The sequence below is a fragment of the uncultured Sutterella sp. genome (assembly GCF_937923675.1).
Lineage (GTDB): Bacteria > Pseudomonadota > Gammaproteobacteria > Burkholderiales > Burkholderiaceae_F > Sutterella.
This window is the reverse complement of sequence record NZ_CALDXB010000086.1, coordinates 1-45,256: the sequence shown is the minus strand read 5'-3', so window position 1 is coordinate 45,256 and position 45,256 is coordinate 1. Positions and strand designations below refer to the sequence as shown.

The following is a 45,256-nucleotide window of genomic DNA, read 5'->3' as shown; positions in this document are numbered from 1 at the left end:
ACTCGCGACCTCAACCTTGGCAAGGTTGCGCTCTACCAACTGAGCTACTCCCGCATTGAGAAGAGAGATTTTACTGATTTCAAAAAATATGTCAAGTCCTTTGCGTTGAAACATCAGAGGTCAGAAAGAGCGCCTGCCCGGGGCGCAAAAAAAGGGACTATCCGAAGACAGTCCCTTGCATTTTTTACTTCATCAGGGAAGCACCGCTGAGGATGCCTCCCCTCGCGAGTCAGGTATTAGAAGACCATGCAGGCGACGAAGCCGAGGCACACCGAGAAGACGATGGCGAGAAGGCCCGGGATGAAGAAGGCGTGGTTGAACACGTACTTGCCGATGCGGGTCGTGCCGGTGTCGTCCATCTGGACCGCGCCGAGGAGGGTCGGGTAGGTCGGGAGCACGAAGAGGGCGGACACAGCAGCGAACGAGGCCACGAGCATGTAGGAGTCGCCAGGATTGGCGGCGCTGATGCCGAGGGCAGCGACGATGGCCGGGGTGATGGCCTTCGCGGTAGCAGCCTGCGAGTAAAGGAGCATGGCGGCGAAGAAGAACACGACGGCGAGGAGAGCCGGGTAGGCAACCACAGCGTCAGCAGCGAACGACTTGATCTCGTTCACATGGCCGGACACGAACGTGTCGCCGAGCCAGGCAACGCCGAGCACGCAGACGCAGGCAACCATACCGGACTTGAAGACGGAGGTCGAAGCGACATTGCCGAGCTCAACCTTGCAGAGGATCGTCGTCAGGGTGGCGACCGTCAGCATGAGGCTCATGATGGCGGCGTCACGCGGAACGATAACGTTCTTGATGAGGCCGACAGCAGGCGAAATCGCGGAAGCGTAAAGAACAACGCAGATAACGCCGAGGAGGAAGATCAGCACGGAGCGCTTGGCATAGGGCTTGAGCTCCATCTGGGCAACGCCGGACGAGGCCTTCACGAGACCCTTGGCGAGACGTTCCTTGTAGACCGGATCGGACTCGAGATCCATGTTCTGGATCTTCGTCATCACGAAGGCGGTGAGCATGCAGCCGACGAAGGTCGTCAGGAGCCAAATGCCGAGCAGAGCCGGATAGGACCAGCCGAACGGTTCAAGAACGCCGGACATGTAGATCACGGCGGCGGAAACCGGGGAAGCCGTAATGGCGATCTGGGAGGCAACGACGGCGATCGAAAGCGGGCAGCAGGGACGAATCTTCTGTTCCTTGGCGACTTCAACGATAACCGGGATCATCGAGAAGGCGGTGTGGCCCGTACCGGCGAAAATCGTCAGGACGTAGGTCACGACAGGAGCGAGATAGTTAATCTGCTTCGGGTTCGAACGAAGGATGCGTTCAGCAATCTGAACGAGGTAGTCAAGGCCGCCGGCGAGCTGCATGCAGGAAATGGCAGCGATCACCGAGGCGATGATGAGGATCACGTCCCAGGGAATATTGCCCGGCTTCATGCCGAGAAGAAGACCGAGGACGAGCACGCCGAGACCGCCGGCGTAGCCAATACCGATGCCGCCGAGACGGACACCGAGGAAGATCGCGCCGAGCAGGACAACGATCTGAAGAATAAGCATGAAATCCATAATGCCTCCAGGCATGTTGAGATCTCCTCCTCCCGATTTGCTTTTGCCCAGTATGGGAATGCTCTAAAGCCAATCAGGCGAGGGCGGTGCTCGCTCTGGTAACTGATCCTGCATGCGGCTTCTCCGGACGCCTGCGGCATGAAAATTTCTTTTCATGCCCCAGGTGTTTGATCAGCAGCTGCAGTTCGGGAAATCAGACGACCCCGCTTTGGTGGTTGATCGCAGAGCCTCTCTTTTTTGAGAGGCTCTGTCGGTCTGCTCTTCCCGGATCTATTTATTTAATTTGTCCGGGTCAGAGCGTGGCGAGTTCGAATTACTGTTCGAACTTCGGGTTGATGAGGTTGTCGTACGTGAAGACCTTGTCCCACTCTTCCTGGGTCAGCATCTTCTTTTCTTCGACGACGAGCTGGTGCAGCGACTTGCCGGTGAGGAAGCCTTCGCGGGCAACGGCGGCGCAGGGCTTGTAGCCGAAGTGCGGCTTCAGAACCGTAACGATGCCGAGGGAGCCCATGACGAGGTCTTCGCAGTGCTTGGCGTTGACGACGATGCCGTCGACGCACTTCTCACGCAGCGCGATGCAGGCGTTCGTGAGGACCTTCATCTGCATGTAGAGCGCGAAGGAGATGACCGGTTCCATCACGTTCAGTTCGAGCTGGCCGGCGGAAGCGGCGAGCATGACGGACGTGTCGAGACCGATGGCGAGGAACGAAGCCTGGTTCGTCACTTCCGGGATAACCGGATTGACCTTGCCCGGCATGATCGAGCTGCCCGGCTGGAGCTGCGGCAGGACGAGTTCGGAAAGGCCGGTGCGCGGGCCGGAAGCAAGGAGACGGAGGTCGTTGCAGACCTTCGTGAGCTTGACGGCGAGGCTCTTGCAGGCGGAGGAGAGACCAACGTAGGCGCCGCAGTCGGACGTGGCGGCGATCAGGTCGTCGCTGTTGACGAAGTCGATGCCGGTGATCTCAGCGAGGTGCTTGACGGCGAGGGCCGGATAGTCCGGGTGAGCCGTAACGGTCGTGCCGATGGCGGTGGCGCCGAGGTTGACGACCTTCAGGTGAGCCTGGGCTTCCTTGATAACCTTGATTTCGTCAGCAATCGTCGTGCCCCAGCCATGGAATTCCTGGCCGAAGGACATCGGGACGGCGTCCTGCAGGTGGGTGCGGCCCATCTTCAGAACGTTCTTGTTCTTTTCAGCCTGAGCGTAGAAGCTGCCGACGAGCTCTTCAACGGCCTTGAGGAGGACGTTCGAGCGAAGGAGCAGCGAGAGGTGCAGAGCGGTCGGATAGGTGTCGTTCGTCGACTGGCCGAAGTTGGCGTGGTCGTTCGGGGAAACCTTCTTGTCGCCCTTGGCGAGGCCGAGGTGTTCGCAGGCGAGGTTGGAGATAACCTCGTTGCAGTTCATGTTCGTGGACGTGCCGGCACCACCCTGGAGCCAGTCGGTAACGAACTGATCGTTGTACTTGCCGGCGATGAGCTGGTCGCAGGCCCAGATCAGGGCGTCAGCAACGTCGGCCGGGATCGTGCCGAGTTCCTTGTTCGCCATGGCGGCAGCCTTCTTGACATAACCGAAGGCCTGAGCGAAGAACGGTTCCTGGCTCATCGGCATTTCGGTGATGTGGAAGTTCTGCTTGCCGCGCATCGTCTGCACGCCATAGTAATCCTCATCAGGGATCTCGAGAGAACCAAGGAAATCGCTTTCAATACGGGACATTTATTGCTCCTCAAATATGTCCGATGCGGTTTATTTAATAAGGGCGGAATTTGCTCTTTAAAAACCGCATTTGCAGTTGAATCACTCCCAGCAGCCAGTTATCCGAGGATCAGCTGTGGTCCGCTGCTGTCTGAGTGAAGCAGTTCGCTTGAACTACTCTTTAATACGTGTAGATACGTATATTTAAAGAGTCTTTCTTGCGTTGAGTAAATATTACTGCTTATCTCGCTCAATGTGAATACCTCATTTTCCTTTTGAATATCGGAAGAACCCTTACTTGTAAGAACGGATGGCTTGTTTAAGAGAAAACGCCGCACCGGTTTGGTGCGCCCTTATCTCCGAAGCATAAAAAAGACTGATCTTAATTAAGGTATAACTTTGAAATTTACTTTTCTCTCAAAATATCGAAGCAATAAAAAAAGGCTGATACCCAAAATGGATACCAGCCTCTTTCAGACAGAGTCAGGCTCTGCGGTCAAGCTTACTTAATGGGCTTGATCGGAATAGCCTTCTTGCCGTTCTGCGTCGGCAGGACCTTGTCGTAGTTGCCCATGCCCTGTTCGGCCATCTTGCGGCGGATGAAGGCGATCTGGGTCTTGAGCGGAAGATCCTTCGGGCAGAAGTCGTGGCAGGCGAGCAGCGACATGCAGCCGAAAACGCCGGATTCGTCGCCGACGACTTCGTAGTAGTCGGCGTCGTTGCGCTCGTCGCGCGGATCAAGGCGGAAGCGGGCGATCTTGTTGATGCCCACGGCGCCCACGAAATCCGGGCGGATGCGGACGGTGCCGCAGCCGGCGATGCAGCAGCCGCATTCGACGCAGCGGTCGAGAACGTAAATGTCCTCGGCGAGCTGCGGGTCCATCGGCTCTTCCTGCTTGCGGAGGTCGACTTCGTCGATCTTCGCGTGAACCCACGTTTCCATGCGTTCGGACATGTTGCGCATCCACTTGCCGGTGTTGACCGAAAGGTCGCCGATAAGTTCGAAGGCAGGCAGCGGGGCGAGCGTGAACTCGTCGGGCAGATCCTTCGTCAGGGTGCGGCAGGCGAGGCCCGGCTTGCCGTTGATGAGCATCGCGCACGAACCGCAGATGCCGGCGCGGCAGACGAAGTCGAACTGCAGCGTGGGATCCTGTTCGTCGCGGAGATCATTCAGGGCAATGAAGAGCGTCATCGAGTCCGATTCCTGGAGCTCGTACGTCTGCATGTGCGGAACGCTGTCCGGATCCTGCGGGTTGTAGCGCAGGATGCTGATCTTCAGAAGACGATGCTTCTTAGCGGGAGCATCCGCGGCCTTGGCGGCCGGAGCCGCCGTCTGGGTCTTTTCCTGGGTCATTTTCTATCAAAGCTCCCAAATTAGTCTTTCAGCGGTTCATCGATGCGCTCGTTGCGGCCCTGGAGGCGCTTCGGCAGCAGATGCTGGTACGGCATGATCGCATCCTGGATGGCCCAGCGATCCTTGCCTTCGGCTTCCATCTTCTGACGGATGGCGTCGACTTCGGCCTGGCGCTTGGCGGATTCGGGATTTTCGATGTAGTTCTTGACGCCGTAGCCGCGGAATCCCGGGGGAAGCTCCATCTTGCTGATGTCAAGATCCTTGTAGGAGAGGGTCGGCAGCGTATCGCCTTCCTTCCACGTGGCGATCGTACGCTTGAGCCACTTGACGTCGTCGCGGACCGAGTAGTCTTCGCGGTAGTGAGCGCCGCGCGATTCCTGACGGCTGTAAGCGCCGAGAGCAACCGTAAGCGCAACGCGAAGCATCGAGCGGGTGCGGTACGCGTAGACGAGTTCGGGGTTGTTGCCGGTAACGTCCTTCACGGGGATGTTGAAGGAGCGCTTGTAAAGCTCCTCGAGTTCCGTGACGGCTTCCTGCATGTCCTTGCCCTTGCGGAAAATGCCGATCTTGGTCGTCATGATTTCCTGCATGCGGGTGCGCAGCGCCACAGCGTCTTCATTGCCGGTGTTCTTCAGGTAGCCGTTCAGTTCGGCCTGTTCCTTGGCGAGAGCATCGTAAATGAGGGACGTCGGGATGTCGATGCCGTTTTCGGCCTTGTCGCAGAAGTCGGCGATGTATTCGCCGACGATCATGCCGGCAACGACGGTTTCAGCAACGGAGTTGCCGCCGAGGCGGTTGAAGCCGTGCATATCCCAGCAGGCGGCTTCGCCGGCCGCGAAGAGGCCCTTCAGGGTCTCGGATTCGCCGCTCGGCTTCGTGCGCACGCCGCCCATCGTGTAGTGCTGCGCCGGACGGACCGGAACCCATTCCTTCGTCGGGTCAACACCGAGGAAGTAGTGGCAGATTTCGTAGACTTCACGGAGCTTGTGCTTGATGTGGTGTTCGCCGAGGAGCGTGATGTCGAGCCAGAGGTGTTCACCGTACTTGGTCTTGACGCCCTTGCCCATGGCAATGCGTTCTTCCATGCGGCGCGAAACCACGTCGCGGGAGGCGAGTTCCTTCTTTTCCGGTTCAACGTCCGGCATGAAGCGGTAGCCGTCGACGTCGCGCAGCAGACCGCCGTCACCGCGGCAGCCTTCCGTCACCAGAATGCCGGCCGGGAAGATGCCGGTCGGGTGGAACTGAATGGCTTCCATGTTGGAGAGGGTGGCGACGCCCGTCTTGAGGGCGAGGTCGTAGCCCGTGCCGTCGCAGATCACGGCGTTCGTCGTGACGCGGTAGATGCGGCCGGCACCGCCAGTGGCGATGGCGGTCGCCTTGGCGACGTAAGCCATGAGTTCGCCCGTGATGAGGTCGCGGACGATCGCGCCGTAGCAGCGCTTGCCGTCGGAAATGAGCGAGAGCGCTTCAACGCGTTCGATCACCGGAACCTTTTCGGCGATGATGCGGTCGGAAACGGTATTGAGCATGGCGTGGCCCGTGCAGTCGGACACGTAGCAGGTACGCCACTTCTTGGTGCCGCCGAAGTCGCGCTGGTTCATCATGCCCTGCGCTTCCTTGCGTTCCGTAATCGTCACCTTCTCGCCGTTGATGATCACCTGACGGTCACCGGCGGTGATTCGCGACCAGGGGCAGCCCCAGGCGGCGAGCTCACGCACGGCCTTGGGCGAGGTGTTCACGAACATGCGGACGACTTCCTGGTCCGCACCCCAGTCGGAGCCGCGGACGGTGTCGCCGAAGTGAACGTCCTCGTTGTCGCCCACGCCCTTGATCACGTTGCCGAGAGAGGCCTGCATGCCGCCCTGAGCAGCCTTCGAGTGGCTGCGCTTCGGCGGAACGAGAGAAAGGACGATCGAGTCGTGGCCGCGGCGCTTGGCAGCAACGGCCATGCGGAGTCCGGCAAGGCCACCGCCGATAACCAGCACGTCGGTGTAAATGATTTTCATGAGTTTTTTCCTCGGAAATCCCGCCCTTGGGCGGGAGGATCGGCGCACAGCTCCTGACTATGCGTCCGTCCAGTCTTTGCAAATAGTCCGCATTGCCTGATTCAGGCTCCGCGGGCTGTTGCGACCTTTCGGCCGATTCCCATTAGTCGCAGACTTCATCCGCACATGCTCCCTCCTGAGGAGCTTCCGCCTCCGGAACGGGGAATGTTCCGGCGCGGGTCTTTTGCGCTTCTTCCTGCGGGTCCTCTTTCTGGGACTCTCACCCAAGGCGGACCGCACGAAGGACAAGACTCCCTGCCCTGGGAATCTTTTCCTCAACCCGGAAAGCCCGATGGGGACCTCTGCCTGAGCAGCCGTCCCCGAACGCGCTTGCCGTCCGAATTCACCTGCGTTGCTGTTCTCCTTGTAGCGACGCAGTCAAACTAAGACGTAGAGCAACTTCACTCTTCTGCGGTTTCTGCTTATATCGATGAGCTGATTGTTTCTGCATTCAAGGCTTCCGAAGCGCTGTTCCGACCTCCCGGCTGGCGGCCGGCTGAGCAGGAATACGTAGTTCCGCTTTCCTTCGCCGAGGCCAAAGCCCGAGCGAAAAATCGCGTTCCACGTGCTCCGGAACCCTACAGTGGCGGGCTCAAAAGAACTAAGTAGAAAACGCAGGGAGTTTAACTGTCACCCTCCCTACTACTATATCAGCAGTAACCCTTGATTACATCTTGAAATTTGACTTGAGTTAGGGCTTTCGGAGTATCTGTACATTTCCATTTTCACAATAAAATTTATCTGAATTTCAAAAGACTACAAATTCTCAGTTCAAAAATCAGTTTACGTATTAAGCATTTTTCTTGATACCTATTAGAAAGTACGATCAAACCCTGATTTCATAAATTGTGAGTTTGCTTAACAGGTTGTTCGAATTTAAATGTCATTTCATAAGTATTAATGCTTATGAAATGACATCACCTCAGCCCGAATCGTTTTGTCTCAATTTCAGGTATCACTTTGATAGATCGCAACACTATTGCCCGATAGAAATCGATAGAATCTTTTGAAGCCATCTTTCTATGATTCCGGAGGTGTCAATCATGGCCAAACGCATTATTTCCACTCAGGAAGCTCCCGCTGCACTCGGCTTTTACAGCCAGGCGACCGCTACCGACGCAACGCTCTACTGTTCCGGTCAGATCGGCATTCGCCCGGATACGGGAGAACTCGAGCACGGCGTTGAGGCGCAGGCCCGTCAGGCCTTCCGCAATCTGGAAGCCGTCATTGCCGAAGCCGGACGTTCGACCGCACAGGTCATGAAGCTCACCATCTTCCTCGCCTCGATCGACGACTTCGCCGTCGTCAACCGCGTCATGGGCGAATTCTTCGAAGCGCCCTATCCGGCCCGTTCGTGCCTTGCTGTCGCGGCGCTCCCGAAGGGCGCCCTCGTTGAGGTCGAGGCAATCGTTGATCTTGCCCCCTGACCCCCGGGTTTTCGGACGATGAATCAGGCTCAGCGCACTCCCCAGAAAGCTTCCGGCGTCATCCGTTCGGGAAAGCTCGCGCCTTTGAACGAACGGCTCAAAAAGCTCGGACTCGTTACCGACTGGGACTTCATTCTTCATCTGCCTCTGCGCTATGAGGACGAAACGAAGATTGATCCCGTCGGAATGCTTATCCCCGGCGAACCCGCACAGGTGCAGGGCGAGATCATTCGCTCCCAGATGACCGCAACGCCCTGGGGACAGCAGCTGATTGCACTCCTCAGGGATGAAACGGGCGTACTTGCGCTCCGCTTCATTCACTACTTCCCCGGGACGCAGGCCGCCCTGCGCCCCGGTGCAGTCGTGCGCGTCTACGGCGAACCGCGCCCTGCCTTCGGGGGCGGCCTTGAGATGATTCATCCCAAGATCCGCCAGCCCGTTGCGAGCGGCGTCACGCTTCCGAAAGCGCTCACCCCCGTCTACCCCCTGGGCGAAGGCATTCAGCAGAAGTGGCTGAGAAAGCGCATCGCCAGAGCGCTTCTCGACATGCAGGGGATGGAGGATCCCATCCCCGCCGCTCTCACGGATGAGCTTCACCTCCCCGGCCTCAGAGCCTCGCTCGAATACCTCCATAATCCGCCGCCCGACGCCGACTCTGAAGCGCTCATCAACCGCACGGATCCGCACTGGCAGCGTCTCAAGTTCGACGAACTCATTGCGCAGCAGATCACGCTTCGCGAAATGCGCGCGCTCGCAAGGAAGGACAAGGCCGAGAGTCTTCAGGCGCCGCAGTCGGGCGGACTCATTGAGCCTTTCATAAAAGGACTTCCCTTCAGACTCACCCAGGCGCAAAGGAAGGTCTGGGGCGAAATCGAAAGGGATCTTGCCGAACCTCATCCGATGCACCGCCTTGTTCAGGGCGACGTGGGTAGCGGCAAAACAGTGGTCGCGGCGCTCGCCGCCCTTCGGGCCATTGAAGCCGGCAAGCAGGCGGCGCTCATGGCGCCGACAGAGATTCTTGCCGAACAGCATTTTCAGAAAATCGTCTCCTGGCTTGAACCCCTCGGCATTCGCACCGCCTGGCTCACCGGGAGGCAAAAGGCTGCCGAACGCGAGGCGTCTCTTGCGAGCATTCGTTCGGGAGAGGCAAAGCTTGCCGTCGGCACGCATGCGCTTATTCAGGAAGGCGTCTCCTTTCACGATCTCGGACTCGCGATTGTGGACGAACAGCACCGCTTCGGCGTCGCGCAGCGGCTTGAACTCGCCCGCGCCATGGATAACGGCCTGAAGCCCCATCTCCTCATGCTCTCCGCCACGCCCATCCCGCGCACGCTTGCCATGAGCTACCTCGCCGACATTGACGTGTCGATCATCGACGAACTGCCGCCCGGTCGCACTCCGGTCGAAACGAAGCTTGTCCGCATGGACAGGAAGGACGCCGTCGTCGGCGTCCTCCGCCACACGGTCGGCGAAGGCCATCAGGTCTATTGGGTGTGCCCCCTCATTGATGAGTCGGAAGCACTCGACCTCACGCCCGCGGTGAGATGCGCCGAGGAGCTGCGCGCGATGCTCCCGGACCTCACTATCGGCCTCCTTCACGGCGGCATGCCAGCCGCTGAAAAGGAAGCCGTCATGAACGACTTTTCCGCAGGCCGGATTCAGGTGCTTGTTTCAACCACGGTGATCGAAGTGGGGGTCGACGTCCCCAACGCCACCCTGATGGTGATCGAGCATGCCGAACGCTTCGGCCTCGCTCAGCTTCATCAGCTCCGGGGCCGCGTCGGACGCGGCGGCGGCAGAAGCGCCTGCGTGCTTCTCTTTGACGTGCGTCTTTCCGACATCGGACGGGAGCGCCTCAAAATCATCCGCGAAACGACCGACGGCTTTGAAATTGCCCGCCGCGACCTGCAGCTGCGCGGGCCCGGCGAATTTTTGGGCGAGCAGCAGTCAGGCATGCCGATGCTTCGGTTCTGCGATCTCGAAAAGGATGCCGCCCTGGTTGAAAAAGCGCGCGATGCGGCCGACCGGATGCTCCTTGAGCACCACGATCTTGCAATCAAGCACGCTTCGCGCTGGTTCCAGGGAAAGGCGGAACTCCTCACGGCCTGATCACACCCAATGCTTCTTATCCCCAACCGATTTTTCATCATCACTTGTTCATTACCCCGTCATGACTCTTACTGAACTTAAGTACGTCATTGCAGTTGCCCGGGAACGGCACTTCGGCCGGGCAGCAGAAAGCTGCTTTGTGAGCCAGCCCTCGCTTTCCGTTGCCGTGAAGAAGCTCGAGGAGGAGCTCGGCGTTTCGATTTTCGAGCGCCGCTCCAACGACATCGCCGTCACGCCCGTGGGCAGCCTCATCATCGATCAGGCCCGCAAAGTCATTGAAGAAGCTCACCGGATCACGGAAATCGCCCACCAGGGCCAGGATCCGCTCTCGGGCCCCGTGCGCTTGGGCGTCATCTATACGATCGGGCCCTATCTGCTTCCCGATCTCATCAGCCGCATGACGGAAACGACGCCGCAGATGCCCCTGATTCTTGAGGAAGGCTTCACGACCGAGCTCCTCCAGAAGCTCAGAAACGGCCAGATCGACGTTGCGATCACCGCCGACACGCTCGTCGACACGGGCTTCATGACCGAAGAGCTCTACGAGGAAAACTTCGTGGTTGCCGTGCCTTCCCACCACCCCTGGGTCAACCGCAGCTACATCGGCACGGATGAACTGAAGGACCAGACGATGCTTCTTCTCGGCGCCGGCCACTGCTTCCGCGATCAGATTCTCGGCGTCTGTCCGGACCTCGCCCGCTTCAACCTCAACGCGACTGACGTTCAGAAGACGGTCGAGGGCTCGAGCCTTCAGACGATCTTCCACATGGTGGCTCAGGGTCTCGGCATCACGGTGCTTCCCGCCTCGGCCATTCCCTACCTCACGGGACTCTCGAACGCCATCAAGATTCTCCCCTTCAAGAATCCGCCGCCCACCCGCAAGGCGCTTCTCGTCTGGAGAAAGAGCTTCACGCGGATGGCCGCAATCGAAGCCATCCGCGAGGCGACGCTTTCACTTAAGCTCAACGGCTGCGCGCCGCTGCCCGACAGCCACCCCGAAATGCGCTAACCCGCAGTCTGATACCTGAGACAACATGAAAGAGCAGACGACAGAAACGCACAAGCCCGCAGCAAGTCCCCTGACGGGCGCCCGCAAGCGCCTCTCGAGGATTGCCTCCGGACGAGGCATCGGCTTCGGCGAACGCATCGACCTGATCGTTCGCATTGCGCTGATGGCCGTGGTGGCTATCGGCTGCTTCATGGTGCTCCAGCCCTTTCTCACGGCCATTCTGATTGCGGCCGTCATCGCCGTCGTCACGTGGCCGCTCTTCAGGCGGCTGCGCGCCTCCCTCAGACAGTCCTCGGGCGCCGCCGCAACCCTGATGGTGATCCTCATCGTGGTCGGCTTTCTGATCCCGATGTCGTTTCTCCTCGTCGCGCTCGCCCAGCAGATTCCTTCCTGGGTGACGAAGACTGCCGCCTGGCTCAAGGACCCGACCCCGGTCCTTCAGGCCGTCGCCGACATTCCCTATGCGGGTGCGTGGCTCCATGAGCAGCTCGCCCTTGCGATCGACCCGGCGACCTTCGGCCATACCGTTCAGCGCATCCTCGATCCGCTTTCAAGCTGGATCGTCAATGCCGCCGTCAACGTCGGCAACGGCCTGGTTCAGCTCGCGCTCGTCACCTTCATCGTCTTTTTCTTCTACCGCGACGGCGCATGGTTTGCCGACCGGATTTCCGAACTTGTCGAACGCGTATCGGGCGGCATTGCGAGAGAAATTACCGGGATTCTCGTCAACACCACGCGCTCGGTCGTCTTCGGCATCGTCGGCACTGCCATCGGGCAGGGCCTTGTGGCCGGCATCGGCTTCTGGATTGCCGACGTGCCCGGCCTTCTCGTCCTATCCTTTGCCGTCTGCGTCCTCTCCGTCATCCCGATCGGACCTCCGCTCATCTGGGGCCCGGCCGCCGTCTGGCTCTACACTCAGGGCGAACTCGGCATGGCCGTCTTTCTTGTCCTCTGGGGAACGCTCGCAGTTTCGAGCGTCGACAATTTCATCAAGCCGATCCTGATTTCCCGGGGAACATCGATGCCCATTGCGCTCATCTTCCTTGGCGTTTTCGGGGGCGTCCTCGCCTTCGGCTTCCTCGGCCTCATCCTCGGGCCGCTCCTTCTTGCCATCGGCCTTGCACTATTCACCGCCTGGCTCAAGCGCCCGGTCATTCGGCTCGCTGAAGCTGCCGTCTCCCGCACGGACAAAGAAGTCCCAAACGTCGCCGGAGCAGCGGACGCATCCGAATCGAAGATTCAATAGGCAGGCTAATGTCGTCATGGTCACCCCGCGATGTCCGGCGCGGATAAACGTCCGGTGAGAGTTTTGCGGCCTCAGCAAGAAGCACTTCTCCTGCGCCGTCTGCAATCGAGCGGCTGCAGGCACCGGCCGGGAAGTTTTTCGAACTACTGGCCGGCATTTGCCCACAGAGCGGCAAAAGGTACGGCGTAGCAGTTTTTTCCGAACGACAGTACTTTTTCCCCGGCATAGAGCACGATGCCACGAAAGGACGTACCTTCCGTCTGACAATGCTCTCCGAACCAATACAAATGCTGGAAATCCTTCACATTGATGCTTTCGCTTGCCTTGATTTCAATCCCCAGGACGGCACCGTGTTCATTGGTGAGAAGGAAATCAATTTCGTGACCTTTCGTGCGCAGATGTTCGAGCGTCCAGAGAGGATGCAGGTCCGCCTCCGCCGCAAATTGGTTGTAGGCCCAGGTTTCAATGAGTTTGCCGACGAGATCTGATGCCTGATACGACGTATCGAGCAGGAGCGGAGCACTGTCCCGAACATGAAGAATGTGTGCCATGAGTCCCGAATCCGTCATGAAGAGCTTGGGCGCCTTGCCAGGACGGTCATAGTCCTTTTTCGCCCATGCCCGCACCTGATCCACCAGAAACATGGCTTTCAATGCATCGGTGTATTTTTCGAGCGTTCTGTAATTTTGACCAAGCTTCTCGGACATGGTCGCGGAGACATGCAGCTTGCTTGAGAATGCGGCAAGGTATGGGAAAAGCTCCCGGACGACATTTTCCTTTCGCACAGCCCATTGTTCGCGCATGTCAAGAATGACCTGCTGCTCGATGTAGCTTTCAAACCAGCGGGCCCTCGCCTCGTTCGGCAAACCTGTCTCAAGCGCTACGCGGGGATAACCGCCGCGGATAGCCAGATCGAGAATATGGGGCTTCCCGCAGGAGGATGGGTCCACATCAAATCTCAAATCTCCGGCAAGAGCCTTTTCAAGGAAGCAAGGGCGGGCCCCCAGAATCTCAGCCGCCGTAAATGTCCGAAGGCGCAGGAAATCAACCCGTCCCGCAAGGGATTCCCGCGCGTGAGGAAGCTTTCGATAATCCGCCGATCCGGTCAGAACAAATTGCCCTGGTCGTGGATCGTGATCGACGAGATACTTGATTTCACCAATGAGCTCCGGAGCTTTCTGAATCTCATCAATAACAACGCAGCTGCCGGGTTTTCTTGTCAAAAGATATCGAGGATCCAGGCGGGCGGCCATAAGGTCCTCCGTTTTGTCAAGTGAGATAAAGTCGGCATTGCGAATATCGGCACTCTCCACCAGGGTCGTTTTGCCGCATTGACGCGGTCCAACAACCGATGCAATGCGTTGAACTTTCAGAATTTCATAGAGTTCGTTCGCCGCCCAGCGAGGAATCATAGTCAATCTCCGGATTGAGACAAAAACTGCATTAAAGCATAGACAATCTTAGCATTAGAACTTGGACAAATTTAGCATTATCTTATAGACAATTATTGCATTAGACAGTGGACAAAACTAGCATTATATTTTTATTTTACATAGATATCAATTATTAAATATTTCATAAGACGGTTTTCATGCTGTCCTGATTCATCCTTTCAACGGCAGACTTTCCGACGATCAGCGGTCTTCCCTCGCCAGCCTCAGGTGAGTTCAGAACCCGCCGCCGTTTCCTCTGGTTTCCTGAACTGTTCCGTCGGAGCAAGATTCAGAGTCTCCGGCAAAGTGTTAAAAATTTTTATCCGCAGCCGGGGTCCTCTTGCTAAATCTTGCATTTCAAATATAAGATTTCGGAAACATCCTGAGAGCGCGTGGATTACCGCATGCACTCCCCGAACCTAAAGATTTTTTATTGCAGGAGATCCCTGACCATGCTGACTCCCCGCCAGATTGAGCTCATCAAAGCTACCGTTCCCGTGCTTCGCGAGCACGGCGTTGCGCTGACCTCTCACTTCTATAAGCGCATGCTCAACGGCAACCCCGAACTGAAGAATGTCTTCAACCAGTCCCATCAGGCGCTCGGCCGCCAGCAGAAGGCGCTCGCCGGCGCAGTACTCGCCTACGCGGAAAACATTGAAAACCCGGGCGTTCTCATCGGCGCCGTGAAGCACATCGCCGCCAAGCACTGCACGGTCGGCATCCGCGCTGAACACTACCCGATCGTCGGCAAGCACCTTCTTGCCTCGATCCGCGAAGTCCTCGGTGAAGCCGCTACCGATGAACTCGTCGACGCCTGGGCCGCGGCCTACGGCATGCTTGCCGACCTTCTGATTCAGGTCGAGAGCGGCATCTATACGGAGCAGAGCACTGCTCAAGGCGGCTGGTCCGGCTGGCGTCCCTTCGTTGTCGAAAAGCGCGTTGAGGAAACGCCCGAGGTTGCGAGCTTCTACCTTCGTCCCGCCGACGGCGGCACCGTGCCGGCCTTCAAGCCCGGTCAGTTCGTTTCCGTCCGTGCGTATCTCCCGGAACTCGGCGTTGATCAGCCGCGTCAGTATTCGCTTTCGCACGCTCCCGTCTGCGACAAGGGCCTGCGCATCACCGTGAAGCGCATCGACGCTCATGACGGCGCTCCTCAGGGCCGCATGTCCACGCACCTCCATCAGACGCTGAAGGAAGGAAGCATCATTGAGCTCTCCGCTCCGGCCGGTGAATTCTTCCTGAAGGAAGGCGAAAATCCTGTCGTTCTCGTGAGCGCCGGCATCGGCATCACGCCGCTCTTTGCCATGCTGCAGTCGATCGCCTCGAAGACGCCGAAGCGCCCCGTTGTTTTCATGCACACGACGCGCACTAAGGAAGGCTTTGCGCTGCGCGAAGCCGTGAAGAAGGAGCTCGCGAAGCTCGAGAACAAGAAGGCTCATGTCTTCTTCACGGCGGCTGATGCTGCCGACGTTCCCTGCTGCTGCGGCTGCGCCTTTGAAAAGCATCACGGCCGCCCGGGCGCCAAGGACGTTCTCGCCCTCAATCCGCCCAAGGACGCCGATGTCTACATCTGCGGCCCGACCGCCTTCATGGCCAGCATGAAGGAAGCCTTCCTCAATGCGGGCGTTCCGGCCGGCAGCATTCATTCGGAAGTCTTCGGCACGGGTTCTGAAAGCTAAGACGCGGGCTCGCAAGGCTCCCTGCTAACATCAAAGGCCTGCCGGATCTTTTCCGACAGGCCTTTCGTCTTCCTGGTCCCTCATGCATCTCAAGCTCTATACCGATCTCGGACTGCGCGTCCTCATGGTTGTCGCCCGGCTCAGGCCCGATGAGCGCATGACGCTCCCGGAGCTCGCTTCGCGCCTCAACTGTTCGCAGAACCACGTGACCAAGGTCGCCAACTACATGGTGCGCCTCGGCTGGCTGACGACGGTCCGCGGCAGAAACGGCGGCATGCAGCTCGCACTTCCCGCCGATCAGTACCGCATCGGGGATGTCGTGCGCACGCTCGAGGGAAGCGACCCGCTCATCGACTGCAATGATCCTCCCTGCCCGTTCTGCGGCAGATGCGCGCTTTCCGGGCTCCTCGATGAAGCGAGGGAAGCCTTCTACAGGACGCTCAACCAGGAGACCCTCGCCTCCATCCTCAATGCTCCCCGGACGATTTCAATGCCTTCACTCATCCGGTCTCCCAGGGAAGCCGTCCGGGAAACCAAAGGAATCTTGTCCTGACCGCAGATCCTGCTGCGGCGCTTCAGAAAAGTGAAAACGGGCGGAGAAAGAAGTTCCTCCAGCCCGTCCGCTTCCAATCAATCGCAGTGGAGCACGCGTATGGCGAGTCCGCCCTGGCTTGTTTCACGATACTTGGCGTTCATGTCCTTGCCGGTTTCGTACATGGTGACAATCACCTTGTCGAGACTCACGGTCGGCGCAGACGTGCGCCTCAGCGCCATGCGGGCCGCATTGACGGCCTTCACCGCGAAAATCGCATTTCTTTCAATGCAGGGCACCTGAACCTGACCGTTCACCGGATCGCATGTGAGCCCGAGCGAATGCTCCATGCCGATCTCTGCGGCCGTGCAGACCTGCTCGGGGCTTCCGCCCATTACTTCGGCAAGACCCGCCGCCGCCATCGAGCAGGCTACGCCCACTTCGCCCTGGCAGCCCACTTCCGCGCCGGAAATCGAGGCATTCATCTTGAAGAGCTCGCCCACGACGGAGGCCGCAAGGAAAAAGCGCAGGCGGTCGTCGGGAGACGGGTCGCCGATGAATTTTTCCCAGTAGGCGAGCACCGCGGGAATCACGCCGCAGGCGCCGTTCGTGGGGGCCGTGACGACGCGTCCGCCCGCTGCATTCTCTTCGGAAACGGCAAGCGCGAACATGTTGATCCAGTCGATGACGGCAAGAGGATCCACGCTCGTGCGGCCCATCGAGAGAAGCTGACGGCGTAGCGCCGGCGCCCGGCGCGGCACGCGAAGCGGCCCCGGCAGGACGCCTTCCGTGCGGGTGCCGCGTTCAATGCCTTCCTGCATCACCTCATGCACATGGGCAAAATGCGCGAGGATTTCCTTCATCGGGCGGCGCGCCTTTTCGTTTTCGAGCGTCAGCCCTGAAATCGAAAGTCCGGACTCCCGGCAGTGAGCAATGAGCTCGGACGCCGTGCTGTAGGGGTACGGCACGCGAACCTCTTCCTTCGGCTGGTCGTGAAAGTGCTCTTCATCCACGATGAAGCCGCCGCCGATCGAATAGTAGGTGCGCTCAAAAAGAAGCTTCTCACCCTCCCAGGCGTGAAGCGTCATTCCGTTCTCATGGAGCGGAAGAAACTCCGAATGAAAGACCATGCCGGAATCCTTCGGAAATTCCACTTCCCTTTGACCATTGAGGAGAAGCTTTCCGGTCCTGCCGATCCCTTCAATGATGGAGGGAATCCTTTCGAGGGGCACCGTGTCGGGAAGAAATCCCTCGAGCCCGAGAAGAATGGCCTGATCAGTATGGTGGCCGTGTCCCGTGAGGGAAAGAGAGCCGTAAACATCCGCGCTTACGCGGGTTGCGCGCCCGAGCAGACCCTTTTGAACAAGATCTTCGCAGAAAGTTTTTCCCGCCCGCATCGGACCGACGGTGTGAGAACTCGACGGGCCGATGCCGATTTTGAAGATGTCGAAGGCGCTGATCATGGAAATTGCCTGGATGGATGTCAGAGAGAAAGAATCATGCCTCAAAAGAAGCGCGAGCGGGACAAAGGACTTTCCTTGACCGTCTCTTTAGAGCCCGCGCCGCGAGGAAAAAATAAAGCCCCCGCGGCAAAAATCCGTGAGGGCTTGAATTTTTTCCCCGGACTGCGCCTCCTGGGACCAGGAAGCGCATGGCTTCGGGGGAATGCTCGGGGCAGGTCCTTAGACCATCACGAGCGCGCAGGTGATGACCGCGAGGAACATCGGAAGCGCCGTGCGCTTGATGACTTCGATCGGCGAGACCATCGCGATGCCGGAGACGAGAATCGTCACGCCGGCGAGCGGGGACATCGTGCGGCCGGCAGCACCGGCGATGAAGGCGAGGCCGCCCAGACCTTCGATCGTCATGCCGAAGTCCTTGGCATGCGGCGTAACGGTTTCATTGAAGGCAAGCGTAGCCGCGTCGCCCGAACCCGTGATCACGCCCATGAGGAAGGGGCCGATGGAGCCGCCCCAGCGGGCGATTTCATTGGATTCCTTCAGGGCCGCAACGAACGTGTCGATGAGGCCGGCGGACTTCAGGCCGGCAGCGAAGACGCCGGCGGCGATGATGATGCCCATCACGTCAGCGTAGCCCTTGCCGGTACCGTTGAAGAATTCCTTCGCGAAGGTCTGCGGATTGCAGCGGGCGACGGCGAGCGCAACGACGGCACCGAGGACCATGGCCTGAGCAACGCCCATCTTGATGAACGGGCACCAGAGGTTGCCGACAACGAGGATCGTGATCGGAACGAGCGGAACGAGGGCCTTCAAGGGGCTCGGCACGAAGCCGTCGTCGTTCTTCTGGAGCTTCGACTCGTCAACCTTGGCGTTCTTGTCGCCCTTGTGGTCGCCGAGGATGAGGCACATGATGAGCGTGCCGATCACGCCGAAGGCGCCGACCAGGATCGAGTAGGGAGCGTGGAAGCCGATGAAGTCCATCACTTCCATGTGGGCCATGTTGGCGACGTACGGGTTGTGGGACGTGCCCGGCGAGAGGTAGGAGCCGATCGTGCCGGCGAGAACCGCAGCAGCGGCGCCCGCGGGACGAATGCCGGCGCGCAGCATCACGGGAATAAGCGTGGAGCCCACGGCGGCGGCGCAGCCCGCAGCCGACGGAATGGCGATGTTCACGAAGAACGTGATCACCGTGCAGACGGGAACGAGGAAGATGCCGAGGCCGCGGATCGGGCTCGCGAGATAGTGAACGAGCGAGCGGTCGGCGCCGGTGTACTTGGCGACGAAGGCAAAACCCATCGAGCCGCAGATTGCCATCACGAGGGAGGCATTCGTCATCGACTTCGCAAAGGCGTTGAGGCCGCCCACCAGGTTCCAGGAAATGAGGCAGAGGAAGAGACCCGAAGCGATCAGCACGAGTCGTGTTTCATATCGCTTGATGAGTCCGTATATCACGGCAAAGATTGTCAGTACGGCAACCCATTCAGTTATGCCCATGGAATTTCTCCTTCAGGATGATTTTCAGATTTTTATTGTTATGGTTTACATGTAGTCACATTATGCCTGCGGAATGAGGCATAACGGGCTAGGGAATTGCGAGATACCTATTTGGATCCCGTCGCTTCCCCGGTTTCGGATTGATTTTGAATATCAAAATCAGATTTTGAAGACTTCGCGGCGATACCAGCGGAGTTCCTCAATGCTGTCGCGGATGTCGACGAGCGCCTGATGCTTGCCGACCGAGGTTCCGACCCAGACTTTTTCAGGAGCCCAGCGTCGGGCGAGCTCCTTGATGGTGGAGACGTCGATCGAGCGGTAGTGGAAGTAGCGCTCCATCCCGGGGAGCCAGCGCGCCATGAAGCGGCGGTCCTGGCCGATCGTATTGCCGCACATCGGGCTTTTGCCTTCCGGAACGTAACGCCGGAAGACTTCCCGGAAGATGCGCGAGCACTCCTCCTCGTCGACCGTGCTTTCGAGCACGCGCTTCACGAGCCCCGACTTGGTGTGCGTTTCGGTATTCCAGGCATCCATGCCGTCGAGGATTTCCGCCTTCTGGTGCACGGCAACGACGGGACCCTCGTGGAGGATGTTGAGATTGCGGTCCGTAATGATGGCGGCCACCTCAATCACGCGGTTGACTTCGGGCTGCAGTCCCGTCATCTCCATATCGATCCAGATAAGGTTGTCGTCGGCATAGGAAGGATCACGCGCCGAATTGGAATCTGCTGATGCGGTCATGAAATGTAAGCCCGGTTGAAAAATGTGACCGAAGTCTACCGCTTCATGCGTGCTGTCGGGTTGATTCCGATGCGCTCTGCGGCCTCGGAGCGCCGCCTCTGCGGGTAAACGCCCGGTCGCCGGTCCTGAGAGCGTTTTCCCGCATGAGGCCCTGAGAACCCGCACCGCGCCGACGGGCTTCACCGAAGGCGATCTCAGGATCCAAGTACAATTTCCGGATTACCCGAAGGCGCGGCATTCCTTTCGAATTCCGCTTCATTTCCTTTTCACCGGCCTCCCCTACCGTCGCTCCCGTCCCTGATGCATCTCTCCGCCGCCCTCATAGAGCACGTCTTTCTCATCTCCGTGGTGCTCTTTCTGCTTTGCGAGTGCTTTCTCACGGCGCGTCAGATCATTGCGGCGGAACGTTCGGTCGGAAGCGTCCCCGAGGGATTTGAAAACCGGCTCTCGCTTGCCGCCCACAAAAAGGCCGCGGCCTACACGACGGAATCGGCGCTCGCAAACCTGGTTCTCTCCTTCATCGGAGCAGGGTTTGCCGTTCTCATGACGGTCGGGCACGGCTTCACCTTCATCGCCGCCTTTCTTGAGACGCTCTCCGACACCACGCTCATTGTCGAATGGGCGCTCATCGTCATCACGGCGTTCCTCATGCTCCTCGTGGAGCTTCCTTTCGGGTGGTTCGCGCGCTTTCGCGTGAAGGAGCGCTTCGGCTACATGAAGCAGACGCGCCTCGACTGGCTCTCGCGCACGCTTACCATCAGCGCGGCGGGCTGGGGAACGATGCTCCCGCTTTCCGCGGTTCTCCTTGCCCTCTGCGAGCTTGCCGGCACGTGGTGGTGGCTCGTCGTCTGGTCGGTCTGGCTCATCTATCTTCTCTGGCGCTGGCGGCTTTCCCTCGTGCGGGGCGTCCTCTGGAGCCGCGCAACCCGGCCCATTGAGAATTCAGACCTCCGGGCGCTCGTCGCCGACTTCCTCTCGGCGCACGGCTACCAGATGGAAGACCTTGTCGTCATGACGAAGCCCGGCGTCTGGAAGCACGCGCACGTGCTCCTCGTCGGCACGGGCCTGAAGCGCCGGGTCGTCGTCTTTGCGCATGCCGCGGCGAAGCTCACCCGCGAGGAGCTCCTTGCCGTCATTGCCGCGAACCTCGCGAGGCTCAAGGAGCACCACACGCCGTGGCGGATCTTTTTTGCCGCCGCGGGGGGCTTCGTCGTCTGTTCAGCGCTCGGCTGGGGATCGACCCATGCGGCCTTCTTTGCCGGTCTCGGATTTTCGCCCTTGCTCACCATCGAGCAGCCCGGCGCCCATGCGGGCTTCACCACCGCGCTCGCGCTCGTCACATTCCCGATTCTCTTTTATCCGCTTCGGCCGCTCTTCAACTTCATTTCGCGGCAGATGCAGTACAGCGCCGACCGCTATGCGCTCCGCACGGTCGGCGGGGCCGAGCTCACGCGCGCGCTCGTGAAGCTTCACCGCGACTACGCTTCAACGCTCACGCCTTCCAGAATCTATTCGCTCTTTCATTACGACCGTCCGCACGCCGGCATGCGCGTCATGCACATCCGCTCCGTCATCCGGCGGGAGAACCTTCCTGAATCGGGGCCTTCGGATCTTGTGAAATTCCGGACAGCGCCCTACCTCGACCGCGAGCACCCGACGCGATCGGTGCTTTCCGCCGAGCTCGCGATCCGCAGAAGAATGCACGAGGAAGCCGGACGCTTCAGCCGCGCCCGCATGGCGGCTGAACTCGATCAGGCGCTGCAGAAGGAGCGGAACTACATCGTCGACGACGGGTTTGATGATGAGAAAGAGCCGGATGCAGCCGACAAATCCCCATCGCCGGAACCAACAGAACCAACACGTCATGAAGAAAGCTCCGCGCAGAAAAACTGAATCCCCCGAGCCCTCAGAGACCTTCCCCGGGCGCGTGACCGCAGGTCACGGGCGGCACTTCATCGTGACGCTCGACTCGGGCGAGAAGCTCGTTGCCCACCGCCGAGGCAAAAAGGGAGACGTCGTTGTCGGCGACATCGTTCGCTGCACGCCCCCGGTTTCGGGCGTCGCCGCCATCGAGTCGATCGAACCGCGCTCGACCCTTCTCTACCGCTCGGACGAATGGCGCGTGAAGACCCTCGCCGCCAACGCCGATCTTGCGGCGATTGTCTATGCGCCGCGCCCCACCTTCAATCCCTGGTTCATCTGGAAGGCGCTCCTTGCCGCCCACCAGGGCGGCATTCCCGCCGTCGTCATCCGCAACAAGACCGACATGACGGAAGGCGCCGACGCGGCCGAAGCGCAGGCAAAGCTTCTCCGGTCCATCGGCGAGGAGGTGATTGAGATTTCCGCCTCAGGCGCCCCCGAAGACGCCAGGGAAAAGCTCATTCAGAAATTCGCCGGGAAAACGGTCCTCATGGTCGGCCAGTCCGGCATGGGCAAGTCCACGATCCTCAATCTCCTCGTTCCGGAAGCACAGGCCGAAACGCGAGAATATTCCGAAGCCCTCGACCTCGGGAAGCAAACCACGACCGCCGCCGAATGGCATCCGGCTCCCGAATGGCACGGCGCCGTCATCGATACGCCCGGGTTCCAGGAATTCGGCCTTGCGCATTTGTCGCTTTCCGACATTCTGCGGGCGATGCCCGACATCGCGCGGCACGTCGACGGCTGCCGGTTCTTCAACTGCCGGCACCTCCATGAACCGGGCTGCAGCGTCAAGGCAGCGCTTGAGCGCGGGGAAATCGATCCCGCGCGCTACGCCTTCTATGAAGCCGTGGCGAAGGAGGCGGATCCCCTGCCGCGATGAGCGTTCTCAATGCCGGAAGTACGCCGATCGACGGATTGCCTCGCCGCCGGCAGTCCCTAAAATGCTCCTCCTTCAAGCGTCCGCATTTTTCCCCCGACCCCTGATCCCACATGCAAGAAGAACAGAATGTCATCCCCGTTCGGCCGGCTCGTCCGGTTCGCGCGATTTCCCGTCCTGCTCTCCCCATTCCGCAGACAGGCGAAATCCGGCGCGAGGGCGGCGCCTGGCGCGACCGTTTCGGGCGTCCGCTCACCGACCTCCGGATTTCGGTGACGGATCACTGCAACTTCCGCTGCCGCTACTGCATGCCGAAGGAGAAATTCGCGCACAACCACCAGTTCCTTGCCATGACGGAGCTCCTCACCTTCGAGGAAATCATGCGCATTGCGCGCATTGCCGTCAGAAACGGCATTGAAAAAATCCGCCTGACCGGGGGCGAGCCGCTTCTCAGAAAGGGGATTGAAAAGCTCATCGCCGAACTTTCCTGCCTGAAGAAGCCTGACGGCACGCCGATTGATCTTGCGCTCACGACGAACGGGTCGCTTCTCGTCAAAAAGGGCGAAGCGCTTCGCGATGCGGGGCTGAAGCGCGTTACGGTGAGTCTCGACGCCATCGACGAAGGCATTTTTCAGGGCTTCAACGACGTGGGCTACCCGGCGGCGAAGGTCCTCGAAGCAATCGACTTTGCTCAAAAGCTCGGCTTTCGCGTAAAGGTCAATACCGTCGTCAAGAAAGGCGTCAACGAAGGAGAAATTCTGCGCATTGCCGAAACCTTCCGCGGCACCGGCGTCATTCCGCGCTTCATCGAATACATGGACGTGGGCAACGCCAACGGCTGGCGGATGGACGAGGTCGTCCCCTCGCGCGACGTCGTCGCAAAAATTGCATCGAAGTGGGCCGTTGAACCCCTGAAGCCCGCCACGCCCGGCGAAACCGCCGCACGCTGGCGGTACGTCGACGGCGAGGGCGAATTCGGCGTCATCAGTTCCGTCACCCGGGCTTTCTGCCGCAACTGCTCGCGCGTGAGGCTCTCGATGGAGGGGCGCCTCTACCTCTGCCTCTTTGCGTCGATCGGCTACGACATCCGCACGATGCTGCGCGGCGGCTGCACGGACCTTGAGCTCGAGGAAGCCTTCGGCAGAATCTGGAGCGCCCGAGAGGACCGGTATTCGGAACTTCGCGCCATCGGCGCAGCGCCGGACCGTTCGAAAGTTGAGATGAACTACATCGGCGGTTGATTTTTCCGCTCGTAAACATCATCCGACCTCCATCCTCTCAGCTTTTCTCAGGAACTTACCCGAAGCCGTGCGGGCGTCCGAGCACATATACTCTCTCCCCATGCGGGTGCTCCGGGGTTTTCCCGGGAGAATCGGATGGAGCCCGCTGACGCCTGTTGTCCGCACTCGTCGACGAAGCGGATGCCAATAAAAACCGACAAACGGAGCGCGCCCCTTAAATGTTTTCCAATCCTACTGCCGTAACTTTTATCGGCTACCTGATCCTGATGGTGCTCGTCGGGGTCTTTGCCTATTACTACACCCGCAACTACGCCGACTTCATTCTGGGCGGCCGCAGTCTCGGGGGCTTCGTGACCGCTCTCTCGGTGGGCGCCTCCGACATGAGCGGGTGGCTCCTCATGGGTCTTCCGGGCGCCGTCTTCCTTTACGGCATTTCGCAGAGCTGGATCGCGATCGGATTAATCATCGGCTCCTGGTTCAACTGGAAGCTCGTTGCGGCGCGCCTTCGCGTCTATACCGAAAAGGCGCACAACTCGCTCACGCTCCCCGACTACCTCTCGCACCGCTTTGAAGACAAAAAGAACGTGCTGCGCATCATTGCGGCGGCCGTGATTCTCATCTTCTTCACGATCTACTGCGCTTCGGGCGTGGTTGCGGGCGCGCGGCTCTTTGAGAATACGTTCAGCATGGACTACCAGACGGCTCTCATCGTCGGCGCCGCGGCAACGATTCTCTACGTCTTCATCGGGGGCTTTCTCGCCGTCAGCTGGACCGACACCATTCAGGCTTCGATCATGTGCATCGCGCTCATCGTGACCCCGATCGCCGTCATGATGGATGCGGGCGGCTTCACGGCAACGACCGAGCGCGTGGCGGCGATCAGCCCCTCGATGCTCAACATGATGGAAGGCCACACCGTAATCGGCGTCATCAGCCTTCTCGCCTGGGGTCTCGGCTACTTCGGCCAGCCCCATATTCTCGTGCGCTTCATGGCCGCAAAGTCGATCAAGGTGATCCCGAACGCCCGGCGCGTAGGCACCCTCTGGATGCTCTTCTGCCTCGCGGGCGCGGTTGCCGTGGGCTTCTTCGGTTCCGCCTACTTCTCGATGCACCCCGATACCGCAGGTCTCGTGAAGGAAAATCACGAGCGCGTCTTCATCGTGCTCTCGTCGCTCCTCTTCAACCCCTGGATTGCGGGCCTCCTGATGTCGGCCATTCTTGCCGCCGTCATGTCGACCCTTTCCTGCCAGCTCCTTGTCTGCTCCTCCACGCTCACTCAGGACTTCTACCGCACGTACCTTCGCCCGAACGCGAGCCAGCGCGAGCTCGTCTGGGTCGGCCGCACGATGGTGCTCGCGATCTCCGTCGTCGCCGTCTGGCTTGCGAGCGACCCGACGAGCCTCGTGCTTTCGCTCGTTTCCTACGCCTGGGCAGGGTTTGCGGCCGCCTTCGGTCCCGTGATCCTCATTTCCCTCTGGTGGAAGCGCATGACGAAGACCGGGGCGCTGGCCGGCATGGTGATCGGCGCGGCAACAGTGCTTATCTGGAACCACTTCGCCTGGTTCGGGATCTATGAAATCATCCCGGGCTTCCTCTTCGCAACGATCGGCATCGTGGTAGGGAGCCTCCTCGACAAGGCGCCCTCTGAATCCATCACGAAAACCTTCGACGCCGTGGATGCTGAGGTGAAGGCGCTCTCCTGAAGCCGTCGAACCGGGTATTGTTGAATTCAAGCCGCAGAAGCCATCCATGCTTCTGCGGCTTTTTTCCGCGCTCCCGTCGCAAGGGACCGCCCGAGACCGTTCGCCGGAACCGCTATTCGACAAATCTTTTCCCCGGGCCAAACCGCATCGGGATTCCCGCCTAAGAGGAAGCGCCTAAACCCGCAAAAAACGAATTTCTGCTGAAGCTACACTTTGATTTTGAAGGAAGCGCCCTATTCTTCTTATATGTATACAGCTTCCTTTTCGTTTTCTTTACAAGGTGCAAAATGCAAAAATTCCCGTTCAAAGCCGCGCTCAGTCTTACCGCTTTTTCCGCCGCCATGCTCATCGCTTCGGCTCCGGCCGAAGCGCGTGAGATAACCGCTGCTGTTGCGACGGGATTCACGACGCTCGATCCCTGGGATGCGGTCGACAACCTGTCGCGCGCGGTTTCGCGCTCCTTCTACGAAAGCCTCTATACGTTCGACAAGGATCTCAAGCCCGTTCCTCAGCTCGCCGAAGGCTATGAGGTTTCGAAGGACGGCCTCACCTACACCTTCCGTCTCCGCAAGGGCGTCAAGTTCCATGACGGCACGGAATTCACCGCCGACGCCGTCAAAATGAATTTCGACCGCGGCATGAATCCCGAGTCGAAGCTCACGCGCCGTACCTTCTTCAAGTTCGTCGACCGCGTTGAGGTGGTCGACCCCTACACCGTCCGCATTGTTCTCAAAACGCCGACGGCGGGCTTCATTCAGCGCCTCGCGAACGGCACGGCCGGCATGATCTGCCCGAGCCTTCTGAAGCGCGCCGCCACAAAGCAGGTGACCGCCTACGAAGCCTGCGGCACGGGTCCCTACACATTGAAGCGCTTCAGCCCCGCCGAAGAGCTCTATGCCGTCAAGTTCCCGAACTACCGCGTTCCGGGGCTCCCCAAGTTCGACGCCATCCGCTGGGTGCCGGTCACGGAAAACTCCACCCGCGCGATGATGCTTCAGACGGGCGAGGCGCAGTTCATTTCGCCCGTTCCCAATGAGCAGTTCCTCCCGCTCTCTAAGAGCGGCAAGCTCACGCTCCAGAAGACGCCTTCCGTGGTGACGCGCTACCTCTCGATGAACGAGACGAAGAAGCCCTTCGACGACATCCGCGTGCGCGAAGCCGTGAGCCTCGCGATCAACCGCAGGGCGCTCATCAAGGTGGCCTACAACGGCTTTGCCGTTCCGTCAACCGGCTACCTCCCCACGCAGATTGAAGGCGGGGTCGACTTCGGCGAATTCCCCTACGACCCGAAGCGCGCCCGCGAACTTCTGAAGGAAGCGGGCTTCCCGCAGGGCTTCAAAACCACGATCTGGTCGGCCTACAACGACGGCAAGACCGTAAAGACCCTTCAGTTCCTGCAGCAGCAGCTCGCTCAGGTCGGAATCCACGCGGAAACCAGGGCTCTGGAAGCCGGTCAGCGCACGGTGATTTACGGCGCCAAAACGCCGGAAGAATCTCAGCACCAGCTCTACCTCATCGGCTGGACCAATTCCGCCGCTGAACCCGACTGGGGCCTGAGGCCGCTTCTTGACAGCCGCAGCTGCCCGCCGGTCCTCAACAACGACTCCTACTACAGGAACCCGAAGGTGGACGCGCTCTTTGATGAGGCCATCAAGGAAACCAATACGGAAAAGCGCGTCGAGCTCTATCACGAAATCCAGAATCTCGTGAACGCCGACAAGCCCTGGGCGCCGCTCGTCTTCGAGATGGTGACGTCGGGCACCGCGAAGGAGCTCAAAAACTTCACGGTGCTTCCCGACGGGGGCTTCGACTTCTATTCGGCCGAGTGGAAGGAATGATTTGCCGTAAGGCAGTGACCTGACTTTTCCTTCAACCGTATCCCGGAGGCTTTCCTCCGGGATATATTTTTTCCTCAGGTTTTCATTTCATCCCGGAGGTTCACACATGACCATTGCTCTCACCGGCAAAATGTCCGGCACGGCCGACAAGCACACTGCCGACTCGCTCAAGGCTTCCTTTGAGAACGCCTGGTTCGCGGCTGCCCGGGGCGCTTTTGAAGGAAAGCTTTCAGATGCTCCCAAAAATCTCCCGGCCGCTCCGATTCTTCTCTTTGCGCACGGGAGTTCCGGGATCGGAGCGCCCCTGAAGGCCTTCGCCCGCTTCGTCTCGAGCCTCGGCTGGTCCTTCCTCGCGCCCGATTCCTTCGTGGTTCCCGACCGCATCACCTATTCCTCTCCCGTCTCGCGCGAAAACTACGAGCGCGTCCATGCCATGCGCTCTCAGGAACTCGACTATGCCGCCCGGCACCTTGATGAGGTGCCCGGCTTCTCGGGACGCTATGCCGTTGCAGGCACGAGCGAAGGGGGCGTCGCCGCCGCGCGCTTCACGGCTCCCGAAGGCCGCCGGGAATCCGGCCGCATTCTCTTTTCCTGGCCTTGTGAAGACAACTACCACGTCGTCTCCCACCAGACGCATATCCCCGACGATGTTCCGGTGCTGAACATCATGAGCGCTGAAGACAAATACTTCAGTCAGGCAAATCCGTGGCTCGACAATCCGGATGCGCTCGGACACGCCGGGCGGACGCTCGCCCGTCATCCGCAAGCGTCGATCCTCCTCATTCCCGGAGCGCCGCATACGCTCTTCGCGCTCCCTCAGACGGAGTCCGCGGTCAGGGCATTCCTGTCTCGAATCTAATGCAGGCAGTAGAAAAGCCCACATGGGAATAAAGTGATCCGCTTTGTGGGCTGAAAACCTGCAGCCTCAAAATCTCAACTGCTTGGAATGGGATTGACTCGACCCGAGGTCCGGTTCTGAATGCAACTTATGAAAACTTATAGAGGAATATATAATTACGCTAAATCATATAAATTTATGTAATTTTAAATATCTATGCCTCTCCCCGTCTTTCACCGCTCTGAATTTGCAAACGAGCTCTGCAAACGCATTCTCGAACCCGACATGCTTTCATCCAGAGACGGCCTGTTCCTTACCGGCATCCGGCGAATCGGAAAGACAACATTCCTGCAGCTCGATCTGGTTCCTTGTCTTGAAGAAAAAGACGCCGTCGTCATCTACGTCGATCTCTGGGCCAACCATGAAAGCCGTTCGCCGACAAAAGCCGTCCTGGGAAGCATTGCCAGAACATTGAAGTCGCTTTCCTCACCTTCGAAATTGAAAGAGCTTAAGGTCGACCTGAAGGTACTCTCCTTCACCTTTGAAGCCGAGGATATAGGACTCGAGAACGGCGTCTCCATTGCAGATGCGCTCACGGAACTCATTGAAAAAATCGACCGGAACATCGTTCTGATCATTGACGAAGTTCAGGAGACGCTGCGCACGGAGTCCGGTAGGAATCTGCTCTTCGCACTTAAAGCCGCTCGGGACGCCGTCAATCTGCGCCGCAATAATCCCAGCGGCACCTACCTCATGATCGTCGGCACGGGCTCGCACCGGTCTTTTGTCTCAGCCATGGCATCCCGCTCTTCCCTGCCCTTTTACGGTGCCGATAGAGTCGACTTTCCAATGCTTGGCGCAGATTTCATCGACTGGCTTATCGGGCAGCTTCCGAACAAAAAGAACATTCCCGGTAAGGATGCGCTCCGCAAAGGATTCGCAATGCTCGGCGCAAGACCCAAAGTATTCAGCGATGTGTTGAAGCAGTTTGCATCCTACACGGGCTCCGAGATCGATCCCGCCTTTCTTGCCGTCTGCGCCAATCAGGCAAGAACAGACGCAGATGAGTTTTTGAGGCCTCTCCGCGAAGCCGACCGGCTCACCAGAGTGATTTTCACGGAGATCGCCAAAGCCGGCAGCGACGGCTGCAGAAACCTTTTTTCGTCGGCATTCCTGAAAGAAGCTGCCAAGGCTGCAGGGCGCAGCAAACCACTTCGACCATCCGCCATACAGGCAAAGCTCAGCGCCATGCAGAAAAAAGACTGGATCTTCCCTGTCGGCTATGGAAGCTATGCGGTTTCAGACCCTCAGGCCCAGGCTGTTTGGCTCGCTAACCTGGAAGATTATCTTGACGGCGACGACGATGTCTGATGGCTGGCGGTCGCCTCGTGAGGCGGCTTCAAGTCCTCGCTCCGGGGACAATCTGCACGAAACCATTGCGCTACAATGAGCGCCCTTCAAAGCGCTTGTCTTTTTCCCGTTTTTCAATAACTTTCAATGTCATCGAGTTCTCTCGCCGCGCGTCTGCGCAAGATTCTTCCCTTCATCGGCCGCAATACTGCCAGCGCCGACCGCGAATGCTATCTGCGCGCCTTCCGCCGTCTCTATGCCGAAGACCCCATGGCCTTCAGCGAAGTCTTCGATGACGAGCTCGAGAAGCTCCGCTCGGAATATCCGCGCGAGATCACGGAACTTATCGAGCAGGCGGGCTACGCCGAGCTCGACGACCAGATCGTCGCTGCGGAGCGCGAGGACGGGTCGGTGACGACCCTCTATGCCGCGGGCTTTCTCGCCTACGGGCTGGAAAACCAGGCGCTCGCCGCGGAAAGCCTCACGCGCGAGGATGCCGAAAAGCTGAGGGCGCTTCTTCTCGACGAATATTTCGACGAGTCGGTCGCGAAGATTCAGATCTATGAGCATCTGATGCCCATCAACCACCGCGCCTTCGTCGATGCGGGAGAGTCGCAGCGGTTTCTGCGGCAGATGATGCGCTCGAAGGGGGACTTCATCCCGACCTTCGATTCGATCGACCTGCCAGGGATCGACTACACGCTCGACGAAGAGGACGGCACCGACATTGCCGCGCGCTTTCGCCTCATTCTTTTTACCGTGCGCACGCCGCGCGGAGAGAAGCCCGCTCTCAAGCGCCCCTTCCGGTTCCTCGGGTTTGCGACGAATGAAGGCAAGAACGCGGTGCTCACGAGCGAAGCCATTTTGAAGACCCGCTGGGGTGCCGAACTCACGGCGCTCCTTTCGGTGCGCTGCGGCCGCGGGCTTCGCTTCTGCGTGACCGAACCCACGCTTCTCAACGACACCGTCCGGCAGCTCGACTACGTGACGGGCCTGAAGCGCATCATGGTGGTCTTCACCCGCACGGCGCTCGACGAAAATGTTCCGCCCGAAAACCTGATCGTGAGCCTCGGCGCCTTCTCCGATCCCTTGAAGGGCTATTCAGAGCTTCGCGTCGCCTTTGCGCGCCCCGAAGCCCCCGACGATCTGATTTCGGGCGTTCCGATTCCGCTCCCCTCGGGACCCAACGTCTCTCAGGCCGTGGGCGAAATCGCCAACATGATCGTGGGTCAGTTTGAGATGGAAGGCATTCAGCTCAAGACCCCCATTCACGGCGAATGTCCCTGGCTCACGGCTGAGCCCGACACGATGGACCGCCTCTACAACTCCATCCACAACATTCAGAAGCCCCTCAGAAAAAAGGACGCCATGCCGCGTCCGACGATGCCGAGCATGATGCTCAACTAACTTTTCAGAGTTCAAAGGCTGTTGAAAAAGCCCGGTCTCCAGTAAAGGAGCCGGGCTTTTCATTGGGTTCTTCAGGAAGAAATTACTTCTTCGCGCCCGAGATGTCCGGATGACCTTCCGGGAGCTTGGCGCCCGCCGGAACTGCAGGGTGGCCTTCGGGGAGCTTCGCGCCCGCCGGAATTTCAGGGTGACCCTCGGGGAGCTTCTTCGCATCCGCCTTCGGCTGATCCTTCTGAATTTCTTCCTCGCGGATGGGCACCTTGTTTTCGCCCTGGAGGAGGTCCGGACGAACTTCCTGAATGATCGCCGCTTCAGGAGCGCCCGCCGTCTGCATGGCGCAGAAGATCATCGTCTGGCCGTTGTAGGGCTGGATGTGGAAGGCGCGCTCCGTCATGTCCATTTCCGGATATTCGTAGTTGTCCGGGCGCTTGTAGGGCTTCCAGACCGGTTCGTTGTTGCTGCGGACCATGCGGTTCGCGTGCGCGGACATGTGGCGCGTATCCACGGCTTCCCAGTCGACCTTGAAGGCGTCGATCGCCTTCTTCCAGTCTTCCTTGACGATGAGGCCCCAGAAGTGGGTGTGCATGTCGGGGACGCCCGGATAGCGGATGATTTCGTCGTTGAAGACGTAGCCCGTCACGGTGAGGCCCGAGTCCTTGAAGGGCTTCGGGAACATCACGATGTCAAGGGGCTGCTTCTCGACCTTAAGAAACGCCATGTCGCCGGAGCGGATCTTGAGCGTTTCCGGAATGTTCTTATCCTTTGCAATGGCCTTGAAGTAGCTTGCATTGCAGGCAAGAAGCGAATTCAGAATCTGCGAATCGGCAGCCTGAGCGGCGCCGGCCGCGATGCCGAAAAGGGCAAGCGCAAGAACCGTCTTTTTCACGTTGAGTCTCCTGTACGAGGGAATCATGGCGCTTTCCGGATATTCTTCCTCCGCCATGCCATGTGCGGGATTCTCGCGCCGGCGTCTTGCGTCCGGCTTAAGAAACGAAAAAGCGCACGGGACGAAGGAGGCAGAGTTCCTTTTCCCATGCGCCTTTTCCTAAAGCTTTCGATGAAGCCTCAGGCGCCCGCCCGGATAGAACGGGCGCCTCGGGCATTGAGAGGATCAAAGCCCTCAGGCCTTTTCCTTCTCCGCAGGCTTTTCCACCGTGAAGGTGAATTCGTCGCCCCTGGCGTCAACCTTGACCGTATCCTCGGGCGCAGCCTTCCCTTCGAGGAGGAGGCGTGCAATGCCGTTTTCGATGCGGTCCTGGATCGCGCGCTTCAGAGGCCTTGCGCCGAACTGCGGATCAAAGCCCACCTTCGCGATTTCGTCGAGCGCGGCTTCCGTCACGTCAAGGCCGATCTGCTGCTCGGTCATGCGCTTCTTCAGCTGCTTCAACTGGATCTCGGCAATCTTCTTCACGTTCTTCGCGTCAAGAGAATTGAAGACCACGATCTCGTCGATGCGGTTGACGAATTCCGGACGGAAGTGCTGACGCACCTCCTTCATCACGGCATCCTTCACCTTCTCGTGCGGCTCGCCCGTCATCTCCATGATTTCCTGAGCGCCCAGGTTCGAGGTCATGACGATCACGGTGTTCTTGAAGTCCACCGTACGGCCCTGGCCGTCCGTCATGCGCCCGTCGTCGAGCACCTGCAGAAGCACGTTGAAGACATCCGGATGGGCCTTTTCGACTTCGTCGAGGAGGATCACCGAATAGGGCTTTCTGCGGACGGCTTCCGTGAGGTAGCCGCCTTCTTCATAGCCAACATATCCCGGAGGCGCGCCGATCAAACGAGCCACGCTGTGCTTTTCCATGAACTCGCTCATGTCGATGCGGATCATGGCCTCATCGGTGTCGAAGAGGAATTCAGCGAGCGCCTTCGTGAGCTCGGTCTTGCCGACGCCCGTGGGCCCCAGGAAGAGGAAGCTGCCGTAGGGGCGGTTCGGATCTGAGAGGCCGGCACGGCTTCTCAGAATCGTCTCCGTCACGCGGCGCACCGCCTCGTTCTGGCCGACCACGCGCTTCTCAAGGGCTTCAGCCATGTGAAGAAGCTTCTGGCGTTCGCCTTCCATCATCTTCGAGACCGGAATCCCCGTCGCGCGGCTCACCACCTCAGCGATTTCCTCAGCACCGACGGACGTGCGCAGGAGCTTCGGCCCCTTTTCGCTCGCTTCCGTGCGTGCTTCGGCCTTCTCGGCTCTTCTCAACTTCTCCTCGAGCTTCGGGAGCACGGCGTACTGGAGCTCAGCGAGCTTTTCGTACTGCGCGCTTCTCTTATATTCATCCATCTGACGATGAACGCGGTCGATTTCGTCGCGGACCGACTTTTCGCCCAGAGCCTCGCTCTTTTCCTTCTTCCAGACCTCTTCAAGGTCGGAATACTCGCGCGAAAGCTTGGCGATTTCGTCTTCGATCACCTGGAGGCGCTTCTTAGACGCATCGTCCGTTTCCTTCTTCATCGCCTCGCGTTCGATCTTCAACTGAATGAGGCGGCGGTCGAGCTTGTCGAGCGCCTCAGGCTTCGAATCGATTTCCATCTTGACGCGGGCAGCGGCCTCATCAATGAGGTCGATCGCCTTGTCGGGAAGGAAGCGGTCGGTGATGTAGCGGTGCGAGAGTTCAGCAGCGGCAACAATCGCGGGGTCGGTAATTTCGACGCCGTGGTGCGCTTCGTACTTTTCCTGCAGACCGCGCAGAATGGCGATCGTGTCCTCAACAGAGGGCTCGTCGACCATCACCTTCTGGAAGCGGCGTTCGAGTGCGGCATCCTTTTCGACGTACTTTCTGTATTCGTCAAGGGTGGTCGCGCCGATCACGTGAAGTTCGCCTCTTGCGAGGGCGGGCTTGAGCATATTGCCGGCATCCATGCTCCCCTCGGTCTTCCCCGCACCGACAACGGTGTGGAGCTCATCGATGAAGAGAATGATCTGACCCTGCTGGTCCGTCACTTCCTTCAGAAGCTTCTTGAGGCGCTCCTCAAATTCGCCGCGGTACTTGGCGCCCGCAATGAGGCCCGCCATATCGAGCGAAAGAATGGTCTTGCCGCGAAGGGTATCCGGCACTTCGTTGTTGACGATGCGCTGAGCGAGCCCCTCGACGACGGCCGTCTTGCCGACGCCCGGTTCGCCGATGAGCACGGGGTTGTTCTTCGTGCGGCGCTGCAGAATCTGCATCGTGCGGCGAATCTCGTCGTCGCGGCCGATCACGGGGTCGAGCTTTCCTTCACGGGCGCGAGCCGTCAGATCGATCGTGTACTTCTTCAGAGCCTCGCGCTGATTTTCCGCATCGGGGTTGTCCGCGGTGTCGCTCCCGCGCACGGCCTTGATGGCTTCTTCCATCGCACGGCGCGTGAGACCGGCGTCCTTCGCAAGGCGCCCGGCCTCGGAACGGTCGTCCGAGAGCGCAAGAAGGAACATCTCGGTCGAGACGAACTCGTCGCCCGCCTTCATCGCTTCCTTTTCAGTGAGGTTCAGAAGGTTGACGAGATCGCGCGACACCTGAATGTCGCCGCCCTGACCGGTCACCTTGGGCAGACGGTCGATGGCTTCGTTCACGTCGCGCGTTAAGCGCTGCACATTGACGCCGGCACGCTCGAGCAGGCTCCTGCTCGAACCTTCATTGTCGGCGAGCACGGCTGCAAGCAGATGCAGGGGTTCCATGACCTGGTTGTCATGGGCGAGTGCAAGCGACTGAGCCGCGCCGAGCGCATCCTGGAACTTAGTCGTGAGCTTGTCTTGACGCATATGTATGAAATCTCCCTTTGGGACGCTCCGTATTGGGATCATCCCGAATATGAAATACATATGGGGGTGGAGCGCAAAAGATCAAGGGCGCGTCCCCCGCGGAACGCGCCCTTTTTACGTTTGGTTTCAAAGAGATGTTTGACGCTCTTACCGACTTCTGGCAGGGACCCCTAGCCCCAGCGGGCCTTTGCCCGGTCGTCCGACTCGCGGGCGTCGACCCAGCGTTCGCCCTCGGGCGTCGTCTCGCGCTTCCAGAAGGGCGCCTCGGTCTTAAGCCAGTCCATGATGTATTCGCAGCCTTCAAAGGCTTCGCCGCGGTGGGGCGCGGAAACGAGGCAGAGCACGATCTGGTCGCCTACAGAGAGGTCGCCCACGCGGTGAATGACGACGACGTCTTCGAGATGAAAGCGCTCGCGGGCCTTCTCCACGATTTTCCCGAGCGCCTTTTCGGTCATGCCGGGATAGTGCTCGAGCGTCATCTTCGAAACGGCCGCGCCGTCGTTCCTGTTTCTCACGACGCCCACGAAGGAAACGACGGCCCCTGCGGAGGGACTCGCCTCGCGCACGCGGGCGACTTCGGCGTCAACGGAAAAATCCTCCGGGCTCACCCGGATGGTGGTTAATGCCACGACGAACCTCCCGTCAGCCGCCCGTCACCGGCGGGAAAAAGGCAACCTCGTCGCCGTCCTTCACGGCGGCGTCATCCTCGGCCATTTCCTGATTGACGGCGCCGCGGATGCGCTTCAGATTCTTAAAGGCCGAATCCCAGGGCTCGCCCCGGGCGACGAGCGCTTCGCGCACGCCGGCGAGCGTCGACGCTTCGCCCGGGATGTCGATCATTTCGCCCGGTTTGCCGATCTTGTCGCGAAGGCTCGCGAAATAAAGCACTTTTACCTGCATGAAAAAAAATCCTTCTGGAAAAGCCGCCGGTCCTCAGGCGAAGAACTGCGCAAAGGGGAAGTAGTGAACGATGTCGCCCTTCTTCACCGACGCGCCCGCCGGAATGTCGACGAGGCCGTCCGCCCAGGCGCAGCTTGAGAGCACCTGAGAATTCTGCGTGTGATAAAGATCGAGCCCGCCCTCGTCGTTTCTGCGCACGCGCACGAATTCCTCGCGGTCGCCGGGCTTCGCCCAGTCGAAGTCCGCGCGGATCTTCATGGGCGTCATGTCGACCTTGACAAGGCCCATTTTGCGCATGAGGTAGGGGCGCGCCATCATGAGGCAGACGACAAAGCCCGAGACCGGGTTTCCGGGGAGGCCGATGAAGGGCACGCCCTTCACTTCGCCGAAGGCGAGGGGCTTTCCGGGCTTCAATTTGACGCGCCAGAGGTCGATCCGTCCGAGCACCTCAACGGCGGGCTTGATGTGATCCTCTTCGCCCACGGACATGCCGCCCGTCGTCATGATGACGTCCGACGTTTCAGCCGCATGCTCGAGCGCGCGCTTCGTGGCCTCAAGGCTGTCGGGGATGCTGCCGAGGTCCGTCGCCTCGCAGCCGAAGAGCGTGAGGAGGCTTCGGATCATGAAGCGGTTCGAGTTGTAGATTCCGCCCGGGCGAAGGGGTTCGCCCGGCTGCACGAGTTCGTCGCCGGAGAAGAAGACCCCGACCCGGAGCTTGCGGTAGACGGTGACGTAGGCGCGGCCGATCGAGGCCGTCATGCCGATGGCGCCCGGCGTCATGCGCACGCCCTTTTTGAGAATCACCGAACCCGCGGCAACGTCGGAACCCTGACGGCGCACCCAGGCGCCCTTTTTCGGAGCCGTTCTGAATACCGCCAGATCGCCCTCGCGCTCCACCTCTTCCTGCGGCACGACGGTGTCGGCGCCTTCCGGCATCGGTGCGCCCGTAAAGATCCGCGCGCAGGTGCCGGGCTCAATCGCGACGCCCACCTTGCCCGCAGCAATGCGCTCGGCAACGGGAAGGCGCACGGGAGCATTTTCCGAAGCGGAGGCGAGATCAGCCGCCCTCAGGCAGTAGCCGTCCATCTGGGAATTGTCCCAGCCCGGAACGTCGATCATGCTCGTCACGTCTTCGGCAAGCACGCGGCCCGTGGAATACATGAGCGGAATGGTTTCTGTCTCATGAATGGGCTCGGCTTCCCGAAGAAGCATGGCGAGCGCCTCAGCATAGGTAATCATCGATTCTGTCCTTCAAAAGGATCCTTCCCGGATTTCCGTTTCGGTCTCTCCGGACATCAGATCCTCGATAAAGTCTGCAACCGCCTGCGGATCGTTCAGGCTGAGGCGCGGGATTCCCTCGAATCCCGGCTCATCGAAATCCGTCGCTACCGCAACGGGAGGGTTCTTCAGTTCCCCGCGCTCTGCGAGCGGGGGTTCCTTAGCGGCCTCCCTGCGGCGAACCTCAATTCTAGGGAAGCTTCCCTCGTGCTTGAAGCCCTCAATCAGAATGATGTCCGCTTCGCCCGCGAGTTCAATCAGTTCCGCAAGAGGTGCCGGTCCTCCGGGCGTTTCCGACATCACCGCCCAGCGTTCGGCCGTGCGCAGGATGACGCGGGAGGCGCCGGCCTCCCGGTAGCGCCAGGTGTCCTTGCCCGGGCGGTCGAGGTCGATCCCGTGATGCGCGTCCTTGATGGCGGAGACCCTGCGGCCGCGCCTCACGAGTTCGGCGAGCACTTTTTCAGCAAGCGTCGTCTTTCCCGACCCGGAACGGCCGATAAAGCCCACGGCAAAGGGCTTTTTCCGGAACGTCATGCCCAGGGCTTCGACGCAAAGGCGGCAACAGCCTCGCGGATGCGGGCTGCATCAACCGCAACCGTGGTCTTTCTCTGCTCGCGCTCGAAGATGTCCGAGAAGGCGGGGGGCAAGGGCACCGTCTTCCCCGTTGCCTGCATCGTCATCTTCGGGAACTTCACGGCCTGAACCGTCTCGAAGCAGATCGTCTTCACGCCGACCGGATGGAGGTAGACGCCCGTATAGAGGCAGTCGGCCGTATGCGGGTCGATCGTCGTCGCGTACTCGATATTGAGCGACTCGATGATTTCAAGGCGGTTCGCGTGATTGGACGTGCCCGCGGCGAGGCCGGAGCGGCGAACCTTCGAGAATTCCTGCTGAGTAAGCTCGAAGGAGCCCTTTTCCTCGAGGTCCTGCATCAGTTCCTTCACGCGCACGCCGTTTCGTCCGAGCACTTCAAAGAGGAAGCGTTCGAAATTGGCCGCGCGCGAAATATCCATCGAGGGCGACGAAGTGGCGATCGTTTCGCTTGCCGGCCGGGGGCTGTAGACGCCCGTACGGAGGAACCTGTCCATCGCATCGTTTTCGTTGGTGGCAACGAGGATCCTCAGGATCGGAAGCCCCATCGCGCGCGCAACGTAGCCCGCAAAGGCGTTGCCGAAGTTGCCGCCCGGAACGCAGAAGACCACCTGTTCGTTCTGCGCGCCCGTTGCCTGGATGTAGGCGTAGAAGTAGCAGGCCACCTGAACGGCGATTCGCGCCCAGAGGTAGGAGTTGACGGCGCCGAGCTTGTTGGTCCTGCGGAATTCCTCATCCTCGAGGAGCTTGTAGACCAGTTCCTGGCAGTCGTCGAAAGTCCCCTCGACCTCGAGGTTGAGGACGTTCTCGTCCTGATTGGAATAGAGCTGCGCGGACTGGAATTTCGACATTCTGTCCTTGGGCGAAAGCATCACGACGCGCGTGTCCTTCCGGTCGCCGAAGGCGTATTCGGCCGACGCCCCCATGTCGCCCGTCGTGGCACCGAGGAGCGTGATGTTTTCGGGTTCGGTGCCCAAGTGCTTCGCGTGAAGGCGCTTCAGGAACTGGAGGCTGAAGTCGTCGAAAGTGAGGGTCGGGCCGTTCGAGAGCTCATAGAGCCCCACGCCGTCATGAAGCCACTTGATGGGCGCGACGTCGTGGGCCTTGAAGGGATCGCGGCCGTTGCCGAAGTTCGCGGGCTGCCAGGCATCGCGGCAGAGCCCCCAGAGATCCGGCACGGGAATCTGCGTCCAGAAGCGGCGGAGCACCTCGAGCGCAATGCTCGGGAAGTCGCGGCCGCGAAGGAGCGCGAGATCCTCTGAAGAGAATTTGGGATAGTTTTCAGGGACGTAAAGACCACCGTCCCGTGCGAAGCCTTCAAAGGCGATGTCTGCGAAGGTCTTGCCGTCTGCGGCGCCGCGCGTCGAGATGTAGAGCATGTTGAGAGATCTCCGTTCGGGGGCCCGGATTTTTCCGGCGGCGCTTTGCTTCCTCTGAAGGAAAGCCGTCTCTCAGGAACTGAGAGTGCCGGAAAGCCATGGGCAGAATCGAGTGTCGCCAGTTTGCTTCAATGGCGTATTCATGAAATCGTACCTTATGGCTAAACCCATGGGCTCTCCCGTGGTGCGGAAATTTCCCTGCTCCCCCAATACCCTTCTTTCGGATATCCCCAAAGCACGCCTTCCGGATAAGGTCAATTGCTGTTTCCTCCCTCCAAAGCTGTAGCCGGGACTACAGACAGGGGGGCGCAGAGGATTCAAAAATAGCGTGTTGAAGAAAAAAACGCTTCGGAGGTGCCCGATGACCAGAAGAACGGGCGCCCTCAGAAAAGGAGAAAAAGTCATGAAGCACGCATTCAAGCTCGCCGCCGCCGCTGCGGCCGTCGTTCTTGCCATGAATCCGGCACTTGCCGAAGACCGGACCTACGACGCCGACGTCGTCGTGATCGGCGCCGGGGCCTCGGGTTCCGCCGCTGCCTGGGCCGCAGCGGAAAAAGGCCTCAAGGTCGTGACGCTCGAAAAGTCCGCAATGGTGGGCGGTACGGGCAAATTCTCTGAAGGCATCTTCGCCGTCGAAAGCTCCATGCAGCGCGACTGGAACTACGGCCTCACGAAGGATCAAGCGTTCACTATGATCATGAATTACGGCCACTGGCGCGGCAACGCCCGCATGGTGCGCGCCTTCGTCGACCGTTCGGCCGAGACGATCGACTGGATGAAGAAGCAGGGCGTCAAGTTCGAGAAGCTCTTCTCCAACTACCCGAACGGCCTCTACACCTGGCACATTTATGAAGGCCGCGGCGCGGGCTGGATCAATCTCTTCATGAAGAAGTACCAGGACGCCGGCCAGACGCTGCTCCTCAACACCTGGGGCGAAAAGCTCATTGAGGAGAACGGCCGCGTCGTGGGCGTTGAAGCGACCAATAAGGCGGGCGACAAGATTACCGTGCGTTCAAAGACCACCATCATCGCCACGGGCGGGTTCTTCGACAACAAGGAAATGCGCGAGAAGTATCTGCGCTTTGCCGATGCCGACGGCCTTGCTCAGACCGGGAAGACCGGCGACGGCATCCGCATGGCCTGGTCCGTGGGCGGCGGCAAGGAAGGCACCGAAGTGCAGGCCTCCTACCGTCCGGGTCCCCGCGGCGTCGGGACGACCAACCACGTGAGCGCCACCGCCAAGCAGCCGCACCTCTGGCTCTCGCCCAAGGGCGAACGCTTCTGCAACGAGCAGATCATGCTCGAGTGGCCGTTTGCCGGCAACGCCCTTGAACGCATCGGCGGCACGATGTACGTGGTCTACGATCAGAAGACGCTCGACCATATGGAAACCGACCAGGGCATCGACCTCGGCGTCGGCGTCATGGTTCCGGTGGGCACGAAGCTCGTCAACTACCAGAAGGAATGGGATGCCGCTGTGAAGGCGGGCTGGGCATTCAAGGCCGATACGCTCGAAGGCCTTGCGAAGGCGACCGGCATGAATCCCGAAAAGCTCGCGAAGACTGTTGCTGAATACAACGGCTACTGCGCCGTGCGCCACGATGCCGAATTTGCGAAGGACCCGAAGTACCTGCGCGAAGTGAAGACCGGCCCCTTCTATGCAATCAAGTCGGTTGCCTCGACGCTCGGCACCCTGGGCGGCATCAAGGCCAACGAACGCTTTGAAGTCGTCACGCAGAATGAGGATCCGATCCCGGGTCTCTACGCTGCCGGCAACGACGTGGGCGGCATGTACGGCGACTCCTACGACCTTCTGATGGCGGGCTCCACCGTGGGCTTCGCGGTCAATTCCGCCCGCATTGCGGTCGACTCCGCGGCTGAGTACATCAAGGCCCGGAAGTAATCCCCTCACGTCCTGAGAAAGCGCGCCGATCCCGATCGATCGCGCTTTCTCTCTCCCATCCAGAATCTCTCCACTCCCGGCCGGATGCCTGATGAGGTTTCCGGCCGCTTTTTTACTTTTTTCGCGTCCCTCAAATTACTTGAGCTTCGCGTATTCAGCGGGATCCACCGGCTCCATCCAGGTCGTTCCCGCACCCGTCGACATGATGGAAAGATGCTGGAACCAGCCGCCATGCTGCGAGCCGTGCCAGTGCTTGACGTTTTCCGGAATCGTCGCGGTCGTTCCGGGAAGGATTTCCTTCGGCTCCTCGCCCCAGATCTGGTACCAGCCGCGGCCGGAGACGCCGACGAGCACCTGGCAGGACTTCTGATGCGTATGCCAGAAATTGATGACCCCCGGCGCAAAGGTTACGTTCGAGACGCCAAGCGACTGGCCTGCGGGCGTGAGGGAAGCCAGAAACGTTTGGCCCGTGAAGTATTTGGCATAGCCGACATTCTCGACGCCGATGGGAAAGACCGTGCCGCCCGCCTCGAGGAGAGAGGCGGAAATCGCTTTGACCTGCGCTTCCGAAGGCGCCTGAGGTTCCGCGGCGGCCGCTGCAGTACCGACGGTCAGGGCAAGCGCCGCAGCGGATAGTGTGAGGAGGATGTGCTTCATGGTGGTGCTCCAGTGAGTCGTTCTAAAGATGCAGAAAAGCGCCTGCACTTCAGCCTTGAGCTTATTGGGACCCGTCTGCCGTTCTTTGTCGAACTCTCTTGCTGCCTTGCGGCTTTCGCTCAAATTCAGAGATTTCCGTCGACTCGGGTCTGAAGACGCTCATGCAATCCTGATGGCCGGATTTCTCACTGATATTTTTTAATGATTAAACATAAAAAAATATATAATTTTCGTTATTACACCAGTGAAAATTAATCATGACCGACTTTGTCCGCCGAGAGATCGAATCCGCCATTGCAAACGCAACGCCGCCCGCAGCCGCGGTCATCATCGGTCCCCGCCGGTGCGGAAAGACGACCTTTCTGCGCAACCTTGCGGCGTCATATGACGGCGAGACGAGATGGCTCAACTGCGATCTGCCCGCAGCCTCGGCCAGATTGAGCTTTGAAACGGAAAACGATGTCGATGCGTTCCTGAGGCTTGCGCCGACCATCGTCATCGATGAAGCCCAGCGCGTTCCCAATATCGGCCTCATCCTCAAGATGCTTGTCGACAGGAACGAATTGAGAGAACACCCGTCGAGAATTTTCGTCACCGGTTCCTCTTCGCTTGATCTTGCCGACGGCATCAAGGAGTCCGCCGTCGGCCGCATTGCCGAGCGCCGCATGTGGCCGTTTTCAATGAAAGAAATCGCCCGTCACCGAAGCTGGAGCTATGTGGAAGACAACTTGTCCAACTTCATGATTTACGGGACGTATCCTGCTGCAGTCAAAGACTTTGAAGGCGCCATCGACACGCTTTCCGATTATGTCGACGGCATTCTCTTTAAGGACGTCTTCAGGCTCGCGGACATCCGGCGCAGCAGCCGCTTTGTTGATCTCGTTTCGCTTCTCGCCTACCGCATCGGGTCGGAAGTGAGCCTCGAAAGCCTTGGAAACGATCTCGGGCTCAACCGGCTCACGGTCGAACGGTACATTGACCTGCTTGAGCGCTGCGCCATCATCAAGGTCGTTCCGTCCTACTCAAAGAATCTCGACAACGAACTCAAGAAAGGGAAAAAGATCTATTTCACGGATCTCGGCATCCGGAATGCCCTCATCGGCGACTTTTCGCCTTTATCGGAGCGGCCGGATGCCGGTCAGCTCTGGGAAAACTTCTTTTTCATGGAGCGCGTCAAAATCCACGACACGGTGCGAGACCGCAAGCGCATTTTCTTCTGGCGCACCAAGACCAACAAGCCGAACAAGCTCGACTTCATCGAAGTGCGCAATCGCGAGATGGAAGCTTTTGAATGCAAGCTTTCTGAGAAAGCTAAGGCCAAGCCCGGCAATGCGTTTCTCAGCGCCTATCCGGAATGCCGCATTCATGTTGTAACGCCTTCCAATGCACTTCCCCTTCTGGGCATGACGGATAACGAATAAAGGCGACCCCTCGTTCTGATCGACGAGAGGCGTCATGACTGCAGCAGACGATGCGTATACGCGATAATGGTTTTCTGCGAATGAAAATCATTTCCTGCTCGTCATGCAAAAACTCTTCCTCTCCGCTGCAGCATTCTCTTTACTCCTTTCGGCTTCGCTTCTCGCCGCGCAGCCCATGGCTGCTGAACCAGCCGGCGTTCCGGAATTTTCACTGCCCTGCACGGACGCCGAACCAGTGCTCCTCGCGAGCGCCGCGACGATCCATTCCCGCATTCTTGAGGAAGACCGCACCTTTCTCATGAGAGTGCCTCCCAAAGCAAAGAAGAGCTCTGAGACTCCCCTCGACCTCACCGTCATCTACATCCTGGACGCCGAAAAGCACTTCGCTTCAGCCGCCGCCTCCGCCGCTTTCTTTGAAGCCTCGCGCATTTCTTCTCTCGGGCCTGTCGCTGTCGTCGGGATCGTCAGCACCGATCGAACGCGCGACTTTACGCCGACGGCATCAAATGCCAGACGGGACGGCTCGATCGACGAGAAAGCGGCACGTCTCGGCGGCGGCGCAGACAAATTCCTGGAGTTCCTCACGACAGAACTTCGCGACGCAGCAGAAAAGCGCCTGCCTGCCGGGACGCGCGTCATGCGCCGCATACTGATCGGACACTCCTACGGCGGCCTCTTCACGCTCAATGCGCTCCTCACGCACCCGGAACGCTTTGACCTCTACGCAGCGCTCGATCCGAGCCTCTGGTGGGACCAGGGAAAGCTCGCAGCGTTCGCCCGTCAGCATGGTGCGGCAGGCGCTCAATCTCTTGCGAATCTTCCGAAGCTTTACACGGCCTTTGCCTCAAAGCCGAGAAAGGAAAACACCTTCCACCTCTCCGAAGGGAAGCGCTTTAAGGAGGAGACCGCAGTCACGCTCGAAAAAGAAGGGATCCGCACGGAGGTCCGCTTCTTCCCCGATGAAGTTCACGGCACGGTTGCGCCGCCCGCCATCTTTGATGCACTCAAGGTTCTTTTTCCGGCAGAGAACGTTCAGAAGCCTCTGTCGCGGTGACGCGCCGAACAATCGCGAGGACGGAAAAGCGTCACGGCAGCGGATGCCGCGGCGCCCGGTTTTCGAGCCAGTCGTCGACCGAGGCAAAGAGCCGGTCTGAAAATAAGAGCGTCCGGCCAACCTTACGGACTTCTCCCATCTGGATCCAGCGGCTCAGAATGCGCGACACGCTCACGCGGTTCAGATTGACGAGTTCGCCGATGGTTGAAACCGGAAGCTCCAGAGGCAGCGCATGCCAGCCGTCCTCGCGCGGGAGCGTCCCGGTAATCCGGCAGAGCGACTTGGCATAGATGACGACGCGCTCCTGAGGAGGTCTCAGAAAATTGGCCGCCATGCCTTCAAGGAGCGACTCTTCCTTCGCAATGACGTTCCTGATCTCGAGCTTCGCGTATTCGGGGCGCTCCTCAATTGCAAGAGCAAGGACCTCGGGCGGAATTGAAAGCACGCGGCTCTTCTTCAGGGCGCGCGTATAGACATTGCAGCGCGTGCGGATGCTTGCCGTCATGTCGCCCATCACACGCCCCGGCAGAACAATGGAAAGGATGTACGGCCGATGATCGAGCGCTTCGGCCGCACAGTAGGCGCAAAGCCCTTCCTCGAGAAAGAAGAGCCGCTGCGATTCGCCGCCGCGCTTCAATACCTCGCCTTTATTGACGACGCGCAGAGTCCCGTGCTCGCGAAAGAGCTGAACGAAAGGCTCCGGTTCCGCGGGAAGAAAATACGGGTATGTGGTGAAGATCCTGCGCATAATGGGATTGGAGAAGACATTACATTCCCCATTATCCCATGATAACTATGAGAATTTTTGCTTGATAGATAGAGAGCAATATTCGTCATCATGTTCGAACAAGCGGCAGCAGAACTTCATGGATCATCATCCAATAGGTCTTTAGCTCGAATTGATTTTGTATTTTGATTCTGTAACACCCATGTCCGACAGGTAGTAATGGACACTCCGGTTGCTGCCTCGATTTCCCGCCAGGTAGCGCCTCGCCGGCGCATCTCACGAACGCGCGACTTTACTTCTTCACCGTAGCGGTACTGATTGACGGAAAGCTGCACCTTAAATTCTCCTGTCTTCCACTTGGCGTGCCAATCTCGCAAAGTGTTGGCTGAGAGATTCAGAATGCGCGAGGCCCGAACATAGCCCAAGCCGAGATCGAAAAGTTCTAGTGCTGCAAGTCTCTTCTCGTCGGAGGCAAAGGCTGGGCGAATTCGTCCTTCTTTTTCGCGTGCCCTAAGCGACTCTTCCGCTGCACGCTTCGTTTTCGTATATGACGTCTTCATGAGAAATCACGGATCGAAAGCGAAAAAAAAGCCCGTCTCCCGAAACACTCTCAGGAAACGGGCTCTATCAAGAGGGTCTTCTG

General features: G+C 59.4%; 36 protein-coding genes. 18 read left to right on the top strand and 18 right to left on the bottom strand.

The genetic code is table 11. The features are described from left to right. Positions 1-210, top strand: a 210-nt coding sequence (locus Q0106_RS10565; RefSeq protein ID WP_297612630.1) for a hypothetical protein, incomplete at its 5' end; no start/stop codon positions are given. Positions 211-236: 26 nt separating this feature from the next. On the opposite strand, the gene Q0106_RS10560 is transcribed toward Q0106_RS10565, so the two are convergent. From Q0106_RS10560 to Q0106_RS10545, 4 genes are all read right to left on the bottom strand, one after another. Further along, positions 237-1,562: an anaerobic C4-dicarboxylate transporter gene (locus Q0106_RS10560; protein ID WP_297612627.1), complete on the bottom strand. Its 1,326-nt coding sequence runs from the start codon at positions 1,560-1,562 to the stop codon at positions 237-239. A 322-nt stretch (positions 1,563-1,884) separates the two neighbouring features. Beyond that, entirely contained in the window at positions 1,885-3,282 is a 1,398-nt protein-coding gene (locus tag Q0106_RS10555; RefSeq protein WP_152157709.1) for an aspartate ammonia-lyase, read from the bottom strand. A gap of 481 nt (positions 3,283-3,763) precedes the next feature. Continuing rightward, entirely contained in the window at positions 3,764-4,615 is an 852-nt protein-coding gene (locus Q0106_RS10550) for a fumarate reductase iron-sulfur subunit (RefSeq protein ID WP_297612623.1), read from the bottom strand. A gap of 20 nt (positions 4,616-4,635) precedes the next feature. Then, positions 4,636-6,621, bottom strand: a complete 1,986-nt coding sequence (locus tag Q0106_RS10545) for a fumarate reductase flavoprotein subunit (RefSeq protein ID WP_152157707.1) — start codon at positions 6,619-6,621, stop codon at positions 4,636-4,638. A gap of 1,082 nt (positions 6,622-7,703) precedes the next feature. Here Q0106_RS10545 and Q0106_RS10540 point away from each other — a divergent pair. The 4 genes from Q0106_RS10540 (at position 7,704) to Q0106_RS10525 (ending at position 12,451) form a co-directional block, all read left to right on the top strand. Further along, entirely contained in the window at positions 7,704-8,087 is a 384-nt protein-coding gene (locus Q0106_RS10540) for a Rid family detoxifying hydrolase (protein WP_297612619.1), read from the top strand. Positions 8,088-8,105: 18 nt separating this feature from the next. After that, positions 8,106-10,196: an ATP-dependent DNA helicase RecG gene (gene recG / locus Q0106_RS10535; RefSeq protein WP_297612616.1), complete on the top strand. Its 2,091-nt coding sequence runs from the start codon at positions 8,106-8,108 to the stop codon at positions 10,194-10,196. A gap of 61 nt (positions 10,197-10,257) precedes the next feature. Then, on the top strand, positions 10,258-11,205 hold the full coding sequence (locus Q0106_RS10530; RefSeq protein WP_297612613.1) for a LysR substrate-binding domain-containing protein: 948 nt from the start codon (positions 10,258-10,260) through the stop codon (positions 11,203-11,205). Positions 11,206-11,230: 25 nt separating this feature from the next. Then, positions 11,231-12,451 (top strand): AI-2E family transporter, encoded by a 1,221-nt coding sequence (locus Q0106_RS10525; protein ID WP_297612610.1) that lies wholly within the window; start codon positions 11,231-11,233, stop codon positions 12,449-12,451. A gap of 143 nt (positions 12,452-12,594) precedes the next feature. On the opposite strand, the gene Q0106_RS10520 is transcribed toward Q0106_RS10525, so the two are convergent. Beyond that, positions 12,595-13,863, bottom strand: a complete 1,269-nt coding sequence (locus Q0106_RS10520) for an AAA family ATPase (protein ID WP_297612607.1) — start codon at positions 13,861-13,863, stop codon at positions 12,595-12,597. A 473-nt stretch (positions 13,864-14,336) separates the two neighbouring features. Between Q0106_RS10520 and hmpA the strand changes: the two genes are divergently transcribed. Then, positions 14,337-15,563, top strand: coding sequence for an NO-inducible flavohemoprotein (gene hmpA, locus Q0106_RS10515; RefSeq protein WP_297612603.1), 1,227 nt, complete (start codon positions 14,337-14,339; stop codon positions 15,561-15,563). A gap of 82 nt (positions 15,564-15,645) precedes the next feature. Beyond that, positions 15,646-16,116 carry an Rrf2 family transcriptional regulator gene (locus Q0106_RS10510; protein WP_297612600.1) on the top strand — a complete coding sequence of 157 codons (471 nt, stop codon included), beginning with the start codon at positions 15,646-15,648 and terminating at the stop codon, positions 16,114-16,116. A gap of 77 nt (positions 16,117-16,193) precedes the next feature. On the opposite strand, the gene Q0106_RS10505 is transcribed toward Q0106_RS10510, so the two are convergent. From Q0106_RS10505 to orn, 3 genes are all read right to left on the bottom strand, one after another. After that, positions 16,194-17,558: an L-serine ammonia-lyase gene (locus Q0106_RS10505; RefSeq protein WP_297612597.1), complete on the bottom strand. Its 1,365-nt coding sequence runs from the start codon at positions 17,556-17,558 to the stop codon at positions 16,194-16,196. 219 nt (positions 17,559-17,777) lie between these two features. Continuing rightward, positions 17,778-19,049: a C4-dicarboxylate transporter DcuC gene (dcuC, locus tag Q0106_RS10500; protein WP_139687891.1), complete on the bottom strand. Its 1,272-nt coding sequence runs from the start codon at positions 19,047-19,049 to the stop codon at positions 17,778-17,780. 159 nt (positions 19,050-19,208) lie between these two features. Further along, positions 19,209-19,790, bottom strand: a complete 582-nt coding sequence (orn, locus tag Q0106_RS10495; RefSeq protein WP_297612591.1) for an oligoribonuclease — start codon at positions 19,788-19,790, stop codon at positions 19,209-19,211. Between the two features lie 300 nt (positions 19,791-20,090). Here orn and Q0106_RS10490 point away from each other — a divergent pair, with 300 nt between their 5' ends. The 8 genes from Q0106_RS10490 (at position 20,091) to Q0106_RS10455 (ending at position 30,967) form a co-directional block, all read left to right on the top strand. Next, positions 20,091-21,683, top strand: a complete 1,593-nt coding sequence (locus Q0106_RS10490) for a M48 family metalloprotease (RefSeq protein ID WP_297612588.1) — start codon at positions 20,091-20,093, stop codon at positions 21,681-21,683. Then, complete coding sequence (gene rsgA / locus Q0106_RS10485; protein ID WP_297612585.1) at positions 21,655-22,593, top strand: ribosome small subunit-dependent GTPase A; 939 nt, start codon at positions 21,655-21,657, stop codon at positions 22,591-22,593. The genes Q0106_RS10490 and rsgA overlap by 29 nt, the downstream gene beginning before the upstream one ends. A 110-nt stretch (positions 22,594-22,703) precedes the next feature. After that, entirely contained in the window at positions 22,704-23,831 is a 1,128-nt protein-coding gene (moaA, locus tag Q0106_RS10480) for a GTP 3',8-cyclase MoaA (RefSeq protein WP_297612582.1), read from the top strand. Positions 23,832-24,049: 218 nt separating this feature from the next. After that, positions 24,050-25,534, top strand: coding sequence for a sodium/proline symporter PutP (putP, locus tag Q0106_RS10475; RefSeq protein ID WP_297612579.1), 1,485 nt, complete (start codon positions 24,050-24,052; stop codon positions 25,532-25,534). Positions 25,535-25,821: 287 nt separating this feature from the next. Next, positions 25,822-27,372: an ABC transporter substrate-binding protein gene (locus Q0106_RS10470; protein WP_297612576.1), complete on the top strand. Its 1,551-nt coding sequence runs from the start codon at positions 25,822-25,824 to the stop codon at positions 27,370-27,372. A gap of 106 nt (positions 27,373-27,478) precedes the next feature. Continuing rightward, positions 27,479-28,231, top strand: a complete 753-nt coding sequence (locus Q0106_RS10465; RefSeq protein ID WP_297612573.1) for an alpha/beta hydrolase — start codon at positions 27,479-27,481, stop codon at positions 28,229-28,231. A 264-nt stretch (positions 28,232-28,495) separates the two neighbouring features. Continuing rightward, complete coding sequence (locus Q0106_RS10460) at positions 28,496-29,581, top strand: hypothetical protein (protein WP_297612570.1); 1,086 nt, start codon at positions 28,496-28,498, stop codon at positions 29,579-29,581. A gap of 126 nt (positions 29,582-29,707) precedes the next feature. Next, on the top strand, positions 29,708-30,967 hold the full coding sequence (locus tag Q0106_RS10455) for a hypothetical protein (protein WP_297612567.1): 1,260 nt from the start codon (positions 29,708-29,710) through the stop codon (positions 30,965-30,967). 82 nt (positions 30,968-31,049) lie between these two features. Here the strand turns inward: Q0106_RS10455 and Q0106_RS10450 are convergent, their stop codons facing one another. The 7 genes from Q0106_RS10450 to thrC form a co-directional block, all read right to left on the bottom strand. Beyond that, entirely contained in the window at positions 31,050-31,853 is an 804-nt protein-coding gene (locus tag Q0106_RS10450) for a hypothetical protein (protein ID WP_295489168.1), read from the bottom strand. 234 nt (positions 31,854-32,087) lie between these two features. Continuing rightward, positions 32,088-34,703: an ATP-dependent chaperone ClpB gene (gene clpB / locus Q0106_RS10445; RefSeq protein WP_297612564.1), complete on the bottom strand. Its 2,616-nt coding sequence runs from the start codon at positions 34,701-34,703 to the stop codon at positions 32,088-32,090. Positions 34,704-34,873: 170 nt separating this feature from the next. Continuing rightward, positions 34,874-35,332 (bottom strand): molybdopterin synthase catalytic subunit MoaE, encoded by a 459-nt coding sequence (gene moaE / locus Q0106_RS10440; protein WP_297612561.1) that lies wholly within the window; start codon positions 35,330-35,332, stop codon positions 34,874-34,876. A 13-nt stretch (positions 35,333-35,345) separates the two neighbouring features. Beyond that, positions 35,346-35,603, bottom strand: a complete 258-nt coding sequence (moaD, locus tag Q0106_RS10435; RefSeq protein WP_297612558.1) for a molybdopterin converting factor subunit 1 — start codon at positions 35,601-35,603, stop codon at positions 35,346-35,348. Positions 35,604-35,636: 33 nt separating this feature from the next. Next, positions 35,637-36,842 (bottom strand): gephyrin-like molybdotransferase Glp, encoded by a 1,206-nt coding sequence (glp, locus tag Q0106_RS10430; protein WP_297612555.1) that lies wholly within the window; start codon positions 36,840-36,842, stop codon positions 35,637-35,639. A 12-nt stretch (positions 36,843-36,854) separates the two neighbouring features. After that, positions 36,855-37,415 carry a molybdopterin-guanine dinucleotide biosynthesis protein B gene (gene mobB / locus Q0106_RS10425; RefSeq protein WP_297612552.1) on the bottom strand — a complete coding sequence of 187 codons (561 nt, stop codon included), beginning with the start codon at positions 37,413-37,415 and terminating at the stop codon, positions 36,855-36,857. Further along, on the bottom strand, positions 37,412-38,851 hold the full coding sequence (gene thrC, locus Q0106_RS10420; protein WP_297612549.1) for a threonine synthase: 1,440 nt from the start codon (positions 38,849-38,851) through the stop codon (positions 37,412-37,414). Before thrC ends, mobB begins: the two co-directional genes overlap by 4 nt. A gap of 403 nt (positions 38,852-39,254) precedes the next feature. Here thrC and Q0106_RS10415 point away from each other — a divergent pair, with 403 nt between their 5' ends. Continuing rightward, the gene (locus Q0106_RS10415; RefSeq protein ID WP_297612545.1) at positions 39,255-40,754 is read left to right on the top strand and encodes an FAD-dependent oxidoreductase; all 1,500 of its coding nucleotides are present in this window, start codon (positions 39,255-39,257) and stop codon (positions 40,752-40,754) included. 135 nt (positions 40,755-40,889) lie between these two features. Here Q0106_RS10415 and Q0106_RS10410 read toward each other — a convergent pair whose 3' ends face one another. Continuing rightward, positions 40,890-41,534, bottom strand: coding sequence for a cupin domain-containing protein (locus Q0106_RS10410; protein WP_297612542.1), 645 nt, complete (start codon positions 41,532-41,534; stop codon positions 40,890-40,892). A gap of 134 nt (positions 41,535-41,668) precedes the next feature. On the opposite strand from Q0106_RS10410, the gene Q0106_RS10405 reads away from it, so the two are divergent. Further along, positions 41,669-42,832 (top strand): ATP-binding protein, encoded by a 1,164-nt coding sequence (locus Q0106_RS10405; RefSeq protein ID WP_297612539.1) that lies wholly within the window; start codon positions 41,669-41,671, stop codon positions 42,830-42,832. A gap of 175 nt (positions 42,833-43,007) precedes the next feature. Continuing rightward, a complete protein-coding gene (locus tag Q0106_RS10400; RefSeq protein WP_297612537.1) occupies positions 43,008-43,886 on the top strand; it encodes an alpha/beta hydrolase-fold protein in 879 nt (292 codons plus the stop codon). Between the two features lie 31 nt (positions 43,887-43,917). On the opposite strand, the gene Q0106_RS10395 is transcribed toward Q0106_RS10400, so the two are convergent. Continuing rightward, positions 43,918-44,634, bottom strand: coding sequence for a Crp/Fnr family transcriptional regulator (locus Q0106_RS10395; RefSeq protein ID WP_297612535.1), 717 nt, complete (start codon positions 44,632-44,634; stop codon positions 43,918-43,920). A gap of 116 nt (positions 44,635-44,750) precedes the next feature. Further along, the gene (locus Q0106_RS10390) at positions 44,751-45,173 is read right to left on the bottom strand and encodes a helix-turn-helix domain-containing protein (RefSeq protein ID WP_297612533.1); all 423 of its coding nucleotides are present in this window, start codon (positions 45,171-45,173) and stop codon (positions 44,751-44,753) included. Between the last annotated feature and the right edge of the window lie 83 nt (positions 45,174-45,256).

Coding starts and splice junctions, on each gene's coding strand:
- Q0106_RS10560 (WP_297612627.1), bottom strand. CDS start 1,562: ATGCTTATTCTTCAGATCGTTGTCCTGCTCGGCGCGATCTTCCTCGGT.
- Q0106_RS10555 (WP_152157709.1), bottom strand. CDS start 3,282: ATGTCCCGTATTGAAAGCGATTTCCTTGGTTCTCTCGAGATCCCTGAT.
- Q0106_RS10550 (WP_297612623.1), bottom strand. CDS start 4,615: ATGACCCAGGAAAAGACCCAGACGGCGGCTCCGGCCGCCAAGGCCGCG.
- Q0106_RS10545 (WP_152157707.1), bottom strand. CDS start 6,621: ATGAAAATCATTTACACCGACGTGCTGGTTATCGGCGGTGGCCTTGCC.
- Q0106_RS10540 (WP_297612619.1), top strand. CDS start 7,704: ATGGCCAAACGCATTATTTCCACTCAGGAAGCTCCCGCTGCACTCGGC.
- recG (WP_297612616.1), top strand. CDS start 8,106: ATGAATCAGGCTCAGCGCACTCCCCAGAAAGCTTCCGGCGTCATCCGT.
- Q0106_RS10530 (WP_297612613.1), top strand. CDS start 10,258: ATGACTCTTACTGAACTTAAGTACGTCATTGCAGTTGCCCGGGAACGG.
- Q0106_RS10525 (WP_297612610.1), top strand. CDS start 11,231: ATGAAAGAGCAGACGACAGAAACGCACAAGCCCGCAGCAAGTCCCCTG.
- Q0106_RS10520 (WP_297612607.1), bottom strand. CDS start 13,863: ATGATTCCTCGCTGGGCGGCGAACGAACTCTATGAAATTCTGAAAGTT.
- hmpA (WP_297612603.1), top strand. CDS start 14,337: ATGCTGACTCCCCGCCAGATTGAGCTCATCAAAGCTACCGTTCCCGTG.
- Q0106_RS10510 (WP_297612600.1), top strand. CDS start 15,646: ATGCATCTCAAGCTCTATACCGATCTCGGACTGCGCGTCCTCATGGTT.
- Q0106_RS10505 (WP_297612597.1), bottom strand. CDS start 17,558: ATGATCAGCGCCTTCGACATCTTCAAAATCGGCATCGGCCCGTCGAGT.
- dcuC (WP_139687891.1), bottom strand. CDS start 19,049: ATGGGCATAACTGAATGGGTTGCCGTACTGACAATCTTTGCCGTGATA.
- orn (WP_297612591.1), bottom strand. CDS start 19,790: ATGACCGCATCAGCAGATTCCAATTCGGCGCGTGATCCTTCCTATGCC.
- Q0106_RS10490 (WP_297612588.1), top strand. CDS start 20,091: ATGCATCTCTCCGCCGCCCTCATAGAGCACGTCTTTCTCATCTCCGTG.
- rsgA (WP_297612585.1), top strand. CDS start 21,655: ATGAAGAAAGCTCCGCGCAGAAAAACTGAATCCCCCGAGCCCTCAGAG.
- moaA (WP_297612582.1), top strand. CDS start 22,704: ATGCAAGAAGAACAGAATGTCATCCCCGTTCGGCCGGCTCGTCCGGTT.
- putP (WP_297612579.1), top strand. CDS start 24,050: ATGTTTTCCAATCCTACTGCCGTAACTTTTATCGGCTACCTGATCCTG.
- Q0106_RS10470 (WP_297612576.1), top strand. CDS start 25,822: ATGCAAAAATTCCCGTTCAAAGCCGCGCTCAGTCTTACCGCTTTTTCC.
- Q0106_RS10465 (WP_297612573.1), top strand. CDS start 27,479: ATGACCATTGCTCTCACCGGCAAAATGTCCGGCACGGCCGACAAGCAC.
- Q0106_RS10460 (WP_297612570.1), top strand. CDS start 28,496: ATGCTTTCATCCAGAGACGGCCTGTTCCTTACCGGCATCCGGCGAATC.
- Q0106_RS10455 (WP_297612567.1), top strand. CDS start 29,708: ATGTCATCGAGTTCTCTCGCCGCGCGTCTGCGCAAGATTCTTCCCTTC.
- clpB (WP_297612564.1), bottom strand. CDS start 34,703: ATGCGTCAAGACAAGCTCACGACTAAGTTCCAGGATGCGCTCGGCGCG.
- moaD (WP_297612558.1), bottom strand. CDS start 35,603: ATGCAGGTAAAAGTGCTTTATTTCGCGAGCCTTCGCGACAAGATCGGC.
- glp (WP_297612555.1), bottom strand. CDS start 36,842: ATGATTACCTATGCTGAGGCGCTCGCCATGCTTCTTCGGGAAGCCGAG.
- mobB (WP_297612552.1), bottom strand. CDS start 37,415: ATGACGTTCCGGAAAAAGCCCTTTGCCGTGGGCTTTATCGGCCGTTCC.
- thrC (WP_297612549.1), bottom strand. CDS start 38,851: ATGCTCTACATCTCGACGCGCGGCGCCGCAGACGGCAAGACCTTCGCA.
- Q0106_RS10415 (WP_297612545.1), top strand. CDS start 39,255: ATGAAGCACGCATTCAAGCTCGCCGCCGCCGCTGCGGCCGTCGTTCTT.
- Q0106_RS10405 (WP_297612539.1), top strand. CDS start 41,669: ATGACCGACTTTGTCCGCCGAGAGATCGAATCCGCCATTGCAAACGCA.
- Q0106_RS10400 (WP_297612537.1), top strand. CDS start 43,008: ATGGCTGCTGAACCAGCCGGCGTTCCGGAATTTTCACTGCCCTGCACG.
- Q0106_RS10395 (WP_297612535.1), bottom strand. CDS start 44,634: ATGCGCAGGATCTTCACCACATACCCGTATTTTCTTCCCGCGGAACCG.
- Q0106_RS10390 (WP_297612533.1), bottom strand. CDS start 45,173: ATGAAGACGTCATATACGAAAACGAAGCGTGCAGCGGAAGAGTCGCTT.